The organism is Citrobacter sp. Cpo045, from assembly GCF_030332875.1.
Taxonomy (GTDB): Bacteria; Pseudomonadota; Gammaproteobacteria; order Enterobacterales; family Enterobacteriaceae; genus Citrobacter; species Citrobacter portucalensis.
In genome coordinates this window covers 645,827-694,362 of the sequence record NZ_JAOWGZ010000107.1, presented here as the reverse complement: position 1 = coordinate 694,362, position 48,536 = coordinate 645,827, and the positions used below count along the sequence as shown (strand labels likewise).

At 52.4% G+C, this 48,536-nt stretch carries 33 protein-coding genes, 1 other RNA gene and 1 other annotated feature (1 of these 35 cut by a window edge); of the genes, 21 read left to right on the top strand and 13 right to left on the bottom strand.

What is annotated here, in order from left to right; all coding sequences use genetic code 11:
• Positions 1-499: 499 nt before the first annotated feature.
• From clpB to rluD, 3 genes are all read right to left on the bottom strand, one after another.
• The gene (gene clpB / locus OGY13_RS25015) at positions 500-3,073 is read right to left on the bottom strand and encodes an ATP-dependent chaperone ClpB (protein ID WP_003826468.1); all 2,574 of its coding nucleotides are present in this window, start codon (positions 3,071-3,073) and stop codon (positions 500-502) included.
• 129 nt (positions 3,074-3,202) lie between these two features.
• Positions 3,203-3,934 carry a purine nucleoside phosphorylase YfiH gene (yfiH, locus tag OGY13_RS25010; protein ID WP_153686726.1) on the bottom strand — a complete coding sequence of 244 codons (732 nt, stop codon included), beginning with the start codon at positions 3,932-3,934 and terminating at the stop codon, positions 3,203-3,205.
• Positions 3,931-4,911, bottom strand: a complete 981-nt coding sequence (gene rluD / locus OGY13_RS25005) for a 23S rRNA pseudouridine(1911/1915/1917) synthase RluD (RefSeq protein WP_003826464.1) — start codon at positions 4,909-4,911, stop codon at positions 3,931-3,933. Before rluD ends, yfiH begins: the two co-directional genes overlap by 4 nt.
• 131 nt (positions 4,912-5,042) lie before the next feature.
• Here rluD and bamD point away from each other — a divergent pair, with 131 nt between their 5' ends.
• The 4 genes from bamD to pheA all read left to right on the top strand — a co-directional run bounded on the left by bamD (position 5,043) and on the right by pheA (position 7,799).
• The gene (bamD, locus tag OGY13_RS25000) at positions 5,043-5,780 is read left to right on the top strand and encodes an outer membrane protein assembly factor BamD (protein WP_003826460.1); all 738 of its coding nucleotides are present in this window, start codon (positions 5,043-5,045) and stop codon (positions 5,778-5,780) included.
• Between the two features lie 269 nt (positions 5,781-6,049).
• The gene (gene raiA / locus OGY13_RS24995) at positions 6,050-6,388 is read left to right on the top strand and encodes a ribosome-associated translation inhibitor RaiA (protein ID WP_003031244.1); all 339 of its coding nucleotides are present in this window, start codon (positions 6,050-6,052) and stop codon (positions 6,386-6,388) included.
• 102 nt (positions 6,389-6,490) lie between these two features.
• Positions 6,491-6,616: a sequence feature (Phe leader region), on the top strand.
• On the top strand, positions 6,492-6,539 hold the full coding sequence (pheL, locus tag OGY13_RS24990) for a pheA operon leader peptide PheL (RefSeq protein ID WP_100250063.1): 48 nt from the start codon (positions 6,492-6,494) through the stop codon (positions 6,537-6,539). (Overlaps the previous feature by 48 nt.)
• A 22-nt stretch (positions 6,617-6,638) precedes the next feature.
• Positions 6,639-7,799: a bifunctional chorismate mutase/prephenate dehydratase gene (pheA, locus tag OGY13_RS24985; RefSeq protein WP_213752927.1), complete on the top strand. Its 1,161-nt coding sequence runs from the start codon at positions 6,639-6,641 to the stop codon at positions 7,797-7,799.
• 96 nt (positions 7,800-7,895) lie between these two features.
• Here pheA and tyrA read toward each other — a convergent pair whose 3' ends face one another.
• Positions 7,896-9,017, bottom strand: a complete 1,122-nt coding sequence (tyrA, locus tag OGY13_RS24980; RefSeq protein ID WP_003826456.1) for a bifunctional chorismate mutase/prephenate dehydrogenase — start codon at positions 9,015-9,017, stop codon at positions 7,896-7,898.
• A gap of 10 nt (positions 9,018-9,027) precedes the next feature.
• Entirely contained in the window at positions 9,028-10,098 is a 1,071-nt protein-coding gene (gene aroF, locus OGY13_RS24975) for a 3-deoxy-7-phosphoheptulonate synthase AroF (RefSeq protein WP_032944601.1), read from the bottom strand.
• A gap of 215 nt (positions 10,099-10,313) precedes the next feature.
• Between aroF and OGY13_RS24970 the strand changes: the two genes are divergently transcribed.
• From OGY13_RS24970 to OGY13_RS24955, 4 genes are all read left to right on the top strand, one after another.
• Positions 10,314-10,688, top strand: a complete 375-nt coding sequence (locus tag OGY13_RS24970; RefSeq protein WP_008785516.1) for a DUF2799 domain-containing protein — start codon at positions 10,314-10,316, stop codon at positions 10,686-10,688.
• A gap of 158 nt (positions 10,689-10,846) precedes the next feature.
• The gene (gene yfiR, locus OGY13_RS24965) at positions 10,847-11,365 is read left to right on the top strand and encodes a regulatory sequestration protein YfiR (protein ID WP_003826451.1); all 519 of its coding nucleotides are present in this window, start codon (positions 10,847-10,849) and stop codon (positions 11,363-11,365) included.
• A complete protein-coding gene (gene dgcN / locus OGY13_RS24960) occupies positions 11,358-12,584 on the top strand; it encodes a diguanylate cyclase DgcN/YfiN (RefSeq protein ID WP_213752928.1) in 1,227 nt (408 codons plus the stop codon). Before yfiR ends, dgcN begins: the two co-directional genes overlap by 8 nt.
• A 12-nt stretch (positions 12,585-12,596) precedes the next feature.
• Positions 12,597-13,079 carry an OmpA family protein gene (locus tag OGY13_RS24955; RefSeq protein ID WP_003826447.1) on the top strand — a complete coding sequence of 161 codons (483 nt, stop codon included), beginning with the start codon at positions 12,597-12,599 and terminating at the stop codon, positions 13,077-13,079.
• Positions 13,080-13,210: 131 nt separating this feature from the next.
• Here the strand turns inward: OGY13_RS24955 and rplS are convergent, their stop codons facing one another.
• From rplS to ffh, 5 genes are all read right to left on the bottom strand, one after another.
• Positions 13,211-13,558 (bottom strand): 50S ribosomal protein L19, encoded by a 348-nt coding sequence (gene rplS, locus OGY13_RS24950; protein ID WP_002914145.1) that lies wholly within the window; start codon positions 13,556-13,558, stop codon positions 13,211-13,213.
• Positions 13,559-13,597: 39 nt separating this feature from the next.
• Positions 13,598-14,365, bottom strand: a complete 768-nt coding sequence (trmD, locus tag OGY13_RS24945) for a tRNA (guanosine(37)-N1)-methyltransferase TrmD (protein WP_003031232.1) — start codon at positions 14,363-14,365, stop codon at positions 13,598-13,600.
• 44 nt (positions 14,366-14,409) lie between these two features.
• Complete coding sequence (gene rimM, locus OGY13_RS24940) at positions 14,410-14,958, bottom strand: ribosome maturation factor RimM (RefSeq protein WP_003031230.1); 549 nt, start codon at positions 14,956-14,958, stop codon at positions 14,410-14,412.
• An 18-nt stretch (positions 14,959-14,976) separates the two neighbouring features.
• Positions 14,977-15,225, bottom strand: a complete 249-nt coding sequence (gene rpsP, locus OGY13_RS24935; protein WP_003031228.1) for a 30S ribosomal protein S16 — start codon at positions 15,223-15,225, stop codon at positions 14,977-14,979.
• A gap of 249 nt (positions 15,226-15,474) precedes the next feature.
• Positions 15,475-16,836: a signal recognition particle protein gene (gene ffh, locus OGY13_RS24930; RefSeq protein ID WP_003031226.1), complete on the bottom strand. Its 1,362-nt coding sequence runs from the start codon at positions 16,834-16,836 to the stop codon at positions 15,475-15,477.
• A 165-nt stretch (positions 16,837-17,001) separates the two neighbouring features.
• Between ffh and OGY13_RS24925 the strand changes: the two genes are divergently transcribed.
• Entirely contained in the window at positions 17,002-17,793 is a 792-nt protein-coding gene (locus tag OGY13_RS24925) for a cytochrome C assembly family protein (RefSeq protein ID WP_003031224.1), read from the top strand.
• Between the two features lie 18 nt (positions 17,794-17,811).
• Entirely contained in the window at positions 17,812-19,101 is a 1,290-nt protein-coding gene (locus OGY13_RS24920; RefSeq protein WP_008785520.1) for an HlyC/CorC family transporter, read from the top strand.
• 49 nt (positions 19,102-19,150) lie between these two features.
• Here the strand turns inward: OGY13_RS24920 and grpE are convergent, their stop codons facing one another.
• Complete coding sequence (grpE, locus tag OGY13_RS24915) at positions 19,151-19,744, bottom strand: nucleotide exchange factor GrpE (RefSeq protein WP_003826408.1); 594 nt, start codon at positions 19,742-19,744, stop codon at positions 19,151-19,153.
• 122 nt (positions 19,745-19,866) lie between these two features.
• Between grpE and nadK the strand changes: the two genes are divergently transcribed.
• From nadK to bamE, 3 genes are all read left to right on the top strand, one after another.
• Positions 19,867-20,745 carry an NAD(+) kinase gene (nadK, locus tag OGY13_RS24910; RefSeq protein WP_032944608.1) on the top strand — a complete coding sequence of 293 codons (879 nt, stop codon included), beginning with the start codon at positions 19,867-19,869 and terminating at the stop codon, positions 20,743-20,745.
• 85 nt (positions 20,746-20,830) lie between these two features.
• Complete coding sequence (gene recN, locus OGY13_RS24905; protein ID WP_213752929.1) at positions 20,831-22,492, top strand: DNA repair protein RecN; 1,662 nt, start codon at positions 20,831-20,833, stop codon at positions 22,490-22,492.
• A gap of 149 nt (positions 22,493-22,641) precedes the next feature.
• A complete protein-coding gene (bamE, locus tag OGY13_RS24900; RefSeq protein ID WP_008785524.1) occupies positions 22,642-22,986 on the top strand; it encodes an outer membrane protein assembly factor BamE in 345 nt (114 codons plus the stop codon).
• A gap of 50 nt (positions 22,987-23,036) precedes the next feature.
• Here bamE and OGY13_RS24895 read toward each other — a convergent pair whose 3' ends face one another.
• Both OGY13_RS24895 and ratA read right to left on the bottom strand, forming a co-directional pair.
• Positions 23,037-23,333, bottom strand: a complete 297-nt coding sequence (locus OGY13_RS24895) for an RnfH family protein (RefSeq protein ID WP_008785525.1) — start codon at positions 23,331-23,333, stop codon at positions 23,037-23,039.
• Positions 23,317-23,760 (bottom strand): type II toxin-antitoxin system toxin RatA, encoded by a 444-nt coding sequence (ratA, locus tag OGY13_RS24890; RefSeq protein WP_003826396.1) that lies wholly within the window; start codon positions 23,758-23,760, stop codon positions 23,317-23,319. The genes OGY13_RS24895 and ratA overlap by 17 nt, the downstream gene beginning before the upstream one ends.
• Before the next feature lie 154 nt (positions 23,761-23,914).
• On the opposite strand from ratA, the gene smpB reads away from it, so the two are divergent.
• The 8 genes from smpB to OGY13_RS24850 form a co-directional block, all read left to right on the top strand.
• Positions 23,915-24,397 carry an SsrA-binding protein SmpB gene (smpB, locus tag OGY13_RS24885; protein WP_003031211.1) on the top strand — a complete coding sequence of 161 codons (483 nt, stop codon included), beginning with the start codon at positions 23,915-23,917 and terminating at the stop codon, positions 24,395-24,397.
• Positions 24,398-24,980: 583 nt separating this feature from the next.
• Complete coding sequence (locus OGY13_RS24880; protein ID WP_286637923.1) at positions 24,981-36,188, top strand: BapA/Bap/LapF family large adhesin; 11,208 nt, start codon at positions 24,981-24,983, stop codon at positions 36,186-36,188.
• Positions 36,189-36,288: 100 nt separating this feature from the next.
• Positions 36,289-37,698, top strand: a complete 1,410-nt coding sequence (locus OGY13_RS24875; RefSeq protein ID WP_213752842.1) for a TolC family outer membrane protein — start codon at positions 36,289-36,291, stop codon at positions 37,696-37,698.
• On the top strand, positions 37,695-39,881 hold the full coding sequence (locus OGY13_RS24870; RefSeq protein ID WP_213752841.1) for a type I secretion system permease/ATPase: 2,187 nt from the start codon (positions 37,695-37,697) through the stop codon (positions 39,879-39,881). The genes OGY13_RS24875 and OGY13_RS24870 overlap by 4 nt, the downstream gene beginning before the upstream one ends.
• Positions 39,882-39,888: 7 nt before the next feature.
• A complete protein-coding gene (locus OGY13_RS24865; RefSeq protein ID WP_137377552.1) occupies positions 39,889-41,052 on the top strand; it encodes a beta-barrel domain-containing protein in 1,164 nt (387 codons plus the stop codon).
• 72 nt (positions 41,053-41,124) lie between these two features.
• Positions 41,125-41,488, top strand: a transfer-messenger RNA (tmRNA) gene (gene ssrA, locus OGY13_RS24860).
• Positions 41,489-41,899: 411 nt separating this feature from the next.
• Positions 41,900-45,442 carry an inverse autotransporter beta domain-containing protein gene (locus tag OGY13_RS24855; protein WP_213752840.1) on the top strand — a complete coding sequence of 1,181 codons (3,543 nt, stop codon included), beginning with the start codon at positions 41,900-41,902 and terminating at the stop codon, positions 45,440-45,442.
• 432 nt (positions 45,443-45,874) lie between these two features.
• On the top strand, positions 45,875-48,536 hold the 5' portion of the coding sequence (locus OGY13_RS24850) for an autotransporter outer membrane beta-barrel domain-containing protein (RefSeq protein WP_213752839.1). 1,694 nt of this gene lie beyond the right edge of the window; only the first 2,662 of its 4,356 coding nucleotides appear in the window; it begins with the start codon at positions 45,875-45,877; the stop codon falls past the right edge of the window.

Here is a 48,536-nt window from a genome sequence, read left to right as displayed (position 1 = left end):
CATGTGTTAGGCCTGCCGCCAGCGTTCAATCTGAGCCATGATCAAACTCTTCAATTTAAAAGTTTGATGCTCAATGAATTAAACTTCGTAATGAATTACGTGTTCACTCGTTGAGACTTGGTATTCATTTTTCGTCTTGCGACGTTAAGAATCCGTATCTTCGAGTGCCCACACAGATTGTCTGATAAATTGTTAAAGAGCAGTGCCGCTTCGCTTTTCTCAGCGGCGCGGGGTGTGCATATTACGCTACCCCGCTACGAAGTCAAGCATTTAATTTCGCTTTCTTCGCCGGAGTTCTCAGTGGAACTCCGCTGACCCGGCGGCTTGTAATCCGTTGTTCCGTGTCAGTGGAGGCGCATTATAGGGAGTTATTTCAGGCTGACAAGTTAAAAATATAAAAAACTTATCAAGCGATCACTTTTCAATCAATACGTCCATTTTTGCCTGGATTTTAAACAAAAACGAGCCCCGCAGGGCCCGTTTATTGTTGTTTTGTGACTTACTGCACTGCCACTATGCGATCGTCATTCACTTCCAGACGAATCGTTTTGCCCGGAATCAGTTCACCAGACAGAATTTGCTGCGCCAGCGGGTTTTCGATCTGCTGCTGGATAGCACGTTTCAATGGACGCGCGCCATACACCGGATCGTAACCATTCGCACTCAGCAGTTTAAGCGCCTCGTCAGAAATATGGATTTCATAGCCACGCTCTTCCAGACGTTTGTACAGACGCTGCAACTGGATCTGAGCAATAGAAGCAATATGCTGCTCACCCAGCGGATGGAACACAACAACCTCATCTATACGGTTGATGAATTCCGGGCGGAAGTTATTGCTCACAACGCCCAGCACCATATCTTTCATATGGCCGTAATCCAACTCGCCGAAGCGTTCCTGGATCAGATCGGAACCCAGGTTTGAGGTCATAATGACAACCGTATTACGGAAGTCGACCGTTCTCCCCTGTCCGTCAGTCAAACGACCATCGTCAAGCACCTGCAGCAGAATGTTGAACACATCCGGGTGTGCTTTCTCCACTTCATCCAACAAGATGACAGAGTAAGGACGACGACGTACTGCTTCCGTCAGGTAACCCCCCTCTTCATAACCGACATATCCCGGAGGTGCCCCAACCAGACGAGACACCGAGTGTTTCTCCATAAACTCGGACATATCGATACGCACCATTGCATCGTCACTGTCGAACATAAAGTTTGCCAGCGCTTTGCACAGTTCGGTTTTACCGACACCGGTTGGACCAAGGAACAGGAATGAACCAATCGGACGATTCGGATCGGACAAGCCCGCACGGCTACGACGGATGGCGTTAGAAACGGCTTCCACCGCTTCGTTCTGACCAATCACGCGGCTGTGCAGCTCCTGCTCCATACGCAACAGTTTTTCTCGTTCGCCTTCCAGCATGCGAGCAACTGGGATCCCGGTCCAGCGCGCCAGCACCTCAGCAATTTCTGCATCCGTAACTTTATTACGCAGCAGACGCATGGTTTTGCCTTCAGACTGGGTGGCTGCTTCCAGTTGTTTTTCCAGTTCAGGAATTTTGCCGTACTGCAGTTCAGACATCCGCGCCAGGTCGCCAACGCGGCGCGCCTGTTCGATGGCGATTTTTGCCTGCTCCAGCTCAGCCTTGATAGTTTGCGTTCCCGAGAGGGAAGCTTTTTCAGCTTTCCACTCTTCCTCTAACTCAGAATACTGGCGTTCTTTGTCGTCCAGCTCTTCGTTGAGCATATCGAGACGTTTTTTACTTGCCTCATCAGACTCTTTCATTAATGCCTGCTGTTCCAGTTTGAGCTGGATAATACGGCGGTCGAGTCTGTCGAGTTCCTCCGGCTTGGAGTCAATCTGCATACGAATGCTGGATGCCGCTTCGTCAATAAGGTCGATAGCTTTATCCGGCAACTGACGATCGGCAATATAGCGGTGAGACAGCGTAGCTGCCGCAACAATCGCCGGGTCAGTAATCTGCACATGATGGTGCAGTTCATAACGTTCTTTCAGGCCACGCAAGATTGCGATGGTGTCTTCCACTGAAGGTTCAGCCACAAACACTTTCTGGAAACGACGTTCCAGCGCCGCATCTTTTTCGATGTACTGGCGATATTCATCAAGCGTTGTGGCGCCTACGCAGTGCAGTTCCCCGCGAGCCAGTGCTGGTTTCAGCATGTTCCCGGCGTCCATTGCGCCATCGGCTTTACCCGCCCCAACCATGGTATGCAATTCGTCGATAAACAGAATGACGTTGCCTTCCTGTTTCGAGAGATCGTTCAGCACACCTTTTAAACGTTCTTCGAACTCACCACGATATTTGGCCCCAGCAACCAGCGCGCCCATATCCAGCGCCAGTACACGACGGCCTTTTAAGCCTTCCGGCACTTCACCATTGATGATGCGTTGGGCCAGCCCTTCAACGATGGCGGTTTTACCGACGCCGGGTTCACCGATTAACACCGGGTTATTTTTAGTACGACGTTGCAGCACCTGAATGGTACGGCGAATTTCTTCATCACGGCCGATGACCGGATCGAGTTTGCCCTGTTCGGCACGTTCGGTCAGATCGACGGTATATTTTTTCAAGGCCTGACGTTGGTCTTCAGCCCCCTGGTCATTCACGCTTTCACCTCCACGCATTTGTTCAATTGCCTGAGTGATATTGGCGGTCGTCGCGCCTGCTGATTTTAATAAGTCGGTCAGCGTACCGCGTGACTCAAGCGCCGCCAGAACGAACAGTTCTGACGAAATAAAGTTGTCCCCACGTTTTTGCGCCAGCTTGTCGCAAAGATTCAGTACACGCACCAGTTCCTGAGAAGGCTGCACATCGCCACCGGTACCTTCTACCTGTGGCAAACGGCTCAACGCCTGGTCAATGGCTGTACGTAACTGGCCAGCATTAATGCCAGCAGACGTTAATAAAGGACGTACCGATCCCCCTTCCTGATTCAGCAAGGCGCTCATTAGATGAAGTGGTTCGATGAATTGATTGTCGTGCCCCAATGCGAGTGACTGGGCATCGGCAAGAGCAAGCTGGAATTTATTAGTAAGACGATCCAGACGCATAACTCCTCCCATAACAGGTCAAAATTGCTACTGGAGATTAAATGAGGTCATCCCTCAATTATTCAAGGTGAATGACCTGAATTATGTGAAAAGAAAATTACACGTACCGGATCGTCTTGATTCTTTAGGTTATATCAGCCAAATAAAACTTGCCATACGACCCGTGGTATTGTCGCGACGATAAGAGAAGAACGTCTCACTTTCGCTGAAGGTGCAGCGGTCGCCGCCATAGATGTTCTCTACCCCGACACTGGACAGACGCTGGCGCGCAAGCTGGTAGATATCCGCCAGATACTTATCGCCGCGCGGTACAAATGCAAGGTCCGCTTGCGGATCTTTCGTCATGAACGCCTCGCGGACTTCTGGTCCAACTTCAAACGCGTTTGGACCTATCGCCGGGCCTAGCCAGGCAATAATGTTTTCAGGTTTGTCGGCAAAACACGCCACCGTCTCTTCCAGCACGCCGGCGCATAATCCGCGCCAACCCGCATGGGCCGCAGCAACTTCCGTTCCGGCACGATTGCAAAACAACACCGGCAAACAATCAGCAGTCATCACCGCACACACGGTGCCCGGCGTGTTGCTGTACGACGCATCTGCGCGTTTGCAGGCGTAAGGCTCGCCGGTCAGTTTCAGGACATCCTTACCGTGGACCTGCTCTAACCAGACTGGCTTTGACGGCAGATTGCCCGCAGCAAACAGTCGTTTGCGGTTCTCTTCAACATGTTCCGGGTTATCGCCGCAATGGGCGCCCAGATTCAGCGAATCGTAAGGCGGCATACTAACTCCGCCAATACGGGTAGAACTACACGCCGCGACACCTTGCGGTATCGGCCACTGCGGGACAATTAGCTTACTCATAGCCAGGCAATATCATCCTTATGTTCTTCGAAATCAGCGCGCATCACTTCAATCAACTGCACCATATCTTGTGGGATCGGCGCATGCCATTCCATTTCGATACCGGAAATCGGGTGATACAAACGCAGCATGGTCGCGTGCAGCGCTTGACGGTCGAACTTACGCAGTACGGAGATAAATTCGTCAGAAGCGCCTTTCGGTGGACGTGGACGACCGCCGTAAACCTGATCGCCCACCAGCGGATGAGTGATATGTGCCATGTGCACGCGGATCTGGTGCGTACGTCCGGTTTCCAGACGCAACCGCAGACGCGTGTGCACACGGAAGTGTTCCATAATGCGATAGTGCGTTACCGCCGGTTTCCCCATTGGGTGTACCGCCATGTGCGTACGCTTGGTCGGGTGACGGCTAATCGGTTCCTCAACGGTTCCGCCAGCAGTCATGTGACCAATTGCCACGGCTTCGTACTCACGGGTAATTTCGCGCAGCTGCAACGACTCCACCAAACGTGTTTGCGCTGGAACCGTTTTTGCCACCACCATTAATCCGGTCGTGTCTTTATCCAGACGGTGCACGATACCTGCACGAGGAACATCCGCGATTGGCGGGTAGTAATGCAGTAACGCATTCAATACCGTACCATCAGGATTCCCGGCGCCCGGATGCACTACAAGGTCACGGGGTTTGTTGATGACAAGAATGTCGTCATCTTCATAAACGATATCCAGTGGGATATCCTGAGGTTCAAAACGAACCTCTTCATCAATTTCTGCATTGATGGAGACACGCTCTCCACCCAACACTTTTTCTTTCGGTTTATCGCAAAGTTGGTCATTTACCAGTACGCGCTGGTCGAGGATCCATTCTTTTATGCGCGATCGCGAATAATCAGGGAACAATTCGGCCAAAGCCTGATCTAAGCGTTGACCGAGCTGATTTTCGGAGACTGTTGCGGTGAGTTCTACTCGTTGTGCCATAAACTGCTTCTTCGTTTAACGTTGGGTTTTACGGCTTTGCCGTTTAATATAGTGTGCTATTGTAGCTGGTCTTAACCGGGAGCAGGAACAGAGAATCTCCCGTATTACATTTTGAGGAAAGTCAAAACGTCATGACGCGCATGAAATATCTGGTGGCAGCAGCCACGTTGAGCCTGTTTTTGGCGGGTTGCTCTGGTTCAAAGGAAGAGGTGCCCGATAATCCGCCAAATGAAATCTACGCGACTGCTCAGCAAAAGCTGCAGGACGGTAACTGGAAACAGGCAATAACGCAATTGGAAGCGTTGGATAACCGTTATCCATTTGGACCGTATTCTCAGCAGGTGCAATTAGATCTCATCTACGCCTACTACAAAAACGCCGATCTGCCACTTGCTCAGGCTGCCATCGATCGTTTTATCCGTCTTAACCCGACACACCCTAACATTGATTATGTCATGTATATGCGTGGCCTGACCAATATGGCGTTGGATGATAGCGCACTGCAAGGATTCTTTGGTGTTGATCGTAGCGATCGCGATCCGCAACATGCCCGAGCTGCGTTTAATGACTTTTCCAAACTGGTGCGTGGGTATCCGAATAGCCAGTACACCACTGACGCCACCAAACGTCTGGTGTTCCTGAAAGACCGCCTGGCGAAGTATGAATACTCCGTTGCAGAATACTACACTGCCCGCGGCGCATGGGTTGCCGTGGTAAACCGTGTGGAAGGCATGCTGCGCGACTACCCGGATACCCAGGCAACACGTAATGCCCTGCCGTTGATGGAAAACGCTTATCGCCAGATGCAGATGAATGCGCAGGCAGAAAAAGTCGCGAAAATCATTGCCGCCAACAGCAGCAATACCTGATTTGCCTCATAATGCAAAACGGCAGCCCAAGGGCTGCCGTTTTTTTATCCGTTAACGCCACAACTGAAGCGGTTTAGCTCCAACGCATTCCATCAAATATGGCCTGCTTTCAGGTATTCCTCAAGTAAAAAATCGCCTGTTCCTGCGGTGCCTCACAAAAAGGTTTTCTTGACAAAAAGCGACAAAACAATGTGATTTAGATCACACATTTTGACATTAGGAACGGTATGCTGGAATCACCAAGACGGGAAAGACAAGAGGTAAAATTTATGACAATGAACATTACCAGTAAACAAATGGAAATTACTCCGGCAATTCGCCAGCATGTCGCAGACCGTCTCGCCAAACTTGAAAAATGGCAAACTCATCTGATTAATCCACATATCATTCTGTCTAAGGAGCCACAGGGTTTCATTGCTGATGCCACCATCAATACACCGAACGGACATCTGGTCGCCAGCGCAAAACACGAGGATATGTACACAGCAATTAACGATTTGATCAACAAGCTGGAACGGCAGCTCAATAAAGTGCAGCACAAAGGCGAAGCCCGTCGTGCAACAACTTCAGTCAAAGACGCCAACTTCGTCGAAGCAGAAGAAGAGTAGTCCCTTACATTGAGTGTATCGCCAACGCGCCTTCGGGCGCGTTTTTTGTTGACAGAGTGAAAACAGTACGGGTACTTTACTGACGTAGCCAAAGGAAAATTACATGAAACTTGTCCCGTTCTTCTTCGCATTCTTTTTTACCTTCCCCTGAATGGGAGGCGTTTCGTCGTGTGATAAAGAATGCGAAGACGAACAATAAGGCCTCCCACAACGGGAGGCCTTTTTTATTGATAACAAGAAAGGCAACACTATGACATCGGAAAACCCATTGCTGGCGCTGCGCGATAAGATCAGCACGCTGGATGAAAAATTACTGGCCCTGCTGGCTGAGCGACGTGGACTGGCCGTAGAAGTTGGTAAAGCCAAACTGCTTTCGCATCGTCCGGTTCGTGATATCGACCGTGAACGTGACCTTTTGGACCGACTCATTCAGCTTGGCAAAACACATCATCTTGATGCTCACTACATTACTCGCCTGTTCCAGCTCATAATCGAAGATTCCGTCCTGACTCAACAGGCTCTGCTCCAGCAGCACCTGAACAAAATTAACCCACACTCCGCGCGCGTGGCCTTCCTTGGGCCAAAAGGGTCATATTCTCACCTCGCAGCACGTCAATACGCTGCCCGCCATTTTGAACAATTTATTGAAAGCGGCTGCGCAAAATTTGCCGATATCTTTAATCAGGTCAAAACCGGACAGGCTGACTATGCTGTGGTTCCGATTGAAAACACCAGCTCCGGTGGGATTAACGACGTTTACGACCTGCTGCAGCACACCAGCCTGTCTATCGTTGGCGAGATGACCATTACGATAGACCACTGTGTACTGGTGTCTGGCACGACGGATCTTGAGACCATTGAAACGGTATATAGCCATCCGCAGCCGTTCCAGCAGTGCAGCAAGTTCCTGAATCGCTACCCGCACTGGAAGATTGAGTACACTGAAAGCACCTCTGCGGCGATGGAAAAAGTTGCGCAGGCTAACTCACCGCGCGTGGCGGCCCTGGGGAGCGAAGCCGGAGGCGTACTGTATGGATTACAGGTTCTCGAGCATATTGAGGCTAACCAGTCGCAAAACATCACCCGCTTCGTGGTGCTGGCACGCAAAGCAATCAATGTTTCCGATCAGGTTCCGGCAAAAACAACCCTGTTGATGGCGACGGGGCAACAAGCCGGTGCGCTGGTTGAGGCGCTGCTGGTACTGCGTAACCATAATCTGATTATGACTAAACTGGAGTCACGCCCGATTCACGGCAATCCGTGGGAAGAGATGTTTTATCTTGATATCCAGGCCAACCTGGAATCGCCCCAGATGCAAAAAGCATTGAAAGAGCTGGGTGAGATTACGCGTTCGATGAAAGTACTGGGATGCTATCCAAGTGAGAACGTGGTGCCAGTCGATCCGAGCTAACATTTGACAATGCCGGATGGCGCTACGCTTATCCGGCCTACGGTTCATACGATTTTTGAAGGCCGGATAAGGCGAACCCGCCATCCGGCATCTTAATTAAGGACGGCTGTCATTCGCCTGGCGTAACAAAGTACGGCTTTCACTCTGGAAGCGTTTCGCATAATCGCCAAACCAGTGCTCCACCTTACGGAAGCTGTCGATAAACGCTTGCTTATCGCCCTGCTCCAGCAAACCTATTGCCTCGCCAAAACGTTGGTAGTAGCGTTTAATCAGCGCAAGGTTGCTCTCAGACGACATAATAATATCAGCATAGAGCTGCGGATCCTGGGCAAACAGACGGCCAACCATCGCCAGTTCAAGGCGGTAAATCGGCGAAGAGAGTGCCAGCAGCTGCTCCAGTTGAACGTTCTCTTCCGCTAAATGCAGACCGTAAGCAAAGGTCGCAAAGTGACGCAGTGCCTGAATAAACGCCATGTTCTGGTCATGTTCAACGGCGCTGATCCGATGCAGTCGCGCACCCCATACCTGAATCTGTTCCAGAAACCACTGATAAGCTTCCGGCTGACGTCCGTCACACCAAACGACGACCTGCTTGGCCAGACTGCCGCTGTCCGGACCAAACATTGGGTGTAACCCCACCACCGGGCCATCATGTGCAGCCAGCATCGCCTGTAAAGGACCATTTTTCACCGAAGCCAGATCCACCAGGATGCAGTCAGACGGCAGACGCGGTAGTTTGGCGATCACCTGCTCGGTGACGTGGATCGGCACGCTGACGATCACCATGCCGGCATCAGAGACGATCTCCGGCGCGCGATCCCAGTCCTGCTGTTCCAGGATCCGCACCTGGTAACCTGACAGGGTGAGCATTTTTTCAAACAGACGCCCCATCTGACCGCCGCCGCCGACAATCACCACCGGCCGCAGAGAAGGACAAAGCGTTTTAAACCCTTTGTCGTTCTCACTGGAGTAGGACTCACGCATAACGCGGCGTAGCACATCTTCAATCAGGTCCGGCGGCACACCCAGGGCTTCCGCTTCCGCCCGGCGAGAGGCCAGCATAGAGGCTTCCCGTTCCGGCACGTAGATCGGCAGCCCAAAGCGGCTTTTTACTTCACCTACTTCGGCAACCAGCTCCAGGCGGCGTGCCAGTAAATCCAGCAGCGCCTTGTCGACTTCATCAATTTGATCGCGTAATGCGGTCAATTCAGCAACCATAACCAACCTCTTATGCTACACGCGCCGACAGCTGGCCGCTTAAATCCTGGCTAATTTCACGCAGCAGCGCATCCGTCATTTCCCAGCTAATGCAGGCGTCAGTTACGGATACGCCGTATTTCATTTCGCTGCGCGGCTGTTCGGAAGACTGGTTGCCTTCGTGAATATTACTTTCAATCATCAAGCCAATGATTGAGCGATTGCCATCTTTGATTTGTGCAATCACGGATTCAGCCACGGCAGGCTGACGGCGGTAATCTTTATTGGAATTACCATGACTGCAATCTACCATCAGAGAAGGTCGTAGTCCCGCCTGCTCCATCTCTTTTTCGCACTGAGCGACATCTGCCGGGCTGTAGTTCGGCGCTTTACCTCCGCGCAAGATCACGTGACCATCCGGATTCCCCTGTGTTTGCAGCAGTGCAACCTGCCCGGCCTGGTTAATACCGACAAAGCGGTGCGACTGCGCAGCCGCACGCATGGCGTTAATGGCAGTCGCCAGGCTACCGTCGGTACCATTCTTAAAGCCAACCGGCATCGAAAGACCGGAAGCCATTTCACGGTGAGTCTGCGATTCCGTAGTACGGGCACCGATTGCGGACCAGCTAAACAGATCGCCCAGGTATTGCGGGCTATTTGGATCCAGCGCTTCAGTTGCCAGTGGCAGTCCCATATTTACCAGTTCAAGCAGCAGCTGACGCGCAATTTTCAGACCTGCTTCAACATCAAAAGAGCCATCCATATGAGGATCGTTAATTAACCCTTTCCAGCCGACAGTGGTACGGGGTTTTTCAAAATAGACGCGCATTACCAGGTAGAGGCTATCGCTGACCTCTGCGGCAAGGGCTTTAAATCGACGAGCATACTCAATCGCCATTTCAGGATCGTGAATGGAGCATGGGCCACATACGACCAGCAGGCGCGGATCGCGACCGGAGATAATATCTGAGATGGTTTTACGCGACTGGGCGATTTGCGCCTCTTGCTCCTGGCTCAGCGGAAATTCAGCTTTCAGCTGCTCCGGAGTCATCAGAACCTGTTCGTCGGTAATATGTACGTTGTTCAGCGCGTCTTTTTGCATGATGGTGATCCTGTTTAGCTCGTTTGCGATAGTTGATCCTCAGCGAGGAGGAAATAACGATATCACAACAGGTAAAGATTTCAATCCACAATCCGTAAATTTTAATTTACATGGAGTTGTTTTAAGGCAAAAACAGCCCTTATAAATGTACACTTAAATTTACATCACCGAATTTTCAGATCCACTATGCTTAAAAAAACGAAGGAGCACAGGCAATGAAGCAACTCATCAGCATCTTGTTTCTATTACTTCTTAGCGGATGTCAGATAGACCCCTACACCCATGCCCCTACCTGGACTGGTACCGACTGGTACGACGCCGGGATACAAGATGCCATTTCGGGTTATGCCGTTAAAGATAATGAAACGCTTGCCGACAACTACAATGACCCTGACGTCGATCGTACGGAATACCTTAAGGGTTACGCCGAGGGACAACGTAAAACCTGCCAGCAGGATTTTGTTTATGCCAGAGGCCTGACCGGGAAAACTTTTCCGCCCAGTTGCGATACTGTCGAAAATGTTGACCAGTTACACAGCGCCTGGCAGCAAGGGGCAAACGAGGGTGCTGCCTCGATAAGGTTAAATTAAACAATGGTTTATATTTTATAAACCATTAAGATTTAACTTAAATCACCAATAGCATTATTCCAGGAATAATGACGGCTTAGGAAAATAATGTTATTTTGTTGCAAACAATCTTGAATGTATTTCGACGTTTTACAGCAAACGCTGGTAGGTAACTATTCATGAGCTATTCTTACCGACTCATACTTCTACTGGCACTGCTCCTGACCGGATTACCGCTGTATGCCCAAAGCGTTACGGAAGAAGCAAAATCGGTACGCGCTATGGTTTCCGGCATCGTCAGTTATACACGCTGGCCTGCACTTTCCGGGCCCCCAAAACTGTGTATTTTCTCTTCATCGCGTTTTTCCAGTGTCCTGAAAGATACCAGTGCAGGCGCATTACCCTATCTTCCCGTCATCATCCGTACGGAACAAGAAATATTAGTTTCGCAGTGTGACGGTTTTTATTTTGGAAAAGAATCCCCTACTTATCAGGTGGAATTAAAGAATAAATATCCGACTAAGGCATTGTTATTAATTGCTGAACAGAACCCCGAATGCGTTATTGGCAGCGCCTTTTGCCTCATAATTAAAGACGAAGATGTGAGATTTTCCGTAAATATGGATTCCCTTTCACGCAGCGGCGTAAGGGTCAGTCCAGACGTATTGATGCTTGCACGGAATAATAAGCATGGATAAGGGCCATTCTCCCATAGCACGCCCGACGTTTAAGCGAACATTACGGCGTATCAGCATAATCAGCGTTCTGGTAACCATGATGCTGATCTGGCTGCTGCTCAGCATTTCTTCCGTGCTGGCATTAAGACAGTATGCGCAAAAGAATCTGGATCTGACTGCCGCTACCATGACCCGTACGCTCGAAGCTGCATTAGTCTTTTCTGATAGTGTTGCAGCAACTGAAACGCTGGCGGCACTGGGTCAGCAGGGGCAATTTTCCGTTGCAGAAGTTCGTAATAAAAACCAGAAGGTGATCGCCACCTGGCGCTATAACGCGCAGGATACCACTGAAAAGATTAGCGGGATGATCAGCCACTGGCTGTTCCCACAATCGGTCACTCAGCCGATTTTGCACAATGGCAACGTCATCGGTGAAGTACGATTGACTGCGCGCGATAGCGTTATCAGTCATTTCATCTATTTGTCGCTGGCCGTTCTTACCGGGTGCATTCTGTTGGCATCCGGAATTGCATTAATGCTCACTCGCTATTTACACAATGGTGTTGTGGATGCACTGCAAAACATTACCGAGGTGGTACATGATGTTCGTACCAACCGTAACTTTTCACGGCGGGTATCAGAAGAACGCATTGAAGAGTTTCATCTCTTTGCCCTAGACTTTAATAGTCTGCTGGACGAGATGGAGGAGTGGCAACTTAAACTGCAGGCAAAAAACGCTCAGCTGTTGCGTACTGCACTACATGATCCTCTGACGGGTCTGGCAAATCGCGCCGCATTTCGCAGCAGCATAAATGCCCTAATGAATGATGATGCCGCCCACAGCAGCTCGGCATTGTTATTCCTTGATGGCGACAATTTTAAATTTATTAATGATACCTGGGGCCACGCAGCGGGGGATCGGGTCCTGATTGAAGTCGCAAAAAGGTTATCCGAGTTTGGGGGGAGTCGCCATTACCCATACAGACTTGGCGGCGATGAGTTCGCCATGGTGCTGTACAGCGTTCATTCTGAATATGAAGTTCAGCGGATCTGCGCGGCACTGTCACAAGAGTTTAACCGACCTTTTGACCTGCATAATGGTCATCTGGCAAGCATGACGCTCAGCATTGGGTTTGCGCTGACGTGGGAACATGCCTCTGCCGAAAAATTACAAGAACTTGCCGATCAAAATATGTATCAGGCTAAACATTTGCGTTCTGAACGCATTATTAAAAAATAAGGAATTACACACATGCTAAAACGTTTATTATCCCCGTTTCTTCTGCTTTTACTGATTCTGGCTGGCTGTCAGGCACCTCAGGGAAAATTTACCCCAGAGCAAATTGCAGCCATGAAATCATACGGATTTACTGAAGCATCAGGAGACTGGTCTCTCGGCCTGTCTGACACCATCCTGTTTGACAAAAATGACTATAAACTCCGTCCTGAAAGTGAAAAACAGATCAAGGAAATGGCATCCAAACTGGCAGCTACCGGGCTAAATCATGCTCGCCTGGATGGTCATACTGATAACTACGGTGAAGACAGCTATAACGAAGCTCTGTCACTCAAACGCGCTAATGTCGTTGCCGATGCCTGGGCGCAGGGCGCTAATATTCCCCGCACCAACCTGACTACTCAGGGACTCGGGAAGAAATATCCCATTGCCAGCAACCAGACATCAAAAGGTCGCGCTGAAAACCGCCGCGTGGCGGTCGTGATCACGACACCATAATCGTCCCCCAACTGGCTGCGCACCGCGCAGTCCTTCCATTGCCATAAAGAACAAAAGAGTAAACGTCGGGATAAAAAAAGGGCCAGCCTTTCGGCCAGCCCTTTTCTAACAGGATGTCGCTTGCGCGAATCTTAGTTAAGACGCTCTTTGATACGAGCAGACTTACCAGTGCGCTCACGCAGGTAGTACAGTTTAGCTTTACGAACAGCACCACGACGTTTAACAGCAATGCTGTCAACTACCGGAGAGTGAGTCTGGAAGACACGCTCAACGCCTTCGCCGTTGGAAATTTTACGAACAGTGAATGCAGAGTGCAGACCGCGGTTACGAATAGCGATAACCACGCCCTCGAATGCCTGCAGACGTTTTTTGGAACCTTCAACAACCCATACTTTCACTTCCACGGTATCACCCGGACGGAAGGAAGGTACGTCCTGCTTCATCTGTTCTTGTTCAAGTTGCTTAATAATGTTGCTCATAATTTAATCTCTTATCCTGGGTAAACTGATATTGGGGGCTTACGCCTGCCCATCATGTTTATGTTGCTGTTGTGCGTGTTCCTTTTTGAACTCCGCCAGCAACCTTGCTTGCTCTTCAGTCAGAGCCAGGTTTTCCAGAAGTTCAGGTCTTCTAAGCCAGGTCCGGCCCAGCGACTGCTTCAAACGCCAGCGACGTATCTCAGCGTGGTTCCCCGACAGTAACACCGCCGGTACTTCCATCTGCTCTAACACTTCAGGTCGGGTATAGTGCGGGCAATCCAGCAACCCATCAGCAAACGAATCTTCGATTGCCGAAGCTTCATGACCCAGTACCCCCGGAATAAACCGGGACACGGAGTCGATCAGCGTCATTGCTGGTAACTCACCACCGCTGAGTACGTAATCGCCGATTGACCATTCTTCGTCAATTTCGGTTTGAATCACGCGCTCATCTATTCCTTCATAGCGACCACATACCAGAATCAGCTTTTGATTCGTGGCCAGTTCGCTAACGCCCGCTTGATCAAGCTTGCGTCCCTGAGGTGACAGATAAATCACCTTTGCGCCTTCACCAGCCGCAGCTTTTGCTGCATGAATGGCGTCCCGTAAAGGTTGCACCATCATTAACATCCCCGGTCCGCCGCCGTAAGGACGATCGTCCACGGTACGGTGCCGGTCATGAGTAAAGTCACGAGGACTCCAACTCTGGATGTTCAGCAGGCCATTTTTTACTGCCCGGCCAGTTACCCCGTAATCGGTAATTGCGCGGAACATTTCTGGAAACAGGCTAACGATACCTATAAACACAAGCCAATCCCCATAACGCCGACTTTTACCGTTTATCCGGTGGTTTAAAAACCAGGATCCCAATCTACTTCGATAGTACGAGTAGCGAGATCGACTTTCTTGATAACCTGCCCATCGAGGAACGGCACAAGACGTTCCTTGATACCAAACGCATCTTTCAGGTTTGCCTTGATGACGATGACGTCATTCGAACCGGTTTCCATCATATCGACGACTTTACCGAGATCGTAGCCTTCAGTAGTCACTACCTGGCAGCCCATAAGGTCTTTCCAGTAGTAGGAACCATCTTCCAGCGCTGGCAACTGCGAGGAATCCACGACAATTTCGCAATTAGTCAGTAGATTCGCCGAATCACGATCGTCAACGCCTTTCAGCTTGATGATCAGATCCTGATTGTGGTGCTTCCAGCTTTCCAGCTGTACTTGCTGCCACTGACCCGCCTTCTGGATAAACCAGGGCTGATAGTCAAAAATGCTTTCGGCGTCTTCAGTGGAAGAAAACACTCTGAGCCAACCACGGATACCGTAAGAAGACCCCATTTTCCCCAAAACGATGGGTTCCACAGGAGCCTGTGCGGCGAGTTGCTTGCTCATCATGACCACCGTGACAGATTAAGCTGCTTTGTTTGCTGCTTTGATCAGCGTAGCTACGCGATCAGAAATAGTCGCGCCCTGGCCAACCCAGTGAGCGATGCGATCCAGATCCAGGCGAGTGCCTTCTTCTTTTTCGCTAGCGATTGGGTTAAAGAAGCCAACGCGCTCGATGAAGCGACCGTTGCGTGCATTACGGCTGTCGGTAACAACAACCTGGTAGAACGGACGCTTTTTAGCGCCGTGACGAGCTAAACGAATAGTAACCATAACATCCTCTTGTGTGAATAAAACACCCAGGCCCCATCGAGGAACGGAGCCCGGGTGTCATATTAAAAGCCCGAAAATTTTACTGATTTCTGGGGAAAATGCAATCAGCAGTTGATAACTCTGCTATAAAAGGCCGTTGGCGGTGCCGTCAGTTCGGTGCCGGCGTGCGCGCAGCCACCGGAGCGTACACGCAGTACGTGAGGATGGCGAGCACACCCCGGTGCCGAAATGGCAAACAAGCCAAGCCGATTAGCGGCCTGGGAATCCTGGGGGCATCATCCCCTTCATACCACGCATCATCTTCGCCATTCCGCCCTTCTTCATTTTCTTCATCATGCGCTGCATGTCGTCGAACTGTTTCAGAAGGCGGTTTACGTCCTGTACCTGCATACCGCAACCGGCAGCGATACGGCGTTTGCGGGAACCTTTGATAATTTCCGGCTTAGCGCGTTCTTTCATCGTCATCGAGTTGATGATGGCTTCCATACGCACCAGCACTTTATCGTCCATCTGCGATTTCACATTGTCAGGGATCTGACCCATGCCCGGCAGCTTGCCCATCAGGCTTGCCATACCGCCCATGTTTTTCATCTGGTTGAGCTGTTCAAGGAAATCGTTGAGATCGAAGCCATCGCCTTTTTTCAGCTTGCTGGCTAATTTTTCTGCCTGCGCACGGTCAACCTTGCTTTCGATATCTTCGATCAGTGACAGCACGTCACCCATGCCGAGAATGCGCGAAGCAATCCTGTCCGGATGGAACGGCTCCAGTGCTTCGGTTTTCTCGCCGACGCCGAGGAATTTAATCGGCTTACCGGTAATATGACGAATAGAGAGCGCCGCACCGCCACGGGCATCACCATCAACTTTTGTCAGCACTACGCCGGTTAACGGCAGCGCTTCGTTAAAGGCTTTTGCGGTATTTGCGGCATCCTGACCGGTCATGGCGTCGACCACAAACAGCGTTTCTACCGGCTTGATAGAAGCGTGGACCTGTTTGATTTCGTCCATCATGGCTTCGTCAACGTGCAGACGACCGGCGGTATCCACCAGCAGCACGTCGTAGAATTTGAGTTTGGCTTCTTTCAGCGCGGCGTTAACGATATCGACCGGCTTCTGGCCGACATCCGACGGGAAGAAGTCAACACCGACCTGCTCGGCCAGCGTTTCCAGCTGTTTGATCGCCGCCGGGCGATAAACGTCCGCAGAGACCACCAGCACTTTCTTCTTGTGCTTCTCGCGCAGGAATTTACCCAGCTTACCGACGCTGGTCGTTTTACCCGCACCCTGCAGGCCCGCCATCAGCACCACGGCTGGCGGCTGTGCAGCCAGATTCAGGGTCTGGTTTTCTTCGCCCATTGCCGCAACCAGTTCGTTACGGACAATCTTGACGAACTCCTGACCCGGCGTCAGGCTTTTGTTAACTTCATGACCAACCGCTTTCTCTTTTACGCGATTGATAAACTCACGCACTACCGGCAGCGCTACGTCAGCCTCCAGCAGCGCCATGCGCACTTCGCGCAGCGTCTCTTTAACGTTGTCTTCAGTAAGGCGTCCACGGCCACTGATATTGCGCAGCGTGCGCGACAAACGATCGGTTAAATTATCAAACATTGTCTCTCGCCTGGGGTGGAAACGGTCGGTCGCGACAGCGACACATCAACAGAAATTTGTCGCAGTATAACATGAAGCCGCCTTTGTTGTTATGCAACGGTTGGAGCAGCGGTCACGTAACGCTATACTGCTTTTCTTTATCACTGGCCAACTGTCGACACCTATATGCCCGTTTTTGCTCTGCTCGCCCTTGTCGCCTACTCAGTCAGCCTCGCGCTGATTATTCCCGCTCTGCTGCAAAAAAACAGCGGCTGGCGGCGTATGGCTATTCTCTCTGCGGTCGTTGCGCTGGTAAGCCATGCTATCGCCCTGGAAGCGCGTATCCTACCCGGCGGTGAAAGCGGACAAAACCTGAGTCTGTTGAACGTCGGCTCGCTGGTAAGCCTGATGATCTGTACGGTAATGACCATCGTCGCGTCCCGCAATCGTGGCTGGCTATTGCTGCCCATTGTCTACGCCTTTGCGCTGATAAACCTGGCCTTCGCCACATTTATGCCTAACGAGTTCATCACCCATCTCGAAGCTACGCCAGGCATGATGATTCACATCGGGCTATCACTGTTCGCTTACGCCACGCTGATTATCGCCGCGCTCTACGCGCTACAGTTGGCATGGATCGATTACCAACTGAAAAACAAGAAACTGGCCTTCAGCAATGAGATGCCGCCACTGATGAGTATTGAGCGGAAGATGTTTCATATCACCCAAATTGGCGTGGTTCTGCTGACGCTCACCCTGTGCACTGGCCTGTTTTACATGCATAACCTGTTCAGTACCGAGAACATTGATAAAGCCGTTCTCTCTATCGTGGCATGGTTTGTCTATATCGTTCTGTTGTGGGGACATTACCATGAAGGTTGGCGCGGACGTCGCGTCGTATGGTTTAACGTCGCAGGCGCTGGCATTCTGACGCTGGCCTATTTCGGCAGCCGTATCCTGCAGCAGTTCGTGAGTTAAATCTTTAAGGAACCCTACGTGGAACACATCTCCACCACCACGCTCATTATCACGCTCCTCATCATGGTGGTCATTTCCGCCTATTTTTCCGGTTCTGAAACCGGAATGATGACCCTGAATCGCTACCGCCTACGCCATCGGGCCAAACAGGGAAATCGCCAGGCAAAACGCGTTGAAAAGTTACTTCGCAAGCCGGATCGCCTGATAAGCCTGGTGCTCATCGGTAATAATCTGGTGAATATTCTGGCCTCCGCACTCGGCACCATTGTCGGTATGCGCCTGTATGGCGATGCTGGCGTCGCCATTGCCACCGGGGTACTGACGTTTGTGGTGCTGGTTTTTGCCGAAGTGCTGCCAAAGACGATTGCCGCGCTATATCCGGAAAAAGTTGCCTATCCGAGCAGCGTCCTGCTGGCTCCGCTGCAGATTCTGATGATGCCGTTAGTATGGCTACTCAACACCATTACGCGGCTTCTGATGCGCATGATGGGCATCAAAACGGATATCGTAGTGAGCGGTTCGCTGAGTAAAGATGAACTGCGAACGCTGGTGAATGAATCGCGCTCGCAAATCTCACGCCGTAACCAGGATATGCTGCTGTCAGTGCTGGATCTGGAAAAAGTCAGCGTCGATGACATCATGATCCCGCGTAATGAAATCATCGGCATTGATATTAACGATGACTGGAAATCAATCGTGCGTCAGCTTTCGCACTCCCCGCACGGTCGTATTGTGCTGTATCGCGACTCGCTCGACGATGCCATCAGTATGCTGCGCGTACGTGAAGCCTGGCGATTGATGGCCGAGAAAAAAGAGTTCACCAAAGAGACCATGTTACGCGCCGCCGACGAAATTTATTACGTTCCGGAAGGCACACCACTCAGCACCCAGCTCATTAAGTTTCAGCGCAATAAGAAGAAAGTGGGCCTGGTCGTTAATGAATATGGCGATATTCAAGGACTGGTTACGGTCGAGGATATTCTGGAAGAGATTGTTGGTGACTTCACGACCTCAATGTCACCGACGCTTGCCGAAGAAGTCACGCCGCAGAATGACGGTTCGGTGATCATTGACGGTAGCGCCAACGTTCGTGAAATCAATAAGGCGTTTAACTGGCACCTGCCGGAAGATGACGCTCGTACCGTGAACGGTATTATTCTTGAAGCGCTGGAAGAGATCCCGGTTGCTGGCACACGTGTGCGTATTGGGCAGTACGATATCGATATTCTCGACGTGCAGGATAATATGATTAAACAGGTGCAGGTGTTGCCCGTCAAACCGCTGCGGGAAAGCGTATCGGACCAGTGAGAGTAATCCAGACCGGGTAGCGCATCAGCATTACCCGGTCTGAGGCTGATTAGCCTTTGGCTTTCGCCACAGAGACCATCGCCGCACGGATGGTACGTCCGTTCAGGGTATAGCCTTTCTGCATAACCATCAGCACATTACCGGCAGCAACGTCGTCAGACTCTACCATTGCAATCGCCTGGTGCACGTTCGGGTCCATCGGCACGTCGATATCCGCAACTACCTGTACGCCGAACTTCGCCACAACATCCAGCATTGACTTACGAGTCAGCTCAATACCTTCGACCATAGCCGCCATAGCGTCATTGTCTTTGTCCGCAACTTCCAGCGCACGGTCCAGGCTATCCAGCACCGGCAGCAGTTCGTTGACGAATTTTTCCAGTGCAAACTTATGCGCTTTTTCTACGTCCAGTTCGGTACGACGACGCAGGTTTTCCATTTCCGCTTTGATACGCAACACGCTGTCGCGCTCGCGCGTTTCGGCTTCAGCAAGCTGAGCTTCCAGATTCGCAATTTTTTCATCGCGCGGATCCACCTGCTCAGCAGAAGCGTCTGGTTCAACCGCCTCAACTTCTTCGTGCTGATCCATGATAATTTCTTCCGGGGCTTGCCCCTCAGGCGTTTTCTGTTCTTTACTACTCATGAATTTCTCCGCGTTTTTTTCGCATTCATCTTGCTAACTTGGCTTATTATGGGGATCAGATTCAGGGATTCAAGGGAAGTACTCACATTGTCACTAATCTTCGTTACAAGGACCTCGAGAAAATGAACAAACATTTCAAGTGTATTGGCATTGTGGGGCATCCACGTCACCCCACTGCACTGACCACACATGAAATGCTCTACCGTTGGCTGTGCGCCAAAGGTTATGAGGTTATCGTTGAGCAACAAATCGCCCACGAGCTGCAGCTGAAAAATGTGAAAACCGGTACGCTCGCAGAGATTGGCCAGCAGGCAGACCTCGCCGTGGTAGTCGGCGGCGACGGCAATATGCTGGGCGCCGCACGCACCCTGGCACGTTATGACATCAAGGTTATTGGCATTAACCGCGGTAATCTCGGTTTTCTGACCGACCTTGACCCAGACAATGCTCAACAACAGTTAGCTGACGTGCTGGAAGGCCACTACATCAGCGAAAAGCGCTTTTTACTCGAAGCCCAGGTATGCCAACAGGATTGCCAGAAGCGCATTAGCACTGCGATCAATGAAGTTGTGCTGCACCCCGGGAAAGTGGCGCACATGATTGAATTCGAAGTCTATATCGATGAAATCTTTGCCTTCTCTCAACGTTCAGATGGGTTAATTATCTCCACACCAACTGGCTCTACCGCCTACTCGCTCTCTGCCGGAGGCCCAATTCTGACACCTTCTCTGGATGCCATTACGCTGGTTCCGATGTTTCCGCATACGCTTTCCGCGCGACCGCTGGTGATCAACAGTAGCAGCACTATACGCCTGCGTTTTTCTCATCGCCGGAACGATCTCGAGATCAGCTGTGACAGCCAGATCGCCCTGCCTATACAGGAAGGTGAAGACGTATTAATTCGCCGCTGTGATTATCATCTGAACCTGATACACCCAAAAGATTACAGCTATTTCAACACATTAAGCACTAAACTAGGCTGGTCAAAAAAATTATTCTAATTTAACGCCAACCTCTTTACTGTATAAAAAACCAGTTTATACTGTATGTAATTACAGTTATGGTTTTTCATACAGGAAAACAGCTATGTTGGCACAACTGACCATCAGCAATTTTGCTATCGTTCGTGAACTTGAGATCGATTTCCAGAACGGAATGACCGTTATTACCGGTGAAACTGGTGCGGGTAAGTCCATTGCCATTGATGCTCTCGGTTTGTGCCTGGGCGGACGCGCAGACGCCGACATGGTACGTGCAGGCGCCACGCGAGCCGACCTCTGCGCGCGATTCGCCTTAAAAGACACCCCCGCGGCTCTGCGCTGGCTGGAAGAAAACCAGCTTGAGGAAGGCCGTGAATGTTTGCTGCGTCGTGTTATCAGCAGCGATGGACGTTCACGCGGCTTCATTAACGGCACTGCCGTACCGTTGTCACAGCTGCGCGAGCTGGGCCAGTTGCTTATTCAAATCCACGGTCAGCATGCGCATCAGCTCCTGACAAAATCAGAACACCAAAAGTCTCTGCTGGATGGTTACGCCAATGAAGCGTCCCTGACTCAAGAAATGGCTGCGCGCTACCAGCTGTGGCACCAAAGCTGCCGTGACCTGGCGCATCATCAACAACAGAGTCAGGAGCGTGCAGCCCGGGCGGAACTGTTGCAATACCAGTTAAAAGAACTGAACGAATTCAACCCGCAGCCGGGTGAATTTGAGCAAATTGATGAAGAGTACAAGCGTCTGGCTAACAGCGGGCAATTGCTCACCACCAGCCAACAGGCGCTGGCTATCCTGGCGGATGGCGAAGACATCAACCTGCAAAGCCAGCTGTACACTGCAAAGCAGCTGGTCACTGAACTGGCAGGCATGGACGGCAGACTTTCCGGTATCCTGGATATGCTGGAAGAGGCCACGATCCAACTCAGCGAAGCCAGCGACGAGCTGCGCCACTATTGCGATCGTCTGGATTTGGACCCTAACCGTTTGTTTGAACTTGAACAGCGTATTTCCAAACAAATCTCATTGGCCCGCAAGCATCATGTTGCCCCTGAAGCGCTGCCACAGTTCTATCAGTCATTGCTGGATGAACAACAGCAGTTAGACGATCAGGCCGACTCGCTCGAAACCTTAACCCTGGCGGTGAACAATCACCACCAGCAGGCTCTGGAAACGGCAAAAATGCTGCACCAACAGCGCCAGCATTATGCTCAGGAGCTGGGACAACTGATTACAGAGAGCATGCATACTCTCTCAATGCCGCACGGTGTCTTTTGCATTGATGTGAAATTTGAGGAACATCATTTGAGCGCAGACGGTGCCGATCGCGTAGAGTTTAAAGTGACCACTAACCCAGGCCAGCCGTTGCAGCCGATTGCGAAAGTGGCTTCAGGTGGGGAACTGTCGCGCATTGCGCTGGCTATTCAGGTTATTACCGCACGCAAAATGGAAACACCGGCGCTGATTTTCGATGAAGTGGATGTCGGTATCAGCGGCCCGACTGCTGCGGTAGTGGGAAAAATGCTGCGTCAGTTGGGCGAGTCAACTCAGGTAATGTGCGTTACTCACTTGCCGCAGGTTGCTGGCTGTGGTCATCAACACTTCTACGTCTGCAAAGAAACGGATGGCGCGATGACCGAAACACACATGCAGCCGCTTGATAAACGCGCTCGCCTGCAGGAATTAGCCCGCCTGCTTGGCGGTAGCGAAGTGACGCGCAATACCCTCGCAAATGCAAAAGAACTGCTGGCGGCATAAACTTTTTTACCTTGTTAAGGTCTGAGTTCAACATAAAATCGCCGACCGACCCGACAGCAAAAGGTTTTAAAGTGGTGAAAGGTCTATTATCATCGGCATATTACATATGAGCCGCGTACTGCTCGGGCCCGAAAAGGAATCAAATCACTATGCGCTGTAAAACGCTGACTGCTGCTGCAGCAGTACTACTGATGTTGACTGCAGGCTGTTCCACTCTGGAGCGAGTGGTTTACCGCCCTGACATCAACCAGGGAAATTATCTGACACCTACCGATGTCGCCAAAGTGCGCACGGGTATGACGCAACAGCAGGTTGCTTATGCTCTGGGTACACCAATGATGTCCGATCCTTTTGGCACTAACACCTGGTTTTATGTGTTCCGTCAGCAACCTGGTCATGAAGGCGTAACCCAGCAAACACTGACGCTGACCTTTAACAGCAGCGGCATTTTGACGAACATTGATAACAAACCTGCTTTGACCGACAACAAGTAGGATTAACAGATCAAAAAAAGGTGCTCAATGAGTACCTTTTTTATTGTCTGCTATTTTTTAGCAGATTTCTCTGCTCGCTGTCTGCGCAGCTCTTTCGGATCGGCAATCAGTGGCCGGTAAATTTCCACCCTATCACCGTCCTGGAGAACATCAGCAAGCTTTACCGGACGGCTGTAAATGCCCACTTTATTTTTGCTGAGATCGATATCGGTACGCAATTCCAGCAGCCCGGAAGCGCGGATAGCCTCTTCCACCGTAGCGCCCTGTTGCAGCGTCACACGCTGTAGATACTGTTTCTCGGGTAGCGCATACGCCACTTCAACAACAATTTTAGCTGACGCTGACACTGTAAACCTCTTTCGCGCGGACCGTGAAGGCCTGCACCATGTTCGAAGCCAGCTCTTTAAAGATACGACCAAATGCCAGCTCGATTAACTTATTGGTAAACTCAAAATCGAGATGAAATTCAATGCGGCACGCTTCATGACTCAGTGGCGTAAACTTCCATCCGCCAATGAGTTTCTTGAACGGTCCGTCGACCAGATGCATCAGGATACTCTGGTTACTGGTCAGTTGATTGCGCGTAGTGAACGTTTTGCTAATCCCTGCTTTCGAGACATCCACCGCCGCGGTCATCTGTCCCGGAGTCGACTCCAGCACACGGCTACCGGTGCATCCCGGTAAAAACTGGGGATAGGATTTAACATCATTCACTAGCTGATACATCTGTTCCGCACTGTAAGGTACTAAAGCGGTCCGGCTAATCTGAGGCATAACAATTTCCATCAATATCAATCACACAAATAATACCATTTATCCCCCGCTAAAAAAAACGCTATAGCCTAACTCGTGCTAAGATAGCGCCTTGCGCCCCGCTGGATGAAATGGGGTGTTTTTCGATTCCAGATTACCTATACTGAGCGGCATTATGACGAAGAAAAAAGCACACAAACCTGGCTCAGCCACAATCGCGCTTAACAAGCGTGCACGACACGAATACTTTATTGAAGAAGAGTTCGAAGCAGGACTCGCTCTGCAAGGTTGGGAAGTCAAATCCCTGCGGGCGGGTAAAGCTAACATCGGCGACAGCTACGTCATCCTTAAAGACGGCGAAGCGTTCCTGTTTGGCGCCAACTTCACGCCAATGGCTGTTGCCTCAACGCATGTGGTATGTGATCCCACCCGTACCCGTAAGCTGTTGTTAAACCAACGTGAGCTCGACTCCCTGTATGGTCGAATGAATCGTGACGGTTATACCGTTGTTGCGCTTTCACTGTACTGGAAAAATGCCTGGTGCAAAGTGAAAATTGGCGTCGCGAAAGGTAAGAAACAGCACGACAAGCGCTCCGATGTGAAAGAACGCGAATGGCAGTTAGATAAAGCGCGTATTATGAAAAATGCTGGTCGCTAAACGCTATTCTCCTGTGACCAGTCTCTCATCCTGAGACTGGTTCTTATTTTTTAGTTATTGAAACCCACTCAATACATTCATCAGATTTATGGTTTATTTGTGCTGAATCGTTCAGGTATGAAATAAACTCCCCTGGCATTACCGTAGCGCCCCATAGTCTAATAAAATAAAACTTCAAGACCATGTCACCTATATTCAAACTTATTTAATAACACTATTATTACTGTTGTTTATTATATCGCCTATCATTTCAATTAAAATACAAAACCTTTAAATACAATAAGTTAAATAAAAATAAATCATTAAATACACACCGGAAAGTATACTTTTCAATTAGCCAAATATATTTTTAATATGGATAAGTTGCAGAATACATTCTTTCTTACTATATCATCTAATACGAAAGAACTATTCAGCTAACAGGGCCCGAACGTATTTGATAAGTAAATGAACCTCTGCATGACCTAATCAATGTAATTACATGTGTAAATTCATCTTTATGGTGAACGGGGCCCCTGTCTGCTCATTTTCCCAGCGCGCTGTTGCGGATTAATACTCCCGACATGCCATCAGGAGTGAACATATGCGTCTACTCGCCGTTGTATCAAAATTAACTGGCGTTTCCACAAATGTTGAATCCTCTGAAGTTACGCTCAGTTCGCCTTCTATCGTGAAACTGTCGGTGTCACGTGAGGAGGTAAGTCAACTGACTCGCGTGAATCAGGATCTGGTTGTCACACTCCGCTCAGGTGAAACCATCACCATTAAGAACTTCTATGTCGGAAAAGGTGATGCGCAAAACCAGCTTGTTCTGGAAGACAGTAATGGCGCGCTGTGGTGGGTTCAGGATACTGATGGGGCATTCCATTTCCAGCATCTGGACGATCTCACTCCGCTAATGACTGCCGAGGGAAGCCATGAAGGCGGCGCCGTCTGGCCGTGGGTTCTTGGTGGGATCGCGGTCGCAGGCGGAATTGGCCTCGCGGCGGGTGGTGGAGGTGGCGGCGGCGGCGGCGGCGGCGGCGGCGGGAGTGATAATAACGCCGGCAACGGAAATGGCGGAAATGGCAACGGTGGTAATGGGGATGGTGGTTCACCGCCAACAACAACCCCTAACATGCCTGACGTACCCGTTATCACCAGCGTAATCGATAACCAGGAGCTGATTACTGGCCCTGTTAATCAGCAGGAATCCACCAACGATAATACGCCTACTCTCCAGGGCACCGGCCCCGCAAATGCCACATTGCATATTTTTGATAACGGCGTCGAAATCGGCCGGGTCACTATCGATGCCAACGGCAACTGGTCGTTTACGCCATCCTCTCCACTCGCAGACGGTACCCACAAGTTTACCGTCAGTGCATCAGACGGTACGGGCAGCAGCGACATGTCGGACAGTTGGGAGATTATTGTCGATACGCTTGCCCCCGACGCCCCTGTGGTCACAGAAGTAACTGACGATTCAGGCTCCATTAAAGGCTTGATAGGTAATAACGGTGTAACCGACGATGCCACGCCAACCCTCACAGGCACTGGTGAAGCGGGCTCTTACATCAGCATTTCTGATAATGGCATTCTGATTGGCATGGTTCAGGTGGATGACAATGGTAACTGGACGTTTACACCTGACACGCCGCTTAGCGACGGTGTTCACAATCTGACGCTGACGCAAACTGACGATGCGGGTAACGTGAGCACGGAAACGAGTGTACCGACATTCACCGTTGATACCACCCCGCCTGAAGGCGCGGTCATTTCCTCCGTAAACCTGCAAGGCACCGAGGTAACCGGTAGTGCTGAGGTAGGAAGCCAGGTCATTATCATCGGTAGTAATAATCAGGTTTTGGGGTCAACTACCGTTGATCAAACCGGCAATTTCGTCATCGCGATTTCACCTTCACAGACGCACGGTGAAGCGCTGATCGCGAAGATTCAGGACCAGGCAGGCAACGTCGGGCCAGACACGTCCTTCAATGCCACCAACTCTGGCTACCCGGGCGTGCCTGTTATCATCAGCATTGTGGATGATGTTACCCCCTCAACTGGGCCATTGAACAATAATCAGGCCACCAACGACCCAACGCCTACGATCTCGGGTACCGCAGACGCCAACAGCACGGTTAACATTTATAACAACGGCGCGCTTGTTGTAAGCGTGCTTGCCGATTCCAGCGGCAACTGGACCTGGACCTCCAACACCAACTTGCAGGACGACTCATACTCCTTCACCACCACAGCAACCAACCACCTGGGCACGGGAGGAACGTCAGCGGCATTCAATATCACTATCGATACTCAGCCACCGTCAGCTCCGGACGATCTGAACGTATCTGCCGACGGCTCTGTCGTCACCGGTACAGCCGAACCAGGAAGTACCGTGACCATCAATAATAATAACGGTCTTCAGATCGGCAGCGGCGTCGCCGGAACGGATGGCTCATTTACCATCACCATTAACCCGCCTCAGACCAATGGTGAAACCATTACCGCTATCGCCACCGATCCTGCCGGGAACCCAAGCCTACCGGAAACCGCGCTCGCGCCAGACATCACGGCCCCGCTGCCGCCAGCTAATCTGGTGATTAATCCTACAGGCGATCAGGTTACCGGCATGGCTGAACCCAATAGTACGGTACATATTCTGGATCCTGGTGGCGCGATAATTGGAACAGTAACCGCCGGCTCGAACGGAGAATTCACCGCCACGCTGGTTCCGCCGCAGACCAACGGAGAACATCTTGTCGCCAACGCGACGGATGCTGCTGGCAATACCAGCGGCAACAGCGCGATTACCGCCCCGGATACCACGGCGCCTGACGCGCCAACCGGCGTCACCGTCGCCGGGGACGGTGGTTCTGTAAGCGGACATGCTGAAGCGGGAAGCACCGTCACTGTAAAAGACAGCAATGGTATTCAGATCGGCACAGGCCAGGCAGACAGCGGCGGCAACTTCACGGTGTCGATTACGCCGTCGAAAATGAACGGCGAAACGGTAAAAGTTACCGCAACGGACAGTAGCAATAACGAGAGTCAGCCAACTTCCGCGGTGGCTCCGGATATTACCGCCCCTAGAACGCCCATCATCACCGCCGTGACGGATGACCAGCCCATGTATCAGGGCCCTCTCAATAACGGCGATGTCACCAACGATAGCAAACCTAAGCTGGAAGGCACCGCCGAAGCAGGTTCTCAGGTCAAAATTTACGATAACGGCACCCTGCTGACGACCGTTGTCGCTGATATCAACGGTAACTGGAACTATACGCCAGCCTCGGCGCTGAGCGAGGGCGCTCACATCTTCACGGTGACAGCCACAGACGCCGCGAATAACACCAGCAGCGCGGCAAGCTGGAAAATCATTGTCGATACCATTGCGCCAATTGTTCCCGCAATCACGCTGGTGAACGATAACGTCGGTACGATAACCGGCGACGTTGCGAGCAACGGCGGCATCACCAACGACAACACGCCGACGATTTCAGGCACCGGTGAGCCAGGTTCGTTAGTTAGCCTGTTTGACAATGGCCTTTTACTGGACACCATCCTCGTCACTAGCTCAGGTTCCTGGAGCTATACAGTGCCAAATGGCGCTCCGCTCACTGACCAGGCGCATAATTTCACGGTATTGGCTACAGATATGGCAGGTAACGTCACCACCTCGCCAACGGTTGTGACGATCACGGTTGATACACAAGCGCCTGCCACGCCAGTCATTCTCAGCATGACGGATGATGTCGGCAGCATTAAAAGCGATCTATTTACCAACCAGAGTACGGACGATACGCTACCAAAACTTAACGGCACGGGTGTTGCCGGTTCAACCGTCACGCTGTATGACGGCACGACGCCTATTGGCAGCGTGCTGGTTCCGGCGGACGGTAACTGGAGCATTCAGGTGACTCAACCGCTAAGCGAAGGGCCGCACACGCTGACCGCCGTGGCTACAGATGCCGCAGGTAATGCCAGCACACCCGCAAGCTTTGCGTTAACCATCGATACCACGCCACCTGCTGCTCCGATTATTGTCGCCGGAGAGGGACTGATAGGCGGCGCTACCCTCCCCCTGGCAAACGGCGGCAGTACGAAAAGTACCACCCCTGTTCTTTCTGGTACTGGCGAGCCGGGAGCAACCATCACCGTTGCTGATAACGGCACAACGTTGGGTCGCACCACCGTCCAGCCTGACGGTACATGGACATTTACGCCACCGAATGCGCTGCCTGAAGGACCGCATAAATTCACCGCCACAGCGACTGACGCAGCAGGCAATACGGGGATCCCGTCGGCGAGCTTTACCCTGACGGTTGACAATACGCCCCCCGTGCAGCCTGGCGCGCCTGTCATTACCGACGATGTGGCTCCGGTAACGGGCGTGGTCACGAATGGCAATACCAATGACACCACGCCAACCTTTAGCGGCACCGGTACGTCGGGGGATGTTATTTCGGTGTATCTCGACGGCAATACCACACCACTGGGCACCACCAAGGTTGGTGCAGACGGCACATGGAGCTTTACGCCGACCACGGATATTAACCCGGACAGTTATCAGGTCACCATCACCGCAACCGATCCGGCAGGCAACGTCAGCCAGCCGTCGACTGCCGTCACCCTGAACATTGATATTACGCCTCCCGCAACGCCTACGATCGAGGCGGCAGATGACAACGCAGGCACTATTCAGGGAGATATTGCAGAGAACGGCACAACCGATGACAGTACGCCGACCGTGCGAGGAACAGGAGAAAGCGGCTCGATCATTACGCTGTATAACGGCACGACGGTTATCGGCACCACGACCGTAGTGAATGGTTTGTGGAACATCACACCGACGACGGCGCTGCCCAACGGCACCTACACGCTGACGGCAGTCGCCACCGATGCCGCAGGCAACCCCAGCGGTACCTCAAATAGCATCTCGTTTACGGTGAATTCGACACCGCTTACCGCCCCGCAGGTGACGGATATTGCAGATGACGTCGGCGTGATTACCGGTACACTCGGCAATGGAAGCGTGACGGACGATCTCTCCCCCACCGTCAGCGGAACGGGAACACCGGGCAGTACGATCCTAATCTATGATAATGGCAATCTCATCCCGCTAAACATCACGGTGGGAGCCGATGGCAAATGGAGCGTGGACGTTCCGCTTTCGCCCAATGTGCAACATACGCTGACCTTTGGCGCGCAGGATGCGGCAGGCAATAGCCTCCCGGCGGGCAACCCGGTAATTATAACAACCGATACGCAAGCGCCGACTGCCCCCATCGTAACCACCATAGATAATAACGGTACGCTGGTGAGCGGGACGGCCGAAAAAGGCAGCACCGTTATTATCAGAAATGGCACCACGGTCCTCGGCCAGGCCGTTGCTGACAGCATTACCGGCGCATACACCGTCACGATTTCACCGGCTCAGACGGCGGGTGAAGCATTGAACGCGATCGCTCAGGATCCGGCGGGCAACCAAAGCGGAGAAACATCGTTTACCGCCTCAATCTCGGGCCTTCCACACCCACCGACTCTGCAAATCATCGACGATGTTCCTTCCGGTTTAACTGAAATTGGTAACGGAAAAACGACCAATGACACGCAGCCAACCTTACAAGGCGTGGCAACAGCCGGCGCTGATGTAAATATCTACCAAAACGGAATCCTGCTGATCACCGTCCCGGCTGACGCGAGTACCGGTGCCTGGAGCTACACCATCCCCAGCGCGCTGGCGGACGGCACGACTTGGAACTACGCTGTCTCTCAAACGGTGAATGGCGACACCAGCGGCCAGTCGCCAAACTATGCCATTACCATCGATACCACCGCGCCGCTCGCGCCAAGCATCACCGCCGTTACTGATGATGTGGCTCCGGTGACGGGCAATGTCGGCAGTGGACAAAGCACTAACGACACGCGCCCAACACTGAGTGGTACTGGCGAGATTGGGGCGACCATTACGGTTTATGACGGCGGCGTGTCCATCGGCACCACTACCGTTAACAACAGCGGAAACTGGAGCTTTACCCCGCAAAATGCCCTGAATGACGGCCCTCACACGTTTACCGTGCGCGCCACTGACGCGGCTGGCAATCAGGGGGCCCCATCCGCATCCTACCCAATAACGGTGGACACAGGCCTGCCTGGTGCGCCAGTTATTGTGTCAGTAACCGACGATGTAGGTGGAACAACCACGCTCATTTCCGGGCAGACAACCAACGATAATACGCCAACCCTGGAAGGTACCACCGAAGCGAATAGCGTGGTCACCATCCGCGATAACGGCACGGTGATTGGCACAACCACCAGCGACGGAAGCGGCAACTGGAGCTTTACGCCTTCTCCGGCGCTCGGCGAGGGCAATCACGCGTTGACCGCCACGGTCACGGACGCCGCGGGTAACGTCAGCCCGGCAACCGCGCCATTCTCTCTGTTGGTCGACACACTCCCACCAGTAGTGCCAACGATTGTGTCAGTCATCGACGATCAGCCGGGAAGCACTCAGTTGACCAACGGTCAACTGACCAATGATGCCCAACCTACACTGAATGGCATTACCGAACCCAATGCCATTGTCACTATTCTCAGTAATGGTACGATCATTGGCACCGCAAATGCCGATGGATCCGGTAACTGGAGCTTCACCCCTACAAACGCGCTGGCGCAGGGCGAAAATATCTTTACCGTGACGGCGACGGATGCAGCTGGCAACACCAGCGGAGACTCCACCTCATTCACCATTTTGGTCGATTCAATTGCCCCGTCTGCACCGGTAATTCTGACCGTTCAGGACAATACTGCGCCGACAACCGGGCCTATCTCCAATGGGCAAATCAGCAACGAAAGTCGCCCGGCGCTCAGCGGTACCGGTGAAGTTGGCGCGACGATTACCGTCCTGAGCGATGGTCAGGCCATTGGCACCACCATCGTCGGCGCAGGCGGAAGCTGGAGTTTTACACCCTCCGCGGCATTGGGTAACGGCCAGCATACTCTGACCGTCACGGCTACAGATAGCGCAGGCAATACCAGTCTGCCTTCTGGTGGCTTTACCTACACCGTCGATACTATGGCACCGACAGCACCAGTGATTACTCAGGTTGCGGATGATGTCGGCCCGCTGATCGGTAATCTGAACAACGGTCAGGCCACGAACGATCCACTCCCGACGCTTAGCGGTACGGCTGAAGCCAATTCCACGGTGAGAATTTACGATAACGGATCGTTTATCGGCTTTACCACAGCGGATGGTACGGGCGCCTGGACCTTCACACCGGGAACCCAACTTGGCAATGGTAACCACGCGCTGACGGTAACAGCCACCGACGCGGCCGGAAACATCAGCCCGACGTCTGCAGGATTTAACATCGTTGTTGATACCGTCGCCCCGCTTGCGCCAACGATTATCCAGGCGTTTGATGACGTGCAGCCGGGAACCGGAACGCTATCGAACGGAGCCTTTACCAACGACACCCGTCCCGTACTCAGCGGTTCAGCGGAAGCCGGTGCCCGGGTAGCCATCTACGATAATGGCGCGCTGCTGGCAACGGTGACTGCGACGATAGACGGCACCTGGGAATATCTGACCACCACACTTGGCAACGGTCAGCATGTGTTTACCGCTATCGCCACCGACGCCGCCGGGAACGTGAGTCCTGTCTCAGGCGGGTTTACGATTAATGTCGACACCATTGCACCATCCGTCCCGTTGCTGGTCTCTGTGGTGGATGATATCGCAGGCGGCGTGTTCAATGCAGCGCTCAGCAACGGACAGCTGACCAACGATGCGCGCCCGACGCTGAACGGCACCGCCGAGGCAGGCAGTACCGTCAGCATCTATGACGGAAGCACCCTGTTGGGTACCGCGCTGGTGCAAAGCAATAACAGTTGGTCGTTTACCCCAACCACACCGCTGGCGAATGGATCGCACACCTTCACTGTCACCGCCACTGATGCGGCGGGCAACACCAGCGGCGCGACGGCAGGCTTCAGCGTGGTAGTTGACACCACGGCGCCGACGCAGCCTTCAATCAGCAGCATTATTGATGATATTGGGCCAAACACCGGGCCGATTGGCAGCAATCAGCCGACCAACGACGCGCGCCCAACGTTAAACGGCATCACGGAAGCCAACGCGCGAGTTGATATTTATGATAACGGCAGCTTTGTCACCAGCGTAACGGCGGACGGCAGCGGCAACTGGAGCTACACCCCGACTACCGCGTTGGCACAAGGTACCCACTCGTTTACCATCACTGCAACGGACAGTGCGGGTAATACCAGTGGCATATCGTCTGCGGCAGCGATCGTGGTCGATACCGTTGCCCCGGGTATCCCAACCGGGCTGGCGGTAAACGCCAACGGCACCGCGCTCACCGGCGTTGCCGAACCAAACAGCACGGTCATTATTACCTCCAGCGGCGGAACGATGCTCGGCACGGCAACCGCCAACGCCTCCGGTAATTTCACCTTCACTCTGAACCCACCGCAAATCAGTGGGCAAACTCTGCTGGTCAGCGCACAGGATGCCGCAGGCAACATCGGTACGGCGGGTAACGTGCTGGCACCGTTTACCGGCGTACCGCCTGCGCCTGTTATTGCCAGCGTGCTCGATGACGTCGGCACTATCATGGGACCCGTCGCTCCCGGTAAAACCACCAATGACACCCTGCCAACGCTCAGCGGAACGGCGCAGGCTAACGCCGTCATCAATCTGTACAACAACGGCGTGCTAATGGGCTTCACGACCGCAGACGGTAACGGGATCTGGAGCTTTACCCCATCCGGTGCACTCAGCGAAGGTAACCATACGTTTACCGCCACGGCAACCAACGCCAACGGCGCAAGTGGGTTGTCCGGTTCGTTCAGCGTGATTGTGGACACCACGCCACCGACCGCGCCAACGATCCTGATCAGCGCCGATGGCGGTACCGTCAGCGGCGTCGCCGAAGCGGGAAGCACGGTCACCATTTCTCTGCCCGGCGGCACCAGCGTGACGGCAATCGCCAACAGCAGCGGTGTCTACAGCGTCAACCTGCCGGTTCGCCAGATTGAAGGGCAGTCGCTGTCCGCCACGGCGACCGATGCGGCGGGAAATACCTCATCGCCGACAAGCGCTCTCGCACCAGTATTGCCGCTGCTGGCTGAAGACAATATCACCAGCCTGCCGCTACAAACCGATGTCACCGTCAGCACCGAGCATCAAAGCGATTATGGTTTCCTGTTGGTTAATGCGCTGGGAAATGTCGCCAACGTGCTGGGGAACGATACGGCAAGCGTGAATTTCAGCATCGCTTCTGGTGGCAGCGGATCCATTACAATCAATGCCGCAGCGACCGGCGTAGTGCTGTCGCTGTTAAACACACTTGAAGTCGTCATCCAGCGCTTTGACACCGCGCTGAATGCCTGGGTGACGGTGGTGGATACCGGAAAACCAGACTTTGCCAGCCTCCTCACTCTGGGCGCCTCAGGCGTAACGCTCAATTACAGCGGACTGACTGGCGGTGATTACCGCGTGGTCAGCTACAACACCAACCTGCTGGCGACCGGGGCATACACCAGCCTTGATGTCTCAGTGGTAAAAGCCAGCGCAGGAACCATCACCGGCGGTACTACCGAGTCTGGCAATATCATCACCGATACCGATCCCGCCAACGGGCAGGATAATGCCCCTTCCGGCACGCTGGTCACCGCCATCACCGACGGTAACGGCAACGTCGTGAACATCCCGGCGGGCGGCATTGATGTGCAGGGGAAATACGGCATCCTGCATATCAATCAGAACGGTAGTTACACCTATACCCTGACCAATACGTCAATCTCGGTGTATGGCCGTTCCGAAAGTTTCACCTACACGCTGACGCATGGCAGCGATCACTCCTCGGCAAAACTGGTGGTAACGCTCGGTCAGGCGCCCACCACCAGTACGGTAACCGCGGCAGACGATGTGGCTGCGCTGACTTACGGGACGCAGGTCATCGCGGTTGATCATGGCACATCACAGCAAACCGGCTTCACCCTCGCCAACGTCGGACTGGGCAATGTGCTGGATGTCAGTCTGGTTAACGGTTTAACCAATCCGATCAAATTTAATGTGGATGATGGCGCAACCCGCACGCTGACCGTCAAGGCCAGCGTTCTCGGCGTCACGGTTGGCGGTTTTGACCTCTATGTTTATCGCTTCAACGAGTCCATTCAGCAGTATGAGCAGTTCCGCGTGAAGCCCAACTGGGTCACGGCGCTGCTAGGAGGTAGCTCAACGGATTACACTATCACCCTGCCTGGCGGTGACTATCTGTTCCTGCTTAACGCCTCCGGCGGTCTGACGCTGCTGACCAGCTATACCCTGAATATACAGGCCGATCACACCTACGCCGTTGACAGCCTGAGTGCGACAACCAATGGAAACCTGCTGGTCAACGACTCGGCTCCGGCCAATACCGTTATCACCGAAGTTAACGGTGTCACCGTAAACGGAACGGGTACAACCACCATTAACGGGCAGTACGGCACGCTGACTATTGATGCGAAAGGGAACTACACCTACACGCTGAGAAGCGGACTGGGCGCAGACGGTATCAATACGCCGGACAGTTTCGTGTATAAGGTCAAAGCGCCAAACGGCGATACCGGCAGTGCATCGCTGAATATCAAACCAACCCCACAGGCGCTGGATGCAGTAAATGACGTCAGCAGCACGATGGCGGTCACCACCCAGGCGGATACTTCCCGGTCGTTTACCGACGACAGCGTCGGGAACGCCAGCTGGAGTGCCCAACTCCTTTCACCCACCTCAAAAAGTGGTACTGGCGTCATTGAAATCGCTACGGGAACGGCGGTGCAAAACGCCATACTGCATTTTAACGTCGCGTCAGGTCTGACGCTGGGCGGGCTGACCGTCACCTGGGCGCTGTATGACAGCAACAACATCAAGATTGCCGGTAACTCTTTCAATGGCGGATTGCTGGTTGGTGGCAATATCGATATAGCCTTGAGCGGGATCGTACTGCACCCCGGCAACTATCGCCTCGACTATACCGGAAGCGTCGGGGGGCTGGGGCTGGGGAATATCACCATCACCCCCAGCGTGAAAGGTACGATAATCGACCTGCAAAACTTCGAGACTTCCACAGCGAACAGTGTCACCGGCAATATTTATGACGGAGACCATATTGCCAGCGTGCATACCTTGCTGACGGTGAACGGCACGGGCGGCAGTACCGTCACGCTTGATCCGCTGAGTAGCACGACCAGCGCCATCATTAACGGGTTGTACGGCAAACTGACCATTGGCATTGATGGTCATTACACCTATGCCCTCAACAGCGATGTCTCGCTCTCCACCATCGTCACCAAAGAGACATTTACCTACACCCTTAACGACCAGAATGGCCATACCGATACCGCTACGCTGACCATCAATATGAATCCGCAAGTGGTGAGTACCGTCGATGCCGATCGCCTGACTGGCAGCGCCTACGGCGATACGCTGATTTATCACCTGCTCAACGCCAACGACGCTACCGGCGGCAACATTAGCAATGGTGCTACCGACACCTGGACCAACTTCTCACTGGCCCAGGGTGACAAAATCGATATCGGCGACCTGCTGGTGGGCTGGAACGGGCAGAACGCTACGCTCGGCAACTACCTCACCGTAACCACCAGCGGTAACAACACGGTGATTGCCATCGACCGCGACGGTACGGGCAACACATATCACTCAACCAATCTCATAACGCTGGAGAACGTACACACCACGCTCGATGAGCTGGTGCAACAAAATCACATCGTGCCCTGACGTTAACGCAATGCGTTAAAGCGCCATAACTACAGCCCCGGATGCCATGACGTCCGGGGCAATAACAGTCGTCGCTGCCGTATTTTGTAAGGGATAAACTATGAGAAATGTCGCGCCTGTTGCATTACTTCTGGCATTAACGCTCTGTACCCTGCGGGTGAATGCCGAAGATGAACCGCAAATTATTACGCCGGAAGGACTGGCCACCAGCCAGATGCTTCCCTCGCTGGACGGCGCGGTTGCCGATCTGCCGCTGAGCGCTGCCGCCCCCGGCAACCTGATGCTCAACGACGCGGTAAGTCGTGCCGTGAGCTGGCATCCTTCTATTCGTGAATCGATCGGCAAACTGCTTTCGCAAAACGAACAGATCGACGTGGCGAAATCGAAATATTACCCGCAGGTTTCTGCCGGAATGAATAACGGTTACAGCAATACCTATACCGACCACGGCTTTAGCCCGGCGCTGGTTATTTCGGTGTCACAAATGCTGTACGACTTCGGCAAAGTGGCAAGCCAGGTCCGCGCCGAGACAGCCGGAGCCGCACAACAGCAGGCGAATGTGTTACTCAGTATTGATACCATCGCCCACGCAACCGCCAACGCGATAGTCCAGGTGCAGACGTGGCAGCAAATGGTGGACGCCGCCGAAGAACAGCTCACCGCCTTAAACGACATTGGTCGACTGACCCGACAACGCAATGATGAAGGGGCAACCTCGCTGTCCGACGTGGTGCAAACCGATGCGCGTATCGAGTCTGCACGTTCTCAGCTGGCGCAGTATCAGGCCAATCTCGACAGTAGTAAGGCCACATTGATGAGTTACCTCGGCTGGAACTCACTTAACGGCATCAGCAACGAATTCCCGGCCAAACTGGACAGCAGCTGCGATATGGTCAAACCGGAAGATAAACTGGTTCCCGCGGTTCTGGCGGCCTGGGCGCAAGCGAATGTGGCACAGGCAAATCTCGATTACGCCAACGCGCAGATGACGCCCACCATCTCTTTGGAACCGTCGGTTCAGCATTATCTCAACGACAAATACCCCAGCCATGAGGTGCTCGACAAAACCCAGTACTCCACGTGGGTAAAAGTTGAGATGCCGCTGTATCAGGGGGGCGGACTCACCGCCAGGCGCAACGCCGCCAGCCATGCGGTAGAGTCTGCACAATACTCCATCCAGCGCACCCGACTCGAAGTACGACAAAAATTACTGGAGTCCCGCAGCCAGGCAATGAGCCTCGCCACCGCCCTGCAGATTCTGCGCCGCCAGCAGCGACTGAGTGAACAAACGCGCGAGCTTTATCAACAGCAGTATCTGGACCTCGGTTCGCGCCCGCTGCTCGACGTGCTTAACGCCGAGCAAGAGGTGTATCAGGCCCGTTTTGCGGAACTCCAGACTCAAAACCAGCTGCGCCAGCTCCAGCTGAACTGCCTCTATAACACTGGCTCGCTTCGCCAGGCGTTCGCCTTAAATAATCGCAGCATTCAATCGGTGGAGATCAAGCTATGAGCGACCTCGATTCACATGCAAAAGATGCGATTAGCGAACACGCTCTTAGCCAGTGGGCGCAGGCGATGACGCATATTGCCAATCACTATCGCGTGGCCTGTTCTCCCGGCGCAATCCAGGCCAACGCCCCGTGGTTTGCGGGAAAAAGCCGGGCCACAGCCCTGTCACAACTGGCGCGTCAGGCGGGACTGTCATTTCATGCGCTGGATACCGCCACGCAGGCGTTCGGTCAGTGGCGTCTGCCGGTGGTGGCGGAACTGCGCGACGGCCAGCTAATGGTGATAGAACATTTCAACGGCGAAGATGCACTGGATGTATTTATCATCGCCGAAGAGGGCCAGCGTAACCGGCTCACGGTCGCAGAGCTTCTGCCGGAGATCGTGAGTATTACCGCGCTACGCCCGCTGTCGGCGCTGAAGGACAGTCGGGTAGACCGCTATATTTCGCGCTTCAAGCCCGACTGGATGCGCGAACTGGTGTTAAAAGACATTAGTCCTTATCTGCCGGTCATGATTGCCGCCTTTCTGATTAACGTTCTGTCGCTCGCCGGGATTATCTTTTCCATGCAGGTTTATGACCGGGTGATCCCCGCCCAGTCTTATCCAACGCTGTATGTTCTCTCCACTGGCGTTCTGGTGGCAGTGCTGTTTGGCTTTTTGCTGCGCGAAGCGCGTACCCACATAATGGACCTGCTCGGCAAACGTGCCGATATGCGCATTTCCGATCGCGTGTTCAGCCATGCATTGCGCCTGCGCAACAGCGCCGTCCCCCGCTCGACGGGGAGCTTCATTTCTCAACTGCGCGAGCTGGAACAGGTTCGCGAGATGATCACCTCCTCGACCATGTCGACCATTGTCGATCTGCCGTTTTTCTTTTTGTTTATCGTGGTGCTGGCTTTTATCGCCCCGCCGCTGGCATGGATAGCGCCCGTCGCGGCCCTGCTGATGATCCTGCCCGGTTTGCTGTTACAGAAAAAGCTGGCGGTGCTCGCCAACCAGGCTGCCCATGAATCCACCCTGCGCAACGCGGTGCTGGTCGAGAGCGTTCAGGGGCTGGAAGACATCAAGCTGATGCAGGCGGAAAACCGCTTTTTACAGCAGTGGAACAGCTACATCCGCATTACCGGAGAGTCCGGGCTGCGCACGCGCAGGCTGACTCAGGGGCTGATTGGCTGGGGCATGTCGGTACAAAGCCTGGTCTACGCCGCCATCATTATGTTCGGCGCGCCGATGGTCATTGAAGGCACGATGACCACCGGCGCCGTGGTGGCCGCTTCGATGCTCGGTTCCAGAATGATTGCCCCAATGGCTAATCTGTGCGGTGTGCTGGCCCGCTGGCAACAGGTCAAGGCGGCGAAGATGGGGTTAGACAGCATCATGCAGCTTCCCACCGAAACGCAGTACGACGAAGACCGGGTGCATCAGGAGATTTTTCACGGTCATTATCTGTTTGAGAACGCACACTTTCGCTACCACAGCGACGATCAGCGCGTTCCGCTGCGCATCTCGCGCCTGGAGGTCATGCCCGGCGAGCGCGTGGCAATCCTCGGGCGTAACGGTGCCGGGAAATCAACCCTGCTGCAGGCCATGGCGGGTGGTGTGGAGATTATCCAGGGCGATGTCCGGCTCGACAACCTGAGTCTGGCGCAGATCGATATGGCTGATTTACGCCGCAACATCGGTTTTCTTAGCCAGAACGCTCGGCTGTTTTTCGGCACCCTGCGCGAGAACCTGACCCTCGGCGCACCGCATGCCAGCGACGCGCAGATCTTCGAAGCGCTGGAGGTCAGCGGCGCGGCAGCTTTCGTTAAACAGCTCGCCAAAGGGCTGGCGCACCCCATTATGGAGGGCGGCAACGGTTTGTCCGGTGGACAACGGCAGTCGATCCTGCTGGCAAGAATGCTGCTGCGATCGCCCAATATCGTGCTGCTCGACGAACCCAGCGCCTCGCTGGATGAACATACCGAGCGGGAGTTTATTCAGCGCCTGAACCAGTGGCTGGGCAACCGCACATTGATTGTCGCCACCCATCGCGTACCGGTTCTGGAGCTGGTCGAGCGCGTGGTGGTATTAAAAGAAGGTCAACTGGTCATGGATGCCCCGAAAGCGCAGGCATTAAATGCGAGCCGGGCACCCGCCCCAACTCACGGTCGGGAGTGGAAAAATGAAAACCAATCCGCATGATGCCGCCATGGACGACCTCGATATCCGCCGCGAGCACCGTTTTTCCGGGGCCAGCCGCATTATTCTGCTCAGCACCCTGCTGTTTGCCGTCCTGGGTATCTGGGCATATTTCGGCAAGCTGGATGAAGTCTCAACCGGCAGCGGAAAAGTGATCCCCAGCTCGCGAGAGCAAGTCTTGCAGTCGCTGGATGGCGGCATTCTCGCCGAGCTTACTGTACGCGAGGGAGATAAAGTGCAGGCCAATCAAATAGTCGCCCGCCTCGACCCCACCCGTTCTGAGTCCAATGTTGGGGAGAGTGCAGCCCGTTATCGCGCCTCACTGGCTTCCAGCGCAAGGCTTAATGCCGAAGTTAACGATCTGCCGCTGGTCTTTCCCGATTCACTGCGCGCCTGGCCGGCTCTCATCGCCTCCGAAACTCGCCTGTATAAAAGCCGCCGCGCGCAGCTTGCGGATTCAATGGCAGAACTGCAAGATGCACTGGTCTCAGTAAATAAAGAACTGGCCATCACCCAACGGCTGGAGAAAAGCGGTGCCGCCAGCCACGTAGAAGTGCTGCGCCTGCAACGACAAAAAAGCGATCTGGGATTAAAAATCACCGACCTGCGCTCACAATATTTCGTGCAGGCGCGGGAAGCGCTGTCAAAGGCCAACGCCGAAGTGGATATGCTGGCGGCGATTTTAAAAGGACGCGAGGATTCCGTCACCCGCCTGACCGTACGCGCGCCGATGCGCGGTATTGTGAAAAACATCCAGGTCACCACCATCGGCGGCGTTATCCCGCCCAACGGCGAGATGATGGAGATTGTGCCGCTGGACGATCATCTGCTGATAGAAACCCGACTGTCACCGCGTGATATCGCTTTCATCCATCCTGGACAACGGGCGCTGGTGAAGATTACCGCCTATGACTACGCCATTTACGGCGGTCTGGAAGGCGTAGTCGAAACCATCTCTCCGGACACCATTCAGGACAAAGTGAAACCGGAAATCTTCTATTACCGCGTGTTTATCCGCACGCATCAGGACTTCTTACAGAACAAACTGGGACGCCATTTCTCCATCGTACCAGGCATGATTGCCACAGTGGATATAAAAACAGGTGAAAAAACCATTGTCGACTATTTAATCAAACCGTTTAATCGCGCAAAAGAAGCCCTGCGCGAGCGCTAAATCCTTGAGGATTAGGGGTTGCGGGGGCTGGTCACGCGTGTCACAAGTCTGTTATACTTGCTCTAACACATTGGGGCTGATTCTGGATTCGACGGGATTCGCGAAACCCAAGGTGCATGCCGAGGGGCGGTTGGCCTCGTAAAAAGCCGCAAAAAAATAGTCGCAAACGACGAAAACTACGCTTTAGCAGCTTAATAACCTGCTCTGAGCCCTCTCTCCCTAGCTTCCGCTCTTAAGACGGGGATCAAAGAGAGGTCAAACCCAAAAGAGATCGCGTGGAGGCCCTGCCTGGGGTTGAAGCGTTAAAACTAATCAGGCTAGTCTGGTAGTGGCGTGTCTGTCCGCAGGTGCCAGGCGAATGTAAAGACTGACTAAGCATGTAGTGCCGAGGATGTAGGAATTTCGGACGCGGGTTCAACTCCCGCCAGCTCCACCAAACACCGGTGAAAGCCCTCAGCGCAAGCTGAGGGCTTTTTTGTGTCTATTGCCCCGTCCTGAAAGTGTTGACACGTTCCAGACTTAGATCCGGAGAACGTGATGATAGCTGAATACGAACAGGCAGATTAATTTCCTGATAACTCTTTTTATTTAACAGTGAACGACCATGGTTAAATAATATCCCTACAAGCTTAAAATCGTCACGATAAAAATAAACGTATTTTTTAAATACATTCGTCATTTAAACGTTCGACATCGTTAGCCAGCCCATAATGCCGCATAGTGTAAAAATATCCAGTTAACTTCTCCATGAACAACTCTTGAATTTTCCTACTAAATACATATATTACGCATCCCGTTCAGTACATGGAATAACCTTTGATTTTTTTAATTGATATTGGAGTTACAAATGTCAAATAAGAAAATTTCGCGGAGCAATGGGGCAACAGGCCCCGTTAATAAGGTTGTCGCATGGTCAACAATCGCTTTGCAGGCTCTGTATCCTGCCCTTCTTAGCTTCACGCCAACCATCAGCCATGCGTCAGCCGTTAAGGCATCGCAGGCCGCCGCAGAACAGCAAGAACTGCGCGGCCTGTCTTCTCTCGCCGCGCAGGCTGGCAGAAGTATTGAAAACGGCCATGCGGGCAGTTTTGCTGCCAATACCGTCTCAGCACAGGCAACGAAGGAGGTGGTAGAGTGGCTACAGAAGTACGGTAATGCGCGTATTCAACTCAACGTCGATGACGCTTTCTCGTTGAAAGATTCGGCGTTCGATTTCCTTTATCCGTGGGTTGATACAAAGCAGCATGTTTTATTTAGCCAGACATCGCTTCACCGTACCGATGACAGAACCCAAACTAATATCGGCATGGGTTATCGCTATTTCACGGCGGATAATTCAATGCTGGGCGCAAACTTATTTTATGACTACGATTTAAGTCGTCATCACGCACGTATGGGTGCAGGCGTTGAGTATTGGCGAGATTATTTACGCGCAGGCGCAAATGCTTATTTAAGATTATCAAAATGGAAGGATTCTCACGATCTGGATGATTATCAGGAACGTCCGGCGGATGGATGGGATATCTATACCCAAGGTTGGTTACCATCGTATCCGCAACTGGGCGCATCGCTTAAATATGAAAAGTATTACGGCAAGAATGTCGGCCTCTTTGGCAGCGATCATCTTCAGGAAAATCCGTACGCCTTTACAGGCGGGATCAGCTATACGCCGGTTCCGCTAGTTACGCTTTCCGCTGAACACAAGCAGGGGCAGAGCAATACTCATGATTCACGCTTCGGCATAGAGATTAACTATCGCCCCGGCATCCCGCTGGCGAAGCAGTTGGACAGCGACAATGTTGCGTTAATGCGCGAAGTTCAGCACGGACGCTACGATTTTGTCGAACGAAATAACAATATTGTTCTGGAATACCGCAAAAAATCGGTTCTGAAAATCCGCCTGCCTGAAAGCGTACAGGGGGAAGGTGGCGCCGTTATTCCGGTGACTATTTCGCTGGATAAATCCCACTGGGGCATTCAGTCGGTAGAGTGGAACGATAGCGCATTTACCGCCGCTGGCGGACGCATTTCCGGTAGCGGCACATCATGGCAACTGACGTTACCCGCTTATACACCAGGCGGCACTAATCACTGGCAAATCGGTGCAACGGCGCGAGATGTTAAAGGAAATGTCTCTAACTATGCGGTGATGAACGTGACGGTGACGGGGAGTTCAGCCTCTGTCGGCACAATGGATTTTACATTGAACGGCGAGCAGCAACCGATCATCGCGGCTGACGGGAAGTCACAGCATCCGGTTACGTTGGTGCTTAAAGATACCAATGGTAATCCGTTAACAGGGCTAGCACATGACATTGAGTTGTCTTTAGCGTTTACGCCTGACGCACAGAGAAATCGTGAGCGTTCAGCACAGGCTCCAAAACTTGGTGAAGTGCAGGAAACCCGCACCGGGGTGTATACCGCCACGCTGACGCCGGGTTTAACGGCGGGGACGGCACGCATCACAGCTAAAGTCCTGGGTAAAACAGAAACCCTGACAGTGACACTAAAAGCGGTTTCCGCCGAGGCGGCAAAATCGACATTCACGGTAATGCCCATGGAGCAGGTCGTTGGACACCCGATTAGCCTGGCGTTAGAAGCAAAAGATAAAGACGGGAATGCCATCACCGGCGACGACAGCTTACGTTTTTATGCAGTTTCAGCCAGCGGCGAAGTCCGTTTTACTGCAGTAGAAGAGAAAGACGGCGTGTACAGCGCTAAGGCAACGTCTGAACTGGCTCAGGCGACACGCATTGGTGTGAAGTCACAAAAACATGATTTCTCTGGGCTGGAAAAACAAGCCAACTGGATTGCCGACAAAACGCAACCGGTGGTGCAGGCTTTTAACCTGACCAAGGACAATGCACTGGCGGATGGCAAACAGAGTAATATCGCGGTCGTTACCCTGACCGACCGTTATGGGAACCCGCTGTCCGGATACACGGTCACTCTGGCGTTACCGCCACAGGTTAAGATCGCGAATGGGGAGAACGTTGTGAAGACCGATGCCAAAGGTGAAGCAAGATTCTCACTGACCAGTTCAACGCCGGGAACTTATGATATTACGCTAAGCGCGGGGAACATCAGCTCATCGCTAAGCGTAACATTTGCCTCTGCAATGGAGGGGGCAACATTGTCTCTGGCGGCCAAAGACAATGGCGCAATAACCAATATTGCAGCAAACGGTCGCGATGGTGCCAAGCTTGAGATCATGCTCAACAATACCGCCGCGTCGGTTGAAGGACAGAAAGTGGAGCTTATCGTAACGCCACAAGGGCTCGTGTACCCGGACAAAATCACCACCAATAAAGATGGTTACGCGACGGTAACGTTAACTACGGTTAAGGCAGGTCATTACACCGTTAATGCCAGGGTTACAGATGGGCAGCACAGCGTTGAGTCCTCAAGCGTTGACCTGGAATTCGTACCTGATATTAACAGCGCAGTGCTGAATTTGACCGCACCGTCTGAGAGCATTGTGGCAAACGCATCAGTGGCACATGAAATTCAGGTACAGGTTGTCGACGGTGAAAACAACCCATTTAGTGGTGACGTGCACCTGACCAGTTCCCCTGCCAGTGGATTAAAACTGGGCCAGTCCGAACTCACATTGGATGAGAAAGGAATGGCATCAACAAACTTTATTGCCGCAGAAGCCGGGCACTATCAATTGCAGGCAACCTTCATCAAAGAGGGTAAACGCGTTACGGCGAGTAAGGCGATTGAGGTGGTATCGGATCTGCAAAATGCCGCGTTGACGATCGAACCGTCAACTACATCCGCCGTAGTCAGTGATGTGGATAACGTGGCGTTTACCCTGCATCTGACCGATACATCAGGGAACAGCGTCAGCAATCGTAAGCTGAAAATTACGGCTACAGGCCCATCGCCACGCGATCCTCTGGTGATTGACAATACGCTTGTCACCACCAATGGTTCCGGTACTGCGACTGTAAATGTCCACGGTAATAAGGCGGGTCGTTACACGCTGACCGCCACATTGGCTGAACACGGTAGCAATGTCTCGGCAAATGCTTCGATAACGCTGAATGCCGATGCCCAGAATCCAGTACTCACTCTGGAGCAGGATCCTGGCTATGCCGTTGCCAACCTTGAGCCGGTAGGCTTTATGGCCCGGTTGCAGGATAAATTCGGTAACCCGTTAAACGGCAGTGTCGAATTTAGCGCAGGCAGCAAAGCCAAACCCGGCAGCGGAACCTTTACGATGACGCCGGATAAAACCAACTTTAAGTTAGGGAATGCTTACTCTGAACTGAGAACGGATACGGCCGGTGTAAGTTGGGTAAGAGCGAAGGCAACGACGGGAGATAAAACGTTGGAAAAAGTACTCACCGTCTGGGTAGTTGAGAACCATCAACCAAATTCCTGATCGGGATATAAACAGGAGATAGCCGCAGCGTGGCGGCTATCTCCCTTTCTATATATTGTCCACGCGTCCTCTACCCACTAAGACTCAGAACTGTAATAGCTTTAGCAAAGCTAAGTTCACTCTCGATGATTCCCCTTCCCCGTTGATTTGAAAACAAGCAGCAATATAATAAAGGGGCTGGAAATATCGACAAAACCTCAGGTAAAATATTTCCAACCAGATGGCTATATTATCAAAATTAATTTATCACGTGACAAATTACGTAGGGAGACTTGAATCGAGTATCCGGTATCGATGTTTACATCACATTAATGACACGTGACATATATCATCAATTCGGAGATCTACATTTTCACTCTCAAAAATGTATCCCGATAAATATTTCACCCCAAAAGTGTTAAATTTTTATTATGATTATTTTGCGGAGAGTTTATGAACAAAATATATCAAATAAAATGGAGTAAAGTCCGTAATTGCTGGTGTGTGTGCTCCGAACTGGGAAGGAAGAACACGAAAAAAAAGTCCAGGGCGTTATTAGCCGGTGCTGTAGCGCTATGCTCATCAATGGCTTTTGCTGATGATATTGATGTCAGCAAAGATAACACCGTTGATTTTGGCCCAAGCAACCAGTCCATTAATTACCATATCAATGTAAAAGATAATGCCAACCTGGTGATCAATGCGCCGGACTCTCGCCCCCGCCTGACCTTCACATCAGGTGGTGGGCTGGATATTACCCAAGGAACAGTGCGTATCAATGGCGAACTAAACGTTCTGCTGAGAGGTACGGGTTACCTTAACGTATCCAATGCAGGCAGCGAACTCTATGCTGACGACTTATATGACAGCGCATCAGACAACTGGCGAACTGGCGGTTATTTTAACGTATCTGATGGCGGTAAGATTCATGTTAAAGGGACCAGTCGTCTTACCTATGAAAGGGGAAACGTTAGCGGCGAAGGTAGCCAGGTAAATACACAAACATTCTTTATGGGTGTTTTCAAGAGCTACGGTGGCGATCAATTCCTGTCGGTTAATAACAAGGGAGAAATTAACGCCAGTGAGAAATTAAGCCTGGGGTATTATAATCAAGATTCAAATACCACATTAGTGGTATCAGACATGGGGAAAATCTCTGCCCCAGAAATTAGTTTGAGTACGAACTCAGAATTAGCATTAGGCGCTCAAGAAGGAGAGAAAGCTAAAACTGCTGGGGTCATTGACGCCAAGAAAATAGAGTTTGTCTGGGCTAGTACGGACAATAAAAAAATCACACTGAACCACACCAGTGATAACGCCAATATAACAGCTGATATATCAAGCGGTAGTGAGGGGCTGGGTAATATCAATGCGCTTAATGGCACAACGTTTTTGTCCGGAGATAACTCAAAATTTAGCGGCAAAGTAAAAATTGCCAAGAATGCCACCCTTGGGGTTACGCAGAACCTGGGAACCGCTGATATTAGCAATAGCGGCAAACTCTTGCTGAACGCTCAAGATGACATGGATTTCACCAATAAGATTACGGGGAACGGTATTATCTCCGTCGGCGCCGGAAATGTGGCGTTAATGGGTGATAACAGCGCCTTTAAAGGCAAGATCAATGTTGAATCGGGTGCCGTTGCGACCGTGTCCGATCAGAAAAACCTGGGCTCTGCCGGGTTATCCGTTGCCGGGAAACTGCAGCTCAATAGCACCAGCGACTGGTTGTTTAACCACAAGATTTCTGGGTCCGGCATCCTGAGTGTCGATACGGGAAATCACGCTTTCTCTTTTAAAAATAGCACAGCGACCTCTGGGTTCACTGGTGCTCTGGCGTTACAGAATACGACATTCAACCTGCAGGGAACCAACACCGATGCTCTTGCAAAAGCAGGGCTGATTGCAGGAAAAGGAAGTGAAATTTCACTGGGCACTGGCACACAGTCCATTGGAAGCCTGGCCTTTTCTGGCGGTACCATTGAGTTTGGTAACATTACCCCCGGCATACACCAAACCGACAAAATGGTGAATGTTAAAGATCAGTTAGACCTGACTGGGTCTGGTGCTGTGCAGGTGAATCCTGTGGGCGTAGTGGACGCCATATCTCAGGGTATTGATACCGGTCTCTCCTTAATGGAGCAGGAAGACGCCAATGCGGAAATTAAGCTGGTTTCCACCAATTCAGCAACCGTTGTAACAGGAGATGCCGGAAACCTACAACTGCAGGATCTGAACGGTAACGCGATAACAGATGCTGTTCAGCATGACATCAGCCAGGACGGACAGGTTGTAGCAAAGGGAACGTATGACTATCGCCTGACCAGTGGGCAAAATCATGACGGCCTTTATGTGGGCTACGGTCTGACACAGATTGAATTACAAGGACAGGGTCAGAATGCATTGATCCTGAACGCCAACGGAAAAACCGGAGCGGCTGCGGAATTGAGTTCCCGCCTGACCGGCTCCGGGGATCTGGCGCTCGACAGCCAGAAAGGCCACACAGTTTCACTATCAGGTTTGAATAATGATTACACCGGTCTGACCGATTTGCGCAGCGGTAATCTACTGATGCTCAATGATAATGTACTGGGCCATACAGCTGGTCTGCAGATGGCAGAAGAGACCGTTTTGGATATGAATGGGCATAGCCAGACGATTGGGCAGCTAACCAGCGCGGTGGGATCAGTTCTGAATATTAATGGCGGTAGCCTGACGATTTCTAACGGCGGAACATCCGCAGGAGCATTGGTCGGCAGCGGTAATCTGAATATAGATAACGGTGTCTTTAGCGTGAAGGGCAATAATGCGTCCTTAAGCGCAACAACGACCATCGCTTCCGGCGCAGAGGTCACTCTGGATAATGTTCAGGGATTGGGGACCGGGGAGATTATTTCCGATGGCCACCTCAATCTCAATGCCGTTGAGGGACACTTGTCCAACAACCTTAGCGGTAAGGGTGAAGTTTCATTCAGCGAATCTAACGTCGCTCTTGAGGGGGATAACAGTGGATTTAGCGGCCAGCTTAACCTGGATAAAAACACACAATTAGTGGCGTCAGCCGCCGAACATCTGGGGGAGGCGACCATTCATAATCAGGGTGACATGATCCTTA

Coding starts and splice junctions, on each gene's coding strand:
- clpB (WP_003826468.1), bottom strand. CDS start 3,073: ATGCGTCTGGATCGTCTTACTAATAAATTCCAGCTTGCTCTTGCCGAT.
- yfiH (WP_153686726.1), bottom strand. CDS start 3,934: ATGAGTAAGCTAATTGTCCCGCAGTGGCCGATACCGCAAGGTGTCGCG.
- rluD (WP_003826464.1), bottom strand. CDS start 4,911: ATGGCACAACGAGTAGAACTCACCGCAACAGTCTCCGAAAATCAGCTC.
- bamD (WP_003826460.1), top strand. CDS start 5,043: ATGACGCGCATGAAATATCTGGTGGCAGCAGCCACGTTGAGCCTGTTT.
- raiA (WP_003031244.1), top strand. CDS start 6,050: ATGACAATGAACATTACCAGTAAACAAATGGAAATTACTCCGGCAATT.
- pheA (WP_213752927.1), top strand. CDS start 6,639: ATGACATCGGAAAACCCATTGCTGGCGCTGCGCGATAAGATCAGCACG.
- tyrA (WP_003826456.1), bottom strand. CDS start 9,017: ATGGTTGCTGAATTGACCGCATTACGCGATCAAATTGATGAAGTCGAC.
- aroF (WP_032944601.1), bottom strand. CDS start 10,098: ATGCAAAAAGACGCGCTGAACAACGTACATATTACCGACGAACAGGTT.
- OGY13_RS24970 (WP_008785516.1), top strand. CDS start 10,314: ATGAAGCAACTCATCAGCATCTTGTTTCTATTACTTCTTAGCGGATGT.
- yfiR (WP_003826451.1), top strand. CDS start 10,847: ATGAGCTATTCTTACCGACTCATACTTCTACTGGCACTGCTCCTGACC.
- dgcN (WP_213752928.1), top strand. CDS start 11,358: ATGGATAAGGGCCATTCTCCCATAGCACGCCCGACGTTTAAGCGAACA.
- OGY13_RS24955 (WP_003826447.1), top strand. CDS start 12,597: ATGCTAAAACGTTTATTATCCCCGTTTCTTCTGCTTTTACTGATTCTG.
- rplS (WP_002914145.1), bottom strand. CDS start 13,558: ATGAGCAACATTATTAAGCAACTTGAACAAGAACAGATGAAGCAGGAC.
- rimM (WP_003031230.1), bottom strand. CDS start 14,958: ATGAGCAAGCAACTCGCCGCACAGGCTCCTGTGGAACCCATCGTTTTG.
- rpsP (WP_003031228.1), bottom strand. CDS start 15,225: ATGGTTACTATTCGTTTAGCTCGTCACGGCGCTAAAAAGCGTCCGTTC.
- ffh (WP_003031226.1), bottom strand. CDS start 16,836: ATGTTTGATAATTTAACCGATCGTTTGTCGCGCACGCTGCGCAATATC.
- OGY13_RS24925 (WP_003031224.1), top strand. CDS start 17,002: ATGCCCGTTTTTGCTCTGCTCGCCCTTGTCGCCTACTCAGTCAGCCTC.
- grpE (WP_003826408.1), bottom strand. CDS start 19,744: ATGAGTAGTAAAGAACAGAAAACGCCTGAGGGGCAAGCCCCGGAAGAA.
- nadK (WP_032944608.1), top strand. CDS start 19,867: ATGAACAAACATTTCAAGTGTATTGGCATTGTGGGGCATCCACGTCAC.
- recN (WP_213752929.1), top strand. CDS start 20,831: ATGTTGGCACAACTGACCATCAGCAATTTTGCTATCGTTCGTGAACTT.
- bamE (WP_008785524.1), top strand. CDS start 22,642: ATGCGCTGTAAAACGCTGACTGCTGCTGCAGCAGTACTACTGATGTTG.
- ratA (WP_003826396.1), bottom strand. CDS start 23,760: ATGCCTCAGATTAGCCGGACCGCTTTAGTACCTTACAGTGCGGAACAG.
- smpB (WP_003031211.1), top strand. CDS start 23,915: ATGACGAAGAAAAAAGCACACAAACCTGGCTCAGCCACAATCGCGCTT.
- OGY13_RS24880 (WP_286637923.1), top strand. CDS start 24,981: ATGCGTCTACTCGCCGTTGTATCAAAATTAACTGGCGTTTCCACAAAT.
- OGY13_RS24875 (WP_213752842.1), top strand. CDS start 36,289: ATGAGAAATGTCGCGCCTGTTGCATTACTTCTGGCATTAACGCTCTGT.
- OGY13_RS24870 (WP_213752841.1), top strand. CDS start 37,695: ATGAGCGACCTCGATTCACATGCAAAAGATGCGATTAGCGAACACGCT.
- OGY13_RS24865 (WP_137377552.1), top strand. CDS start 39,889: ATGGACGACCTCGATATCCGCCGCGAGCACCGTTTTTCCGGGGCCAGC.
- OGY13_RS24855 (WP_213752840.1), top strand. CDS start 41,900: ATGTCAAATAAGAAAATTTCGCGGAGCAATGGGGCAACAGGCCCCGTT.